Below are 55,191 nucleotides of genomic sequence, written 5' to 3' on the forward strand. Positions count from 1 at the left end.
ACGGCCGCCGGATCACCCCGAACACGATCTACAACGGCGACAACAAGCGCCGCGTCGTCGGCACCCGCATCCCCTACGCCCCCGAGAACGAGGGCCAGGTGTCGTACGGGAACATCACCGTCAACACCGCCACCGACCTCTCCGTCAACACCGTCTTCGCGCAGATGGTCGTCGACGTCGGCACGGACAAGGTCAAACAGACCGCCGTCGCCCTCGGCGTCCCGGAGAACACCCCGAACTTCGACGCGGGCCCGGCCATGGCCCTCGGTACCCTCCAGGCCAGCGTCCTCGACATGACCCAGGCGTACGCGACCCTCGCCGCCCACGGCCTGTACACCCCGTACACCTTCCTGGAGAAGATCACCAAGGGCGACGAGACGATCGGACTGCCCGACCGGAACGCGAACCAGGCCGTCAGCCGCGAGGCCGCCGACACCACCACGTCCATGCTGGTCAGCGTGGTCGACAACGGCACCGGCACGGAGGCCCTCGCGGCCGGACGCCCCGCCGCCGGCAAGACCGGCACCGCCGAACTGGACCGCTCGGCGTGGTTCGCCGCGTACACCCCGGACCTGGTCACGGTCGTCTCGATGATGGGCCAGGACCCGGACACCGGAACCCTCCAGTCCCTCTACGGGGCCCTGGGCGAACCCCGGATCGGCGGAGGCGGCTACCCCGCCCGGATCTGGGCCGCCTGCACGAAGGCGGCCCTGGCGGGCAGCGACCCCGTCGACTTCGACCTGGACCTCCAGCCCGGCGCGGCCCAGCTCCCGCCGCCGGTCCCCCCGCTCCCCCCGCAGCAGACCCCGGGCAGCCGCACCCCGGCGCCCCCGGCCTCCTCCGGCCCGCCGACCCGGCCCGGCCGGCCGACGACCGGACAGACACAGGGCGGCCGGACCGACGGAGGACAGACCGACGGCGGCCAGGGCAACGGCGGCCAGAACCAGGGAGGCCAGACCAACGGCGGACCGACGGACGGGGGCCAGGGCAACGGCGGCCAGTCGCAGGGCGGCCAGAACCAGGGCGGTCAGGGCAACGGCGGCATCAGCCAGGGCTCACGCGGCGGCACCGGCGAGGACACCCAGGGAACACAGGGAACACAGGGGACTCAGGGGACGCAAGGGACCCAGGGCAGCACCACCGAAGGCGGACGCCCCCCGTCCGCCTTCGTGGAGTGAGGGGCGCCACCAGTGAGGTGCGCGGCCGGTGAGAGCGGCGGTCAGTGACCCGAGGTCGCCTTCAGCCCCACCACGGCGACCAGCAGCAGACAGATGAAGAAGATCCGGGCGGCGGTGACGGGCTCCCCCAGCACCGCCATACCGAGCACCGCCGCACCGGCGGCGCCGATACCCACCCACACCCCGTACGCCGTACCGATCGGCAGGGTCTTGGCGGCATAGGACAGCAACACCATGCTGGCGATGATCCCGGCCCCGGTGAAGACACTGGGCCAGAGCCGGGTGAAACCCTCGGTGTACTTCATGCCGATCGCCCAGCCCACTTCGAGCAGACCGGCGAGAAGAAGAAGAACCCAGGCCATGACGGACACCTCCGGACGAGAGCGGAACGGGGTGCGTCGTCTTGTCGTCAACCCGGTACGGCGCGTCTCGTCGGGGTTCCCCTCCACCGTAGCAAAGGGCAGCGGAAAGGGCTGGTGACCTGGGCCACCAGCCCTTCTCCCGCAAGGGAACCCGCGCGCTACGGAACCCCGGAGGTCCGTAGGCCCGGAGAATCAGACGCCCGGAGGCACAGGGCCCCTGCCGTCCAGCGGCTCAGAGGTACAGCGGCTCAGAGGTACAGCGCCTCAGAGGTACAGCGCCTCAGAGGTACAGACCGGTGGAGTCCTCCGACCCCTCCAGCCGCTCCGCGGCCACGGCGTGCAGGTCCCGCTCCCGCATCAGCACGTACGTCGCGCCCCGGACCTCGACCTCCGCCCGGTCCTCCGGGTCGTACAGCACCCGGTCACCGGGTTCGACCGTCCGGACGTTCTGCCCGACCGCGACCACCTCGGCCCAGGCCAGCCGCTTGCCCACCGCGGCCGTCGCCGGGATCAGGATGCCACCGCCCGAGCGCCGCTCGCCCTCGGGCGAGTCGGAACGCACGAGCACGCGGTCGTGCAGCATGCGGATGGGAAGCTTGTCGTGGGTGGTGTTCTCGCTCACGACCCGAACCTACCTGCCCGTACCCGGCCCGCGTGCCGGAGGGTCGTCAGCGCTTGCGGCGCGCCGACAGCAGCAGCAGTCCGGCCACCCCCGCCACGAAGAGCGCGACGGGAACGATCCGCTCGACGCGCGGGGCCCCGTCCTCGTGACGCAGACCGTCCTTCACCTCCGTGACGAGCCGGTTCACCGAGGCGAAGGCGCGCCCGGCGGTCTGGTCGACCGTCGAGGCGACCTTGGCCTTCGCGTCCCCGATGATCGTGTTCGGGTGCATGCGCACGCCGATCTCGTCCAGCGTCTCGGCGAGCCGCTCGCGGCGGCGGACGATGTCCGCCTCGATCTGTGCGGGGGTCCTGGCTTCCGGCACCGCGCTGCCTCCGTCGTCGTGGTCCTGTGGGGGCGTAGTCCGCCGTGAACAGTCTGTCAGCTTAGTCTCGTGCCGTACCGATCCCCTTCCGAGGAGAGTGTCAACATGAGCGCGCGACTCCAGCCGGGCGACACCGCCCCCGCCTTCACCCTGCCCGACGCGGACGGCAAGGAGGTCTCGCTCGCGGACCACAAGGGCCGCAAAGTGATCGTCTACTTCTACCCGGCCGCGCTGACCCCGGGCTGCACCAAGCAGGCGTGCGACTTCACGGACAACCTGGACCTCCTGACCGCGGCGGGCTACGACGTCATCGGCGTCTCCCCCGACCAGCCGGCGAAGCTGGCGAAGTTCCGGGAGAAGGAGCAGCTGAAGGTCACGCTGGTCGGCGACCCGGAGAAGGAGACCCTGCTCGCGTACGGCGCGTACGGCGAGAAGAAGCTGTACGGCAAGACGGTGACCGGGGTCATCCGCTCCACGGTGGTCGTCGACGAGGAGGGCAAGATCGAACACGCCTTCTACAACGTCAAGGCCACGGGCCACGTAGCCAAGATCATCCGAGACCTGTCCCTCTGACCCGCCCCACCCCGCTCCCCCCTTCCCGGCGCTCCCCACCCTCTCCGCATCGCTCCGCTTTTCCGGACGCAACGGCCCGCACCGATCCGGTGCGGGCCATTCCGCTTATCGGGTGAGGAGGACGCCCACTGCCGCCGGAGGCCGATCGCGTCGACGGCGACCGGCGGGGCGAGCGGCCGGCGGACCCGCGACCGCTCGCCCCAACTGCCACTCCTCGGCGGACGCGTGGACAGGTCCACGGACGGACGCGTGGACGGACACGCGGGGCGGGAGCCGCCACCCTCAGCCTGTCGCCCACCCCGGCCGCCCCGTAGACTGACCCTGCCCAAACGGACTAGATGTCCGAGTTGAGTAATATCTCGCGGTTGTGGCGGAATCAGGCAGTCGCGCTGGGTTTAGGTCCCAGTGGGGTAAAACCCGTGGGGGTTCGAGTCCCCCCAACCGCACACACCGAAGGCCCGGCTCCGGGAGCCGGGCCTTCGACGTTGCCGGGGTCAGCCCAGCAGGGCGCGGACGAAGGGCACCAGGGCGCGGAAGGCCTGGCCGCGGTGGGAGAGGGCGTTCTTCTCGGCCGCCGACAGTTCCGCGCAGGTGCGGGATTCGCCCAGGGGCTGGAGGATCGGGTCGTAGCCGAAGCCGCCCGTGCCGGCCGGGGTGTGGCGGAGGGTGCCCAGGAGGCGGCCCTCGACGACGCGTTCGGTGCCGTCCGGGAGGGCCAGGGCCGCCGCGCAGGCGAAGTGGGCGCCGCGGTGGCCGTCGTCGATGTCGGAGAGCTGGGCCAGCAGCAGGCGCAGGTTGGCCCCGTCGTCGCCGTGGGTGCCCGCCCAGCGGGCCGAGAAGATGCCGGGGGCGCCGCCCAGGACGTCCACGCAGAGGCCGGAGTCGTCGGCCACGGCCGGGAGGCCGGTGGCGCGTGCCAGGGCGTGGGCCTTGAGGAGGGCGTTCTCCGCGAAGGTGACGCCGGTCTCCTTGACGTCCGGGACCTGCGGGTACGCGTCCGCGCCGACCAGCTCGTACGGCAGGTCGGCGGCGGACAGGATGGCGCGGAGCTCGGTGACTTTGCCGGCGTTGCGGGTGGCCAGGACGAGGCGGCTGGGCGTGGAGGTCATGCCCGCCATTATTCCGGGCCGCCCGAGGGTCGGCCGGGGGAGGGTCAGCCGGGGGTGCAGACCTTGGTGAGTTCGCCCGCCGCGTCCGCGACCGGGGTGATGTCCGGGGCGGGGTCGCCGCTCCGGAGGGCGGTGCGGACGTTCTGGACGGCCGTGTTCAGGGAGCCGATGGCCTTGGCCAGGTCGGCGTTGCCCGTCTGGTCGCCGATCTTCTTGAGGCTCGCGTCGATCTGGTCCAGGGCGTTCTGGGCGTCCTGCGGGCTGTTGCCCGCCTGGGAGATCGCCTGTTGGAGGTCGTTGGCGCCCTCGGTGACGGCCACCGCCGTGTTCGCGCAGTCCATGGCCGTCGAGACCGCGCCGCAGGCGGTCAGGGAGGTGAGCGCCAGGGCGGCCGTCACGGTGAGGACGGCGGCGCGGTGCTTCGGCTTCACGCGGGGCGTCGTACGGAACGTCGTGCGGGGCGTCGTACGGAGCTTCGGATTCATGCGGTCCCCCAGGGGCGCGGCTGCGTGGCCGGGCGCCCGGCGGTTGCCGCCGGGCGTCCGTACCGTCGTAGACGCCGCCGCGCGCCCGGTGGTTGCCGCCCGCCGGTCCGGTCCCGGGGCACGGTCCGGTCCCGGGGCTCCGCTCCCCTACTGGAGTTCGAGCGCGCCGAGCTGGAGGGCTTCGAGGTCCGCGCAGCCTCCGGCGGCGAGGTCCAGGAGGGCGTTGAGTTCCTTGCGGTCGAAGGGCTCGCCCTCGGCGGTGCCCTGGACCTCGACGAAGCGGCCGTCGCCGGTGCAGACCACGTTCATGTCGGTCTCGGCCCGCACGTCCTCCTCGTAGCAGAGGTCCAGGAGCGGGACGCCGTCGACGATGCCGACGCTGACGGCGGCGACGGTGCCGGTGAGCGGCTTGCGGCCGGCTTTGACGAGCTTCTTCTTCTGGCCCCAGGCGATGGCGTCGGCGAGGGCGACGTACGCGCCGGTGATCGCGGCGGTGCGGGTGCCGCCGTCGGCCTGGAGGACGTCGCAGTCCAGGACGACGGTGTTCTCGCCCAGCGCCTTGTAGTCGATCACGGCGCGCAGCGAGCGGCCGATGAGGCGGGAGATCTCGTGGGTACGGCCGCCGATCTTGCCCCGGACGGACTCGCGGTCGCCGCGGGTGTTGGTGGAGCGGGGCAGCATCGAGTACTCGGAGGTGACCCAGCCTTCGCCGCTGCCCTTGCGCCAGCGCGGGACGCCTTCGGTGAAGGAGGCGGTGCAGAAGACCTTGGTGTCCCCGAAGGAGATGAGGACGGAGCCTTCGGCGTGCTTGCTCCATCCGCGTTCGATGGTGACCGGGCGGAGCTGTTCGGGCGTGCGGCCGTCGATGCGAGACATGGCTGTGAGCCTAGTCGGTGCGGGGATGCGCGAAGACCCCGTCCGGAGGGGTCCGGGACGGGGTCTTCGGGGTGTGCGGAGCCGGTGGGCTCAGCTCACATCATGTCTTCGATCTCGCCGGCGATCGGGTCGGCGTCGGTGCCGATGACGACCTGGATGGCGGTGCCCATCTTGACGACGCCGTGGGCGCCGGCGGCCTTCAGCGCGACCTCGTTGACCAGGGCCGGGTCCTTGACCTCGGTGCGCAGGCGCGTGATGCAGCCCTCGACCTCTTCGATGTTGTCGATACCGCCGAGCCCGGCGACGATCTTCTCAGCCTTGGTGGCCATGCGTTTCTCCCTGAGTGTTACGAAGAACGAGTCTCGGCGGGGCCACCATCGTGGTCCGCTTTGTCACGGTAACTCACGGTTGGCCTATCTACACGGGCGCGGGTCCAGTAGCTGTCCAATGATGACCATCAGCAGCAGCCTGCACCCACACCTGGTCTACACCAGTGTGCCGCATGTGCTGCGGCTGCCAAAAACCGGCCGGTCAGGGAGGATGCCGATGAGCGCGAGCAGCGCCGCAGCAGTGCCAGCACCGCAGTGGTGGAACGGTTTGTTCCAGGGACTGCAGAAGATGGGCCGGAGCCTTCAGCTGCCGATCGCGGTCCTGCCCGCGGCGGGAATCCTGAACCGGCTGGGCCAGCCGGACGTGTTCGGCAAGGACGGCTTGAACTGGACCGACGCCGCGCGGGTGATGGCGGGCGCGGGCGGTGCACTGCTGGACGCGGACCTCGGCCTTCCCCTGCTGTTCTGCATCGGTGTCGCGATCGGCATGGCCAAGAAGGCGGACGGTTCGACCGCGCTCGCGGCGGTGGCGGGGTTCCTCGTCTACCGGGGCGTGCTGCACGCCTTCGCCAAGCCCTGCCCGGCGGGGACCCGGGACATCGGCGGCGGCTGCCTGAGTCCCGCCGACACCTTCACGGGGTACTCGTACCAGAATCCGGGGGTCTTCGGCGGCATCGTCATGGGGTTGCTCGCGGCCTGGTTCTGGCAGCGGCTGCACCGGGTGAAGCTGGTCGACTGGCTCGGGTTCTTCAACGGGCGGCGGCTGGTCCCGATCGTGATGGCCTTCGTCGGGATCGTCTTCGCCGTGCTCTGCCTGTGGATCTGGCCGCCGGTCGGCAGTGCGCTGGAGAGCTTCTCGGACTGGCTGGTGGGTCTGGGCGCGTGGGGTGCGGGCATCTTCGGCATCGCGAACCGGGCGCTGCTGGTGATCGGCCTGCACCAGTTCCTGAACGTGCCGGTGTGGTTCCAGTTCGGCAGTTACATGAAGCCGGACGGTCAGGTCGTGCACGGTGACATCAACATGTTCCTGGCGGGGGACCCGAACGCGGGTCTGTTCCTGACGGGCTTCTTCCCGATCATGATGTTCGCCCTGCCGGCGGCGGCGCTGGCGATCACCCACTGTGCGAAGCCGTTGCGGCGCAAAGAGGTCGGCGGTCTGATGCTGTCGGTGGGGCTGACGTCGTTCGTCACGGGCATCACCGAGCCGCTGGAGTACTCCTTCCTCTTCGTGGCGCCGGTGCTGTACGCGATCCACGCGGTGCTGACGGGTGTGTCGATGGCGGTGACCTGGGCGTTCGGGGTGAAGGACGGTTTCAGCTTCTCGGCGGGTCTGATCGACTACCTGCTCAACTGGAGTCTGGCGACCAAGCCGTGGCTGATCATTCCGATCGGTCTCGGTTTCGCGGTTGTCTACTACACGGTCTTCCGGTTCGTGATCACCAAGTTCAACATTCCGACCCCGGGCCGGGAGTCCGACGAGGAGATCGCGGCGATGCAGGCGGAGAACACCAAGGCGTAGGCGCGGGAGGGGACTTCGGTCCCTTCGGACGGGCCCTCGGATTCTCGTGTCCGGGGGCCTTCGCCATGTCCGGAAGTCCGGCGGGCCCGGCAGCGCGGCGGCGTGACCCAATTGTGACGCAGGCCACTGGAAAACGAAGGTTCCTTATCTAACCCTCACCGTGTTACAACTGGTCTACACCACCCATTGGTGTAGACCACATGAGCCTGTCTGTGCCCATGTACCCCCAAATTCTGAGACGTCGCCGTCCCGCTCTGTCCTCCGGCGGCGCCTTGCCCACTGGAGGAAGTTGTGACCACGGCTGCCGCCCCCGCGGCCGAGAAGAAGAAGGGCGCCGGCGTGATGTCTGTCATGCAGCGCATCGGCCGGAGCCTCATGCTCCCCGTCGCGGTACTGCCCGCAGGCGCTCTGCTGCTCCGTCTGGGCGCGGGCGACATGCTCGGGAAGGACACCTTCCCCGAGTTCGTGAACAAGATCGCCGGCTACATGGCCGCCGGTGGCGGCGCGATCCTCGACAACATGGCGCTGCTGTTCGCCGTCGGTATCGCGATCGGCTTCGCCAAGAAGTCCGACGGCTCCACGGCGCTGGCCGCCGTGACCGGCTACCTGGTCTTCCAGAAGGTTCTCGCCACCTTCACCGACAGCAACCTGCCCAAGGTCGCCAAGGTCGACGGCGACAAGATCATCCACGTGGACGCCGCGGTCAACGCCGGTGTCCTCGGCGGTGTCGTGATGGGTGTCATCACCGCGCTGCTCTACCAGAAGTTCTACCGGACCAAGCTGCCGGACTGGGCGGGCTTCTTCGGCGGCCGTCGCCTGGTCCCGATCCTCTCCGCCTTCGCGGGTCTGGTCACCGGTATCGTCTTCGGTCTCATCTGGCCGGTCCTCGGCACGGGTCTGCACAACTTCGGTGAGTGGCTGACCGGTTCCGGCGCGGTCGGCGCGGGCATCTTCGGTGTCGCCAACCGTGCGCTGATCCCGATCGGCATGCACCACCTGCTGAACTCCTTCCCGTGGTTCCAGGCCGGTTCCTTCGACACCCCCACCGGTGCCGTCCACGGTGACATCGCGCGCTTCCTCGCCGGTGACCCGAGCGCCGGACAGTTCATGACCGGCTTCTTCCCGATCATGATGTTCGCGCTCCCGGCCGCCTGCCTCGCGATCGTCCACTGTGCCCGTCCGGAGCGCCGCAAGGTCGTCGGCGGCATGATGTTCTCCCTCGCGCTCACCGCGTTCGTCACCGGTGTGACCGAGCCGATCGAGTTCACCTTCATGTTCATCGCCCCGGTGCTGTACGCGATCCACGCGGTGCTGACCGGTGTCTCCCTGGCCCTGACCTGGGCCCTGGGCATGCGTGACGGCTTCGGCTTCTCCGCCGGCGCGGTCGACTTCCTGCTGAACCTCGGCATAGCCGAGAACCCGTGGGGCCTGGCCGGCATCGGCCTCTGCTTCGCGGTGGTCTACTACTTCGTGTTCCGCTTCGCGATCACCAAGTTCAACCTCCCGACGCCGGGCCGCGAGTCCGACGAGGAGCTCGCCGAGCTGGCGAAGGCCGAGTCCAAGTAAGTCCGGCGCACACGCGCCACCGGGTCCGAAGCCCCCGTCCTCCGCGAGGAGGACGGGGGCTTCGGCCTTCGCGCGTCACGCGGCGGGGCGCACGGACGGGGCTTTACGGACGGGCCCTGCGGGGCGGCACCGTGGACCCCGGCCCCGTGGAGCCGGACCCCGTACGGCTGGACCCCGTACGGCTACACCTCGTAGACCGCGCCCGCGTGGGCCAGGTCGACCCGGCCCGCGTAGACCGCGCGGGCGTCGGCGAGGTTACGGGCGGCGTCCGTCCACGGCGGGATGTGGGTGAGGACCAGACGGCCGGCCCTGGCGCCGCGGGCGTACTCGCCGGCCTCGCGGCCGTTGAGGTGGAGGCCCGGGACGTCCTCCTTGCCGTGGGTGAAGGATGCCTCGCAGAGGAAGAGGTCGGTGTCCTCGGCGAGGAGCCCCAGCTCGGGGCAGGCGCCGGTGTCGCCGGAGTACGCGAGCGAGCGCCCCTCGTGCTCGACGCGGATGCCGTACGACTCGACCGGATGCCGGACCCGCTCGGTGCGGACCTGGAACGGGCCGATCTCGAAGCTGCCGGGCTTCAGGGTGCGGAACTCGAAGACCTCGCTCATCGAGCGCTCGTCGGGTACGTCGTCGTAGGCGGTGGTCAGGCGCTGCTCGGTGCCCTCGGGGCCGTAGACGGGGAGGGCTCCGCACCGGCCGCCCTCGTGGCGGTAGTAGCGGGCGACGAAGTACGCGCACATGTCGATGCAATGGTCGGCGTGCAGGTGGCTCAGGAAGATCGCGTCGAGGTCGTAGAGCCCGCAGTGGCGCTGGAGCGGGCCGAGGGAGCCGTTGCCCATGTCGAGGAGCAGCCGGAAACCGTCGGCCTCGACGAGGTAGCTCGAACAGGCCGATTCCGCGGACGGGAACGACCCCGAACAGCCGACGACGGTGAGCTTCATGGAGCGTGAACCTCCGTGGACGGTCCGTGGACGGGATGCGGGCCGTGCGTGGGTCGAGCGTAAGGCGCGAAACCTCCGGTCGCTCCTCCGTGGCGGGCCGTTGTGGGGGAAGTCACCGCCCGCACCACTCTTCCCCAGTAACGGCACGGGAGCAGGAGTACGAGCCTGGAGCACAGTCCGCACGGAAGGCGCGGCGCGGATGCCCCGGGGCGCCGCCGGGGGGCAGCAGCCGGCCCGCCCGGCCGGGGGTGGCCGGGGTGCCGGGGTGGGTGGGCGCGGTTACGGTCGGGGGACGGCCACCGACCGGTGGTGCGGGACGAGGCCGAGGGCCGGAGGTGGCCGGTGATCCGGGTGCGGCGTGTCTACGATCCCCCCGAGCCGGGGTCGGACGGGGTGCGGGTCCTCGTGGACCGGCTCTGGCCGCGCGGCCTGGCGAAGGCGGTGGCGGCGGTGGACGAATGGCCCCGGGCGGTGACCCCGTCGGCGGAGCTGCGGCGGTGGTTCCACGCGGGCGGCTCCGCCGGGGAGTTCCGGACCCGGTTCGAGGCGGAACTGGCCGCTCCGGAGGCGGTGGCCGAGCTGGCCCGCCTGCGGGGGCTGGCGGCGGCGGGCCCGGTGACGCTGGTGACGGCGGTCCGTGAGCCGGGGTCGAGCCATGCGGCGATCCTGGCGGAACTCCTGGGCGCGCAACCGCCGGACTGAGACCCGGCGGGCCGAGACCCAGCCGGCTCACGGCGCCCCCGCACGCGCCGTGCGGTGCGGGACGGGCCGAACGGGAACGGAACCGGGCAAGCCCTGGTCCCGTCCGGCCCGGTCCTGTCCCGGCCACCGGGTGGCCCGGGCCGTCCCCTGCCCGGTCCGGGTCACCCGGTCCGGGCCGCCCGGTCACCGTCCGGTCCGGGCCGCCCGGTCCGGGAAGCGGGTCAGGCCCAGAGCTGGCCCTGGAGCCGTTCGATGGCCTCTTCCGTGGTGGCGGCGGTGTAGACCCCCGTCGAGAGGTACTTCCAGCCGCCGTCGGCGACGACGAAGACGATGTCCGCGGACTCCCCGGCGGCCACGGCCTTGCGGCCGACGCCGATCGCCGCGTGCAGGGCGGCCCCGGTGGAGACGCCCGCGAAGATGCCCTCCAGCTGGAGCAGCTCGCGGGTGCGGGTGACGGCGTCCGCCGAGCCCACCGAGTAGCGGGTGGTGAGCACGGAGGCGTCGTACAGCTCCGGTACGAAGCCCTCGTCCAGGTTGCGCAGGCCGTAGACCAGGTCGTCGTAGCGGGGCTCGGCCGCGACGATCTTGATGCCCTCGACGTGCTCGCGCAGGTAGCGGCCGACGCCCATCAGGGTGCCGGTCGTGCCCAGGCCCGCCACGAAGTGGGTGATGGAGGGGAGGTCCGCGAGGATCTCCGGGCCCGTCGTGGCGTAGTGCGCGCCCGCGTTGTCGGGGTTGCCGTACTGGTAGAGCATCACCCAGTCCGGGTGCTGGGCCGCGAGTTCCTTGGCGACCCGGACGGCGGTGTTCGAGCCGCCCGCCGCCGGTGACGGGACGATCTCGGCTCCCCACATGGCCAGCAGGTCGCGCCGCTCCCGCGAGGTGTTCTCCGGCATGACGCAGACGATCCGGTAGCCCTTGAGCTTCGCCGCCATCGCCAGGGAGATGCCGGTGTTGCCCGAGGTGGGTTCCAGGATCGTGCAGCCGGGGAAGAGGCGGCCGTCCTTCTCCGCCTGCTCGACCATGTGGAGCGCGGGGCGGTCCTTGATCGAGCCGGTCGGGTTGCGGTCCTCCAGCTTCGCCCAGACGCGCACCTCGTCCGAGGGCGAGAGCCGGGGCAGCCGGACCAGCGGCGTGTTGCCGACCGCGGCCAGCGGGGAGTCGTAGCGCATTACTTCGATCCGCCGGCCACGGCCGGGAGGATGGTGACGATGTCGCCGTCGCCGAGTGCGGTGGTGATGCCGCCGAGGAAGCGGACGTCCTCGTCGTTGAGGTAGACGTTGACGAAGCGGCGCAGTTCGCCCGAGTCGTCGACGAGGCGCTCACGGATGCCCTTGTGGCGGGTCTCCAGGTCGGTGAAGAGGTCGGCGATGGCGGCGCCCTCACCGGACACGGCCTTCTCGCCGTCGGTGTAGGGGCGCAGGATGGTGGGGATGCGGACCTCGATGGCCATGGCCGACTCCAGTCGTGAGGGGTGCGTAGAGAACGTGAAGGCGCGTGCCCCGCGCGGGGGCCGCGGTGCTGCCGCGGCGCTCAGGCGGCGGGACAGGCGGGACAGATCGCGCCGGCGAGACGGCACAGGTCGACATGGAGCCGCGCCACGAGCAGCGGGCTGCCGGGCGTCTCGATGCTCGTGTCGGGGGGAACCATGCGGTCATGGTAACGACGCCCGGTCCCCCGTTTGGAGTGTGATCCCGCATCGTGGACGTCAGCGGCTCACATACTGGTCAGTAGGCGGCTACGAGCCGTACTTCCTCCTCCGTGACCACCCCGTCGACGATCCGGTAGGAGCGGAACTGGAACTCCCCGGGCCCGTCCTGGTCCGCCGTGGAGACCAGCACGTAGTGCGCGCCGGGCTCGTTGGCGTAGGTGAGGTCGGTGCGCGAGGGGTACGCCTCGGTCGCGGTGTGCGAGTGGTAGACGATCACGGGTTCCTCGTCCCGGTCGTCCATCTCCCGGTAGAGCTTCAGGAGGTCCTTCGAGTCGAACTCGTAGAAGGTGGGCGAGCGGGCCGCGTTGAGCATCGGGACGAACCGCTCGGGGCGTCCGGTGCCGGCCGGCCCGGCCACGACGCCGCACGCCTCGTCGGGGTGGTCCTGGCGGGCGTGCGCGACGATCCGGTCGTGGAGGGCCTGGGTGAGGGTCAGCATGAGCGACAGGATAAGCAGACGGGCCCTTGCGTACCGAGGAGTGGTACGCAAGGGCCCGCATGCCGGACACGAGTGCCCGGGGGTGGCGGTTCCCGGCCGTGACAGGCGGCCGGGAACCGCGGGTGGCGCGGCGGCGGAGGGCGGTCAGGACGCCGTGCCGGGGACGGCCTCGCGGGCGGCCTCGCGGGCGGCGCGCCTCTTCAGGGCCAGGTAGGCGAGGCCCAGGAACAGGCCCCACAGCGGGGCGCAGTACAGCGAGATCCGCGCGTCCTTGTCGGCGCCCATCATCACGACGACCATGCCGATGAAGAGCAGCGCGAACCAGCTCGTCCAGGGGGCTCCGGGCGCCCGGAAGGAGGAGGCGGGCAGTTCGCCCCGGTCGGCCTTGGCGCGGTAGCGGATCTGGGAGACCAGGATCATGATCCAGGCCCACATGCCGGAGATGGTGGCGAAGGAGACGACGTAGTCGAAGGCCTTGCCCGGGGCGACGTAGTTGATCCAGACGCCCACCAGCATCAGCGAGGCGGAGAAGGTGGTGCCCACCAGCGGGGTGCCGTTCTTGGTGAGCCGGGCGAAGAAGGCCGGTCCCTGGCCGTTGAGGGCGAGGTCTCGCAGCATGCGGCCGGTGGAGTACATGCCGGAGTTGCAGGAGGAGAGGGCGGCGGTGAGCACCACGAAGTTGACGATGGCGGCGCCGACGCCGAGGCCCATCTTCTCGAAGGCGGCGACGAAGGGGCTGACGCCGGGCTGGAACTCGCTCCACGGGACGACCGACAGGATCATGATCAGCGCGCCGACGTAGAAGACGGCGATGCGCCACGGCACGGTGTTGATGGCCTTGGGGAGGGTCTTGGCCGGGTCCTTGGACTCGCCGGCGGTGACGCCGACCAGCTCGACCGCGAGGAAGGCGAACATCACGATCTGGAGGGTCATCAGCGTGCCGCCGATGCCCTGGGGGAAGAAGCCGCCGTCGTTCCACAGGTTCGAGACGGAGGCGGTGTCGCCGGCGTCGGAGAAGCCGAGGGTGAGGATGCCGGCGCAGATCAGGATCATGCCGACGATGGCGGTGACCTTGACCATGGAGAACCAGAACTCCAGCTCGCCGAAGAGCTTCACGGAGATCAGGTTGGCGAAGTAGAGGATGACGGTGAAGATCAGCGCGTAGACCCATTGCGGGAAGCTGTCGCCGGTCCAGTAGGCCATGTACTTGGCGGCCGCGGTGATCTCGACGATGCCGGTGACCACCCAGAAGAGCCAGTACGTCCAGCCCGTCGTGTACCCCCAGAAGGGGCCCAGGAACTCGCGGGCGTAGTCCGAGAAGGAGCCGGAGACGGGCCGGTACATGAGCAGCTCGCCCAGGGCCCGCATGATGAAGAAGATGACCAGGCCGGCGATGGCGTAGGCCAGGATCAGGCTGGGGCCCGCCTTGGAGATCGCCTTGCCGGCGCCCATGAAGAGGCCGGTGCCGATGGCTCCGCCGATCGCGATCATCTGGATCTGGCGGGCGCCGAGCGTGCGGTGGTACCCCTCGCCGCCGGGCTCGCCCCCGGTGCCCTCGCCGGGCGTCCTGTCGTCCTGCTCGACCTGCACTGAGGTCATGTCTGGTGCGCCTTTCTCCACGCCGGACCGCGCCCTTCGACGGGCTGCGGGCCGGGTCCTCGATCCCCCCGGATACGGATTCGGAGTGCACACCGGCGGTCAGCCGGTTCCAGCGGGCCGAGGGGACAGGGGTGGCGTCCCTCCGGCGATTCGTGAAGATTTATCACGTGCTTACGGGTGATCGCGGAGGGGGAATGTGACCCAGGGCATGGAAAATCTAGGACATTGACCCCAAAAGAGATCAGATCACCGCATCACGGTGATCTGATCGTTATCCGGATTTGAGCGTCCGATGAGCGAACACCCGTCCGGAGGGGGTTCTGGGGTGATTCGAGAGGGGTTGAGAAGGCGTTCAGGGGGGCGTGAGGAGGGGGCCGAGGCGGGCCGAGAAGGGGCCGAGGAGACGGCCGGAGGCGGTCGGAAACGGTTTAGAGCGTCTCGATCAGGGTCTCCTGGAGCCCTCCGAGCCACAGGTAGGCCATCACCATCGGCTTGCGCGGGTCCTCGTCCGGCAGCCGGAAGAGCACCTCGCTCTCGTCGTCCTCGGTGATGTCGAGCCGGGCCGCGAGCGTCAGGCGCAGGTCGTTGAGGGCGCCGAGCCAGCGCAGCGGCAGCGGCCCCGTCAGCTCCAGCACCGCCGCGCCGTCACCGGCCGGGGTGAGCCCGTCCAGGCTGCGGACGACGGCCAGCGCGTCCTCGCGCTTGCGGGAGCGCAGGTCGTTCTCGGTGAAGCGGCGGAACTCCGACGAGCGGGCGCGCAGCTCCTCGGGGTCCTCCTTCGGCCCCGCGCCCGGTCCCCCGTACGCGTCGGGGAAGAGGCGGGCCAGCGCCGGGTCGGAGGGGGGTTCGGTGGGGCCGTCGGAGGCGGCGAACAGCACGGCCAGCGGGTCGGCGTCCGCGGCGGGCTCCGGGTCGCCCGGACCGATCAGCTCCAGCAGCTGGACGGCGAGGGAGCGCAGGATGGAGATCTCGATCTCGTCCAGCGCGATGGCGGCGCCGCCGCCGCCCTTGAGGGTCTCGAACACGCCGCCCATCAGGTGCGGTCCTGCGAGAGGGTCGCCCACAGGCCGTAGCCGTGCATGGCCTGCACGTCGCGTTCCATCTCCTCGCGGGTGCCGCTGGAGACGACCGCCCGGCCCTTGCGGTGGACGTCGAGCATCAGCTTGTGCGCCTTGTCCTTGGGGTAGCCGAAGTACGCCTGGAACACGTACGCCACGTAGCTCATGAGGTTGACCGGGTCGTTGTGCACCAGGGTCACCCAGGGGACGTCGGGGTCGGGGACCGCGAAGGTCTCCGAGGCCGATTCGGTGCGTTCGATCTCAACAGGAGCAACACTCACTCGTCCCATGCTGCCACTGCACCCGGCCCGTCGCACAAACGGGCCCCACATCTCGTCACTTTGACGAGATGTGCGCTAGCATCCGGGCCATGAACCCAGCCGACCTGGGCCTGCCGGTGGACGTGCCGTCGACAGCGCTCTTCACGGACCATTACGAGCTCACGATGTTGCAGGCCGCCCTGGCGAACGGCACCGCCGGACGCCGCTCGGTCTTCGAGGTGTTCACCCGGCGGCTGCCCGAGGGGCGGCGCTACGGCGTGGTCGCGGGGACGGGCCGGGTGCTGGACGCGGTGGAGAACTTCCGCTTCGACGGCGCGGTGCTGGACTTCCTGCGCGAGCGGGCCGTCGTGGACGAGCGGACCCTCCAGTGGCTGGCCTCGTACCGTTTCTCGGGCGACATCTGGGGCTACCCGGAGGGCGAGGTCTACTTCCCCGGCTCGCCGGTCCTGCGGGTCGAGGGCAGCTTCGCCGAGTGCGTGCTGCTGGAGACCGTGGTCCTGTCGATCCTCAACCACGACTCGGCGATCGCGGCGGCGGCGAGCCGGATGGCCTCGGCGGCGGGCGGCCGGCCGCTGATCGAGATGGGCGCCCGGCGCACCCACGAACTGGCGGCGGTGGCCTCGGCCCGCGCCGCGTACGTCGGCGGCTTCGCCTCCACCTCGGACCTGGCGGCCGGCTTCCGCTACGGCATCCCCACCGTCGGCACGAGCGCCCACGCCTTCACCCTGGTCCACGACGACGAGCGGGCCGCCTTCACCGCGCAGGTCGCCTCGCTGGGCAGCGGGACGACCCTGCTGGTGGACACGTACGACGTCGCCGAGGCGGTACGGACGGCCGTGGAGGTCGCCGGCAAGGGGCTGGGCGCGGTCCGGATCGACTCCGGGGACCTGCTGCTGGTGGCCCACCGGGTCCGCCAGCAGCTCGACGAGCTGGGGGCGGCCGGGACCCGGATCGTGGTCACCTCCGACCTCGACGAGTACGCCATCGCCTCGCTGGCGGCGGCCCCGGTGGACGCGTACGGGGTCGGGACCCAGCTCGTGACCGGCAGCGGGCACCCGACCTGCTCGATGGTCTACAAGCTGGTGGCGCGGGCCGCCTCGGCGGACCCGAGGGCGGTCCTGGCGCCGGTCGCGAAGAAGTCCTCGGGCGGGAAGACCTCGATGGGCGGGCGCAAGTGGGCGGCCCGCCGGGTGGACGCGGACGGCGTCGCGGAGGCGGAGGTCGTCGGGACCGGCCCGGTCCCGGCCGCGCTGGCCGACCGGCAGCTGCTGGTCCAGCTCGTCAGGGCGGGCGAGGTGGTCGCCCGCGAGCCGCTGGAGGCGGCCCGCGACCGCCACCGCGCCGCCCGCGCGGGCCTGCCCCTGTCGGCGACGCAGCTCTCGCGCGGCGAGGCCGTGATCCCGACCGAGTACGTCTGACCCCCCGGTGGTCCGGGGCCGGGCCGCCGCCCGGGGCCGGAGCCAGCCACCGGGACCACCAGGACCACCGAAACCACCGGGGCCATCGAGCCGAAGGACAGGTGTCATGCACCGCGCACTGATCGTCGTCGACGTCCAGAACGACTTCTGCGAGGGCGGCAGCCTCGCGGTCACCGGCGGGGCCGCCGTCGCCGCCGGTGTCACCGAGCTCATCGGGCAGGCCACGCCCGCCTACCGGTACGTCGTCGCCACCCGCGACCACCACATCGACCCCGGAGCCCACTTCGCCCGGCCCCCGGCCCTGCCGGACTACGAGACCTCCTGGCCGGTCCACTGCGTCGCCGGGACCGAGGGCGCCGCGTTCCACCCGAACTTCGCTCCCGCCGTGGCCTGCGGGGCCGTCGCCGCCGTCTTCGACAAGGGCGCGCACACCGCCGCGTACAGCGGGTTCGAAGGGGTCGACGAGAACGGCGCGACACTGACGGGATGGCTGCGCGACCGGGGCGTCACCGAGGTGGACGTCGTCGGGATCGCCACCGACCACTGCGTCAGGGCCACCGCCCTCGACGCCGTCCGCGACGGCTTCACCACCCGGGTCCTGCTGGACCTGACGGCCGCCGTCGCCCCGCACACCACCGCCCGGGCCCTGGACCAGCTCCGCGCGGCCGGGGTCGGGCTCACCGGCGGCTGAGCACACCGGGACGGCCGTCAGCGGGGCCGTCGGAGGGGTCGTCCCGGGGCCGTCCACAGGGCCGCCAGCGGGGGGGCTCCCGGGGCCGCCGTCAGCGGCCCAGCAGGGCCCGGATCGGGTGCCAGAGCTCCTGCGCGTGGTCGGGGGCGCCGCGCCAGAGCAGGCCGTCCGGGTGGTGCAGGACGGCCGTGATCTCGTCCGGTGTCGGCGGCTGCGCGTTGCCCCGCAGGTAGACCGCCCGCATCCCGAGGTTGCGCAGCCTGGTCAGGGCGCGGGCCCGGTTCGCGGCGTGCACGAGCACCCGGACGCTTCCCTCGCCGGAGGGTCTGGGCAGCGTGAGGGCGACCACCACGCTCCCGCCTGGCAGCCTGACGAAACCTCCACCGGGCACGCTTGTCATCTCCCCTGTCAATAAGAAACTCGCATCACGCATCTAAACGCGATCGGCCGCCGCCCGCTAGAGGGGCGACGGCCGATCATGTTCTGACCTGCGGTGACGCGAATTACTTCCCGGAGGGCCGCCGGATCACTCCCGGCTCACCCCCGGACCGCTCCCGGAAACTACTTCCCGGAGGGGCCGACCTCGACCGTCATGACGAGACCGTCGTAGGTCTCCTTGACGATCTTGATCTTGGTGTTGGTGTTGGGCACCTTCACGCTGCCGGTCGGGTTCTCCTCGTAGTAGTACTTGCCCTTGCGGTCGTCGAAGACGCCGTTACCGGCCGACGGCTTGATCCACAGCGGCTTGTCGCCCTTGTGCAGGGTGAACGCGTCCGTGGAGTACCAGCTGAACGGGGCGTCGAACGGCTGGATCTTGTTGCGCAGCAGGGTGCCGTCCGACCACTTCAGCGGCTTGGCCTTCGAGTCGATCGGCAGGATCAGACCCGAGCCGGGGTGCTGGCTGGTGTTGTTGTCCTTCTGGGACCTGTCCCAGAGCCAGATCAGCAGGCCGTCCTGGTACGGGTAGTGCTCGACCCACTTGGGACGGAGCGCCGAGCCGAAGTTGTACGGGCCCACCTTGAGGGTGGTGTCGTACGAGACGTAGCGGCGGTTCTCGGCCAGGTAGTACTGCGGGTACTCCTGGGTGAAACCGGAGCCGATGCGGGAGAAGCCCTTGCCGGTCCAGCCGTTGTCGCCGGCCTCGGCGCCGTCGGTGAGGACCGGGGTGCCGTCCGCGGTGAGGGTGACGGCGTCGGCGGTGAAGCCCTTGCCGCCCGCGCCGCCGTCCGTCTGGTAGCGGAAGCGGAGGTCGACCTTCTTGCCCGCGTAGGCGTCGAGCGGGAAGTCCAGCGACTTCCAGGCGCCCGAGACACCGGTCAGCGAGGGGCTGCCCGCGGCGTCGACCGGGAGGGCCGCGCCGTCGGCGGTGCCGGCCAGCGCCTGCCAGTTGGCGCCGCCGTCCGTGGACACCTCGGTGTAGAGGTAGTCGTACTCGGCCTCGATGTCCCACCAGCCCTTGAGGGACAGGGCGGCGGAGGACTTGCCGGTCAGGTCGACCGAGCGGGTGAGGGTGTTCTTGAGGTCGTCACCCATGCCGCTCCACCACTGCGAGGAACCCTCGGCGGGAGCGACGATCTCGGTGCGGACCTGCTTCTTCGGCAGCTCGACGACGAGCGCCTGCTTGTCCTTGGTGTTGTACGCCGACACGCCCAGCTTGTGCGTGGACTTCGTCGCGGCCTTGGCCACGTCGTAGTTCAGCCAGCCCAGCTGGAGCTTGTCCCAGGCCGTCATGTCGCCCGGGAGGTCGCCTATGGAGTCCTTGCCGGTGCCGAGCCAGGAGCCGGCCGACATCAGGGACCAGAAGCCGACGCCGTTCTCGCCGCCACCGGAGGTGTCGTAGAGGTCCGGCAGGCCCAGGTCGTGGCCGTACTCGTGCGCGAAGACGCCGAGGCCGCCGTTCTCGGGCTGCATCGTGTAGTCGCCGACCCAGATGCCGGTGTCACCGATCTGGGTGCCGCCGGCCTTGTTGTTCTCCGGGCCGGTCTTGCCCGCGCTGGTGCCGTACGCGTACCAGCGGTGCGCCCACAGCGCGGTGGTGCCCTGCACGCCGCCGCCGGCCGACTCGTCCTCGCCCGCGTGGACGACCTGGAAGTGGTCGATGTAGCCGTCGGACTCGTTGAAGTTGCCGTCGCCGTCGAAGTCGTAGCGGTCCCACAGGTCGTACTGGGAGAGCTGCGCCTTGATCTGGGCGTCGGTCTTGCCGGCCTTCTTCTGCGCCTCGGTCCACGCGGTGACGCCGTCCTTGACGGTGTCCCACACGTTGTTGCAGTTGTTCTGGCCGCAGAAGTTGGAGCCGTAACGGGCCTCGTTGTACGGGACCTTGACCCAGTCGGAGACCTCGCCCTCGACCGAGTAACGGCCCGAGGAACTCTTCTCGTAGTAGGTCTTCAGCGACTCCTTTCCCTGACCCGTGGCGAAGTACAGGTCCTGGAAGTAGGAACGGCTGAAGTCCTTGCGCCAGGCGGTGCTGTTGTCCAGCTTGCGGTCCGGCTCCGCGATGGTGTTGTGCAGCGGACCGGGGGTGCCGCCGTACTTCACGACCGGCGGCTTCGGGCCCTCCGGGCCGTCCGGGTCGTGCATCGTGGAGTTGTCGACCTGGTCGCCGAACTCGACGAGGATCGTGAAGATCTTGTCGGTCTTCTCGCGGCCGAGCTCGACGTACTTCTTCTCGTCGAGCTTGACGACCTTGGAGGCGCCGCGCTGCTCGACGTCCGCCTTGCCGCTCAGCACCTGGTCCAGGGCGGCCTCGCGCTGCTGCGCCTGCTGCTTGCTGAACGGGCCGTCGAGGTTGTGCTGGACCTGCTCCTTGGAAGGAGCGCTCGGGTCCTGGTGGTCGACCGCGGGTGCGGCGGCGGGCGCCGCGCCGGGCGCCGGGTGGGGGCCGCTGTGGGCCTGGGCGATGGTGAAGAAGGCGCCCGAGGCCGTGGTGGCGGCCAGGGTGACGCCGACGGCGGCGGCGCGCAGCCCTCGTCTTCTTGCGGAGTTGCCGGTCACTTGATGTCGTTCCCCTCCCGCGGCCACGAGACAGGTCGGAACGTCTCCATAGGAGCGGGGGGTTCCGCGCGGCGCGCGTCTCAAGTGACGACATTTGACCGGAGTGGAGCGAGAAAAGACAGACCTTGACTTGTTCCTTACAACTGCACTATGCGGTCAGGCAGTTCCGCTATGCGGACATTCCCTTGCCATACGCGGACGAAGGGAACTTCTCTCTCCGGATCAGGTCCACATCGGGTCCGCATCAGGTCTGAATCCGCCCCATATCCTCCCCGGATCGGCCCCGAATCCGGCCCGAATCCGGCCCGGTGGCGGGGTTCCGTGCGCTCCCCGCGCCCCGGCCGCGTGGGCGAGGTCACGCTTACCGGCGGCGGCGCCCGGGCATCTCGTACGGGAGTCGCCCCGAAGCGCGACCCGGCCGGGCCGGCTCCCCCTCCCGCCTTGAGGACGGATACTGCCATGACGCGTCCCAGTGCCGCACAGCTCGCCTACGGGTCCGCCACCGTCATCGTCTCGGCCCTCGCCCTGCTGCTGCTGTCGCGGGCGAGCACGGGGCCCGGCGTCGCGGCCGTCGCCGTCGCCGCCCTCGCCCTGGGCCTGCTCGTCGCCCTCACCCTCCCCCACCCCGCCCGCCCCACCGGCCGCCACGCGGCCCGGGGCCGGGCTGCCCGGGCCGTACGCGCGGACGCGACGGCGGCCGCCCGGGGGCCTGAGCCCCGGACGGCCGCCGCCGACCGGCCCGCGCGCCGCTGACGGATCCGCCCCCGGTCGCGTCCTGGAGATCCCGTCCGTCCGATGGGACTTCCCCGACGCTCCCGGGGGCGAATCCGTCACCTCCGGCGCCGTCTCCTCCCGCGTCAGGTGGTCTTGACCACCACCGTCTTGGCCACCTTGTCGTGCAGGCCCTGCTTGTACGGCTTGTCGACGAGGATCGAGATGACCAGCGCGATCGGCCACAGGCAGAAGCAGCAGATCAGCGTCGGCAGCCAGAGCACGGCGGCGCGGGTCAGCGCCGCGTTGGAGTGCGGGACGCTGCCGTCGTTGAGCATCGCGACGCGCAGGCCCATCGCCCTCTTGCCGAGCGTCCGGCCGTCCTTCTTCGTGAACCACCAGTCGTAACCGACGTACGCCAGGATCGAGATCAGCGTCATCACCAGGCCACTGCCGCTGTACGACTTGGTGAAGATCTCGGTGACGTCCTCGCCCTGGTTCGTCTCGACCGTGTACCGCTTGGTCCCGAAGGCCAGCTGGATGAGGAAGAGCGGTACGGCGACGAGGATCGCGTCGACGACACGGGCGGCGAGCCGCTTGCCGAAGTCGGCGAGCGGGGGCATCCCGGCGAGCGGGTCGGGCATCCCGCCGCCCCCGCCGTACGGGTCGCCCCCGTACGGCGGGGGCGGCGGCGGGTATCCCCCGCCCGCGCCGGGACCCCCGGGAGGCGGGGGCGGGGGCGGGGGCGGGAATCCGCCGCCCGCGCCCGGACCTCCGGGAGGCGGCGGGGGCGACCCGTACGGCGAGCCGCCCGACGGCGGCGTCGGTTCCTGGGGCTTCTTGAGGAACGGGTCGTCCTCGGGCGGTGGGCCGGGCGGCGGCTGGTCGGTGCTCATGGCCCGAGTCGAACCCGGCTCCGGTACCCCCGCAACGGGACGGCGTCCGTTCGGGGTACACGGCCCACGACCGCCCGGCGGGCGGTCCGGCGGGCCGGCCCACGGGGCCTCAGCGGGCCACGTACGTCCGCGCGGCCTTGTCGTGCCAGGACTGGCGGCGCGGCCGGTCCACCAGACACCACAGGCCGCCGGGCAGGCCGAGCAGGACGCAGACCAGCCAGCGGCGCAGGGCGGCGCCGAAGGAGGGCGGGCGCAGGGTCGCGGTGGCCAGCACCCGGACGCCGAGCAGCTTCTTGCCCGGGGTCCGGCCCCAGCGGGCGGTGGGCAGGGCCTCGTAGAGGACCCCGAAGAGGAACACGGCCCCCAGGACCAGACCCAGGTAGCCGGTGACGGTGGGGTCCAGCAGCCAGACGGTGGTGGTGCGGCCGGTGGCGCGGGCCGCCGCCACCTTCGCCTCGACGTGCGCCGTGACGGCGGGGACGAAGGGCCGGGCGACGGCCGCCGCCACCGCGCCGAGGACGAGGCAGTCCAGCGCGCGGGCCACCGCGCGGCGCGGCAGTCCGGCGGGGCGCACCGCCCGCTCCGCCATCCGCTCGAACTCGGCCCGCCGGTCGGCCTCCGGCCGGGGTGCGGTGGCCTCCGGCCGGGATGTCCCGGCCCCGGCCACAGGCCCGGCGGGCTCGGGCCGGGGCTCCTCGACCGGGTCGGGCTCCGGCCAGGAATCCTCGACGAGGCGCCGTACGGAGGTCCGGGGCGCCGCGGGGGCGGTGGAGGCCGGGCCGTGGCCGGGCCGCACGGGGCCGGGGCCGTGGCCGTGGCCGGGACGGGCGGGGCCCGGCGCGCCGGGGGCCGCCTCCGGCCAGGAGGAGGTGACCCCGGTCGCCCCGGACCCGGCGCCGCCGGGCGCGGCGGGCCACCCGGGGGCGGGTTCGGGGGCCGGGGCTCTCGGCGGGGCCGCGGGCGAGCGGGCCGACAGGATGCCCAGGCCCCCGACGTCCCCTCCCCGGGGGCCTGGGCCCGCCGGGGAGGAGAGGCCCGGGGCCTGGGCGTCGCGGCCGTGCGGCCCGGCGGTACGGGCGCCGGAGGCGTGGCCGGCCGGGACCCACCCCGCCGGGACGGGGGCACCCGCCGCGTGGGCGCCCGCCGCGTGGCCTGCCGGGGCCCGGTCCGGGAACCGCTCGGCGCCGGCCGCCGCGTGGGCCAGCGAGGGGCCCGTCGCCCAGAGGTCCGGTTCGGCCGCCTCCAGGAACTCCAGCGGCTCCGGGCGGGGCCCGCGCCCCAGCGAGATCCCGGCGGGGCGGGCGGGCGCGTGCCCGGGGTCCGGTTCGGGCGGGCCGCCCCACGAGACCCGGTGGTCGCGCGGCCCGCCGAAGCCGGACTGGTGGGCGGGGTCCGCCTGCCAGCCCGCCGGGCCGGGGTCCGGGTCGGGCAGCGCCTCGGTCGCGGAGGTCGCGTCCAGGAAGACCGGACCCGTCTCGTCGGCGCGGGTGGCGGGGCGGCTCGTGCCCGGGACCCAGGAGGCGCCGTTCCAGTACCGGACGTACCCGGGGATGGACGGGTCGGGGTAGTAGCCCTCGCGGGCCGCGTGTTCGCCGTCACCAGGGGAGGCCGTCAATGTCCCCAACTCCGATCGTGGCTTGAGGCTTGTGCAGGGCAGGACCATAGCCAAGAACCTCCGCCCGGCAGGTCCGGTAACGGGAGAATGCAAGCCTTCGAGCGAACCCGGCCCGGACGGCCGTTTCCGGCCATCCGAAGAGATCCGGCCGATCTGCGGTCCGGTGCCCGAAGTCGCGTCATGACCGGGGCCCCGGGGGCTCTCTGCGGGTGTGGGGCGCGATCGGGCCCCACGCGTCCGAACAGGGCGCGGACAGTTCAACCGAAGCGAGGCCGCCGTGCACCACCCCGTCGTCGAACGCGCACTGGAAATGAAGCTGGTCCTGTCCCCCGAGCGCAGCATCGCCGTGCCCGCGAAGCTGCTGTACCGCACGGACGATCCGTACGCCGTGCACATCACCTTCCACGCGGGCTCCGACACCCCGGTCGACTGGACCTTCGCCCGTGAACTGCTGGTCGAGGGGGTGTTCCGGCCGTGCGGTCACGGCGACGTACGGATCTGGCCCACGAAGATCGACGGCAGGGCCGTGCTCTGCATGGCCCTCAGCTCGCCCGACGGGGACGCCCTGCTGGAGGTTCCCGCCGTCCCCGTCTCGGCCTGGCTGGAGCGCACCCTGCGGATCGTCCCGCCCGGCAGCGAGCCGGAGCGGCTCGGCCTGGACACGGCCCTGGCCGCGCTGCTCGCCCCGACCCCCTCCGACGACCTGTGGCTGCGTGACCCCTGGCCGTCGGACGAGTCGGCGGACGGGGAGGCGTGATGGCCCGCGCCCGGGGCCGGGGCCGGGCCGCGCGCGGGACCCCGGCCCCCGGCACCGTGGCGGGAGCCGGTGCGGGTCAGAAGAGCTTGCCCGGGTTGAGCAGGCCGAGCGGGTCGAAGGCCGCCTTGACCGCGCGCTGCATCTCCAGCCCCACCGGGCCGAGTTCGCGGGCCAGCCACTCCTTCTTCAGGACGCCGACGCCGTGTTCGCCGGTGATGGTCCCGCCGAGGGAGAGGCCGAGCGCCATGATCGCGTCGAAGGAGGCGCGGGCCCGCCGGGTCTCGTCCTCGTCGGCCGGGTCGAAGCAGACCACGGGGTGGGTGTTGCCGTCGCCCGCGTGCGCGCAGACCCCGATGAGCAGGTCGTGCGTACGGGCGATGGCGGCCGTGCCGTCCAGCAGGTCGGCGAGGCGCGAGCGCGGGACGCACACGTCGTCGATCATCGTGGCGGGCCGCAGCCGTTCCAGCGCGGGCAGCGCCGTCCGGCGGGCCTGGAGCAGCAGTTCGGACTCGGCCTCGTCCTCGGCGGGGACGACGGCGGTGGCCCCGGCGGCCGTGCACAGCCGCGCGACGGCCGCCAGCTCGTCGGGGGCGTGCGGGGTGTCGAAGGCGGCGAGGAGCAGCGCCTCGGTGGTCTCGGGGAGCCCCATCCTGCCCAGCGCGTTGACGGCGCGGACGGTCGTACGGTCCATCAGTTCCAGCAGGGAGGGGGAGAGTCCGGCCTCCATGACGGCGCAGACGGCTTCGCAGGCCGCCGCGACGGAGGGGAACTCGGCGGCCAGCGCGAGCTGGCGGGGCGGGGCGGGCCGCAGGGCGAGGACGGCCCGGACGACGACGCCGAGGCTGCCCTCGGAGCCGACGAAGAGCCGGGTGAGGTCGTACCCGGCGACGCCCTTGGCGGTGCGGCGGCCGGTGCGCAGCAGCCGTCCGTCGGCGAGGACCACGTCGAGGCCCAGGACGTACTCGGCGGTGACCCCGTACTTGACGCAGCACAGGCCGCCCGAGGCGGTGCCGATGTTGCCGCCGATGGTGCACTGTTCCCAGCTGGAGGGGTCGGGCGGGTAGTACAGGCCCCGGTCGGCGACGGCGCGCGAGAGCACGGCGTTGACGACGCCCGGTTCGACGACGGCGATCCGGTCGACGGCGCTGATCTCCAGAATCCGGTCCATCTTGACGAGGGAGAGGACCACACAGCCGTCGGAGGCGTTGGCGGCGCCCGACAGGCCGGTGCGGGCGCCCTGCGGGACCACGGGCACGCGCAGGGCGGTGGCGGTGCGCAGGACGTGCTGGACCTCCTCGACGGTCCGGGGCAGGACGACGGCGGCCGGGGTCCCGGCTTCGCAGAAGCCGGCCATGTCGCTGGCGTAGGAGGCGGTCACCTGGGGGTCGGTGAGGACGGACCCGTCCGGGAGCCCGGCGCGGAGGCGGTCGAGGAGCTGACCGGGGAGCGGGCCGGGGAACGCGTCGGGGAGGCGGGTGGAGAGATCGTCGTCCATGGGTCCAGCGTGGCACCCGGGGCCATCGGTGTGAACACGGCCGCGACCCGATTCGGACACCTCTGCGAGGTGTCGCCGCCGCAGCACAGTGGCCTCATGGACGAGCACAGGGGCCCCGAGGACGAGGAACCGCAGCGGCCGGCGCCGCCCGCGGCCACCACCGGCCGCAGGACGTTCGTGACGGCCGCGGTCGTGGTGGTCCTGATCGCCGGGGCGCTGCTGGTCCGTCCGGCCCGGACGGGCGGCGGCGCCCACGCGCCCGATCCCGGGGAGCGGGCCGCCGCCGCGGTCGCCCTGGGCACGCCCGCGGCGGCGGCGGACCTGACGGCGCTGGTCGCGGACCGGGAGGAGCGGGTCGCCCGGCACCCGCGGGACGACGCCTCCTGGTCGGTGCTGGGCGCCGCCTACCTGGAGCAGGCGCGGCGCACGGCGGACCAGGGCTGGTTCCCGAAGGCGGAGCGGGCGCTGAAGCGGTCGCTGGAGGTCCGCCCGGCCGAGCGGGGCAATGTCGACGCGATGACGGGCATGGGGGCGCTGGCCAACGCCCGCCAGGAGTACGCGGCCGCCCGCGAGTGGGGCGAGCGGGTGCGGGAGCGGGCGCCGCAGCGGTGGACGGCGTACCCCGTGCTCGTGGACGCCTTCACGGGCCTGGGCGACCACAAGGCGGCCCAGCGGGCCCTGGACCGGCTGCTGGAGCTGAAGTCGGGTCTGGCGGCCTCCCTGCGGGCCGCGCAGGTCTACCGGGACCGGGGCTGGCGCGAGGACGCGGTGCTGGCGCTGGAGGAGGGGTCGGGCATGGCGCGGGCCCCGGCGGAGAAGGCGTACGCGCTGCACCGGCTCGGGGAGCTGGCCTGGGAGCGGGGCGACGCCCAGGAGGCCCTGGGGCTGTACGAGGCGGCGCTGCGGACGGACCCGGGGCAGACGGAGGCGCGCGGCGGCCGGGCCCGCGCGCTGTCCTCGCTGGGGCGCGGGAGCGAGGCGGTACGGGACTACCGGCTGGCGCTGGGACGGACCCCGCTGCCGCGGCTGAGGCTGGAGCTGGGCGAGCTGCTGGAGTCGCTGGGGCGGGAGGAGGAGGCGCGGGCGCAGTACGGGGCGCTGGGGGTGCTGGCGGCCCGGGAGGGCGGACACGTGGGCTCCGACGAGGTGGTCCTCGGGCTCTACGAGGCGGACCACGGCGACCCGGCGGCGGCGGTGCGGAGGCTGTCCGCGGAGTGGTCCCGGCACAAGAACGTGCGGGTGGCCGACGCGCTGGGCTGGGCCCTGCACCGGTCGGGCGAGGACGCGGCGGCGCTGGAGTACGCGAAGAGGGCCACCGAACCCGGGCTGCGCAGCGCGGACTTCGCCTTCCACCGGGCGATGGCCGAGTACGGTCTGGGCGACGGGGCGGCGGCCCGCCGCCACCTCCAGGAGGCCCTGCGGACCAACCCGGGCTTCTCCCCGCTCCGGGGGCCGCTGGCGCGGGAGACCCTGGCGGCGATCGGGGAGCCGCCGCCGGGCGGCCCGGAGAACCTGCGCCCGCGCACGCCGTGGGTCGCGCCGGAGCTGCCGAAGGCGGCCAAACCGAAGCCCCCGACCCCCGCACCCCCGGGCCGCTGAAGCCCTGGGACGGCCCCGGCGGGCGGTGCTCGCCGGGGGCGCGGGGGCGGGTGCCCGTTGCTCGGGTCAGAGGTTGCCGCGCTTCTCCTGCTCACGCTCGATCGCCTCGAACAGGGCCTTGAAGTTGCCCTTCCCGAAGCCCATCGAGCCGTGCCGCTCGATCATCTCGAAGAAGACGGTCGGACGGTCCTGCACCGGCTTGGTGAAGATCTGGAGCAGGTAGCCGTCCTCGTCGCGGTCGACGAGGATCTTCAGCTCGCGCAGGGTCTCGACGGGCACCCGGGTCTCGCCCGCCCACTCCCCGAGGGTGTCGTAGTAGGAGTCCGGGGTGTCGAGGAACCGCACACCGGCGGCGCGCATCGCCCGTACCGAGGCGACGATGTCGTTGGTGGCCAGCGCGATGTGCTGGACGCCCGCGCCGCCGTAGAACTCCAGGTACTCGTCGATCTGCGACTTCTTCTTCGCGATGGCCGGCTCGTTGATCGGGAACTTCACCTTCAGGGTGCCGTCCGCGACCACCTTCGACATCAGCGCCGAGTACTCGGTGGCGATGTCGTCGCCCACGAACTCCTTCATGTTCGTGAAGCCCATGACCTTGTTGTAGAAGGCGACCCACTCGTTCATCCGGCCGAGCTCGACGTTGCCCACGCAGTGGTCGATGGCCTGGAAGGTCCGCTTGGCCGGGGGCTCGACGAGCGGGTCGGCGGTGACGAAGCCCGGCAGGTAGGGGCCGGAGTACTCGCCGCGCTCCACCAGCGTGTGCCGGGTCTGGCCGTACGTGGCGATCGCGGCCAGGACGACGGTGCCGTGCTCGTCCTTGACCTCGTGCGGCTCCGTCAGCCCGCGGGCGCCGTGCTCGACGGCGTACGCGTAGGCCGCGCGGGCGTCCGGGACCTCGATCGCGAGGTCGACGACGCCGTCGCCGTGCTCGGCGACGTGCCCGGCGAGGAAACGGCCGTGGTCCGTGGCCGGCTTGATGACGGAGGTGAGGACGAAGCGGGCGGCGCCGTTGGTCAGGACGTAGCTGGCCGTCTCCCGGGTGCCGGTCTCCGGTCCGGAGTAGGCGACGAGCTTCATGCCGAAGGCCGTGGAGTAGTAGTGCGCGGCCTGCTTGGCGTTGCCGACGGCGAAGACGACCGCGTCCATGCCCTTCACCGGGAAGGGGTCCGCCTCACGCGCGGTGTGCGGGGTGGTGTCGAGGGTCTCAGTCATGAACGCAGAGTCCCGCCGATCCACAAGCTGCGCAATAGTTTCCATTTCTGCTGTACAGAATGGCCAGTGAGACCCCAGGATGACTGGAAGACCTGTGCAGTATGACCACCCCCTGAAACACCTGCGACCAGCACACACCTGTGACCAGCGCCGCCGTCCGCGGCCGTCCGGAGGGCTCCATGGGCATCGACGATCTCGACGGCCGGCTCATCGTCCTGCTCGCCCGCGAGCCGCGGATCGGGGTCCTGGAGGCCTCGCGCCGGCTCGGGGTGGCGCGCGGGACGGTCCAGGCCCGGCTCGACCGGCTCCAGTCGAACGGGGTGATCCGCGGCTTCGGCCCGCAGGTCGACCCGGCGGCCCTCGGCTACCCGGTGACCGCCTTCGCCACGCTGGAGATCAAACAGGGCCAGGGGGCCGACGTACGGGCCCACCTGGACGGGGTGCCCGAGGTGCTGGAGCTGCACACCACCACCGGTCACGGGGACATGCTGTGCCGGCTGGTGGCCCGGTCCAACGCCGACCTCCAGCGGGTGATCGACCGGGTCGTCGGGTTCGACGGGATCGTCCGGGCCTCGACGGCGATCGTCATGGAGAACCCGGTGCCCCTGCGGATCATCCCGCTGGTGGAACAGGCCGCCGGGGACGACGGCCGCTGACCGGACGGGGCCGGGCCGGGGCCGTGCGGTCCGTGGCCGGGGCCGTCGCCCCCGGTCCGTCGTCCCCGGTCCGTGCGGTCAGCAGGAGGGGACGGTCTCGCCCCGGTTCAGCGCGCGCAGCGAGGTCACCGCGTCCGTCAGCGTCGTGACGGGGATCAGCCGCAGCCCTTCGGGGAGTTCGGCCCGGGCGTCGGCGCACTCCGCCTTCGGTACGAGGAAGACGGTGGCCCCGTCGCGCCGTGCGGCCTGGGTCTTCAGGGGCACTCCGCCGACCGCACCGACCGTGCCGTCGGCGGTGATGGTGCCCGTTCCGGCGACGGTCCGGCCGCCGGTGAGGTCGCCGCCCGCGCCGTCCCCGTCGAGCTTGTCGACGATGCCGAGGGAGAAGAGGAGCCCGGCGCTCGGGCCGCCGACGTCGGCGAGGTTGAGCTCGACCTTCACGTCGGCCGGGTTCTTGCGGAGGTAACCGAGGGCGGCCTCGGCGGCGGTCGACTGCGACCGCGTCATCTCCCGCAGGTTGTGCCGCTCGATCTCCTTGTCGCTCCCGCCCGAGGGGTAGACGGCCTCCTTGGGCATGACCGCCCGGGTGGTGTCGAACCAGTGGCCGACGAGTTCGGGCAGGTTCACCGTCGTGGAGGGGCCGGTGGCCTGGATCGTGGTCATCCGGAGCTGCCCCGTGGTCTGCCGGGTCGGCACACCGGTGACGGTGATGACGGGCTTGCCTTCGCGGACGCCGAGCACGTCGGCCGTGAGCCCCGGCTGGGCGACCACGAAGGGCAGCGGCGCGAGGGCCGCGACGGCGAACAGCGCGAGCACGGGCGTGGCGCAGACGGCCAGGGCGACGGGACGCGGCAGACGTGTGAGGCGAGAGAGCACCCGGCCAATCTATCCGGCCCGCCGCCCTGGCCGCCCGTACCGGTCCGCCCGGACCCCGCCCCGGAAGGGGGTACGGGCCGGGCCGGGACCTGCCCGGGGGTGCCTTGTCGGCCGCTCCGGCCGGGGTGGCGCGGTGTGGCCGGGGGCTACCGGAGGGCGTCGGCGACCTCGCGGGCCGCGTCGACCACGCGCGGGCCGACCCGTTCGGGCACGGCGTCGGTCAGCATCACGACGCCGACGCTGCCCTCCAGCCCGGTGATCCCCACCAGCGGCGCGGCGGCCCCGCTGGCCCCGGCCTCCAGTTCCCCGTGGGTGAGCGTGTACCCGGGCTCGATGAGCGAGCCCTGCCGGGCGGCGAGAATGGCCCGCCCCGCGGCCCCGCGGTCCAGCGGGTGGCGGAAACCGGCCCGGTAGGCCACGTGGTAGTCGGTCCAGGTCGGCTCGACGACGGCCACGGCGAGCGCCTCGGTGCCGTCGACGAGGGTCAGGTGCGCGGTGGCCCCGATGTCCTCGGCGAGCGAGCGCAGCGCGGGCAGGGCCGCTTCGCGCACGAGCGGGTGCACCTGACGGCCGAGCCGCAGCACCCCGAGCCCGACGCGGGCCCGGCCGCCGAGGTCACGGCGGACCAGGGCGTGCTGTTCGAGGGTGGCCAGAAGCCGGTAGACCACGGTCCGGTTGACCCCGAGCCGGTTGGACAGCTCGGTGACGGTCAGACCGTGGTCGGTGTCGGCGAGCAGTTTGAGGACTCTGAGCCCTCGGTCGAGCGTCTGGGAGGTCTCCGCGGTCACGACGCCTCTCCCTCTTTCGGTGAGCGGCGGTGACTCTCGGAGTGGCGCGCCGCCGGTCCCGCGGCGGCGCACGGAGAGGCCGCCGGTAGCGGCCATGGCACCGGCTGCGCTCCCGCGGCGGCGCTGCCACGGTGCGTTCGATGCGGGGACAGTAGCGAGCGGGTCCGCTGAGCGGAAGGCCCCGTCCAGAATCCGGGCGCCTGCTACCCCTTTGTACCGGTTCCCGGATTCACCGGTGTCAACTTGTGATCTCCTCGGACCATCTTCCTTGCCAAGACAGCTTCTATTCTGATCATGTTCAAAAAACGGAGGGAAACATCCGCACATGAAACTCAAGCGCCTGGCTGTCGTCGCCGCTGCCGCCGTGGTCGGTCCGACCGTCCTGATGGCCACCCCCGCGATGGCCGACGAAGCCCAGAACACGGCGGTCACCACCCCCGACTCGGTGCCGAAGGACGACCCCTCGGCCGGGACCAAGGCCCCCGAGTCCCCCAAGGCCCCCGCCACCCCGGAGGCCGGGACCCCGGCCGGGACCCCGAAGACCCCGGGCGCCGAGAAGCCGGCTGAGAAGCCCGCCGGGAAGCCCGCCGGAACCCCGAAGACCTCTGTCACCCCGAAGGCCCCGGGCGGCGAGAAGCCGGGCACCGGCCCGGAGACGGGTGTCGAGGAGGGCGACGAGGACTTCGGCGAGTACGCCGAGGGCCCGAAGGTGGCGCTGAAGGGCCTGCCCAAGGCCGGTTTCCAGGCCGGCGGCGACTGGCAGAAGATCACGCTGACGGCCGACAACTCCGGCGTCCAGGCGCTGAAGGACTACGGCTTCTTCATCATCGCCGGCAACGAGTCCGACACGCTGCGCGCAAAGCACCTGGACGTCCAGGTCTTCGACGGCGCCCGATGGGTCGCCGCGGAGAAGGAGCCGTCCGGCCAGATGGCCGGTGCGACCTTCGAGACCCACCTCGACAAGGACGAGCGCCTCACCGTCGAGCTGCGCGTGAAGTTCGCCAAGAGCGCGCCGGTCGGCGCCATCGACCTCTTCGTGGTGGGCGCCAGCAACGACCCGGACGAGCCGTTCATGTCCGAGGGCGACTTCTACGAGTCGAAGATCACCAAGGCCGCGACCGGCGGCAACACCGGCGGCAACGGGAACACCGGTAACCCCGGCACCGGGAACGGGAACGGGAACGGGAACGGCAACAACCCGAACCCCAACGGCGGTTCCACCCCGATCGTCGACAACGGCAACGGCAACGGCGGTGGCAAGGGCACCACCGGGACCGGCGGCGAACTCGCCGAGACCGGCGCCGACGCGGCCACCAGCTGGGCGCTCGGCGGCGCGGGCATCGCCCTCGCCATGGGTGCGGCCCTCGTGGCCGGCACCGGCAGGCGCCGTCGCCCCACCGCGTAACCGGTGACACCGATAACACAGGTGACCCCGCACAACCGGTGAGACCTGACGGGGACGGGCCCGTGCGCACCTCCGCACGGACCCGTCCCCGTTCTCGTCCCCGTTCCCGCTGCTGTCCCCGTTGCCGTACGGGTCAGCGCATCCGGGTGGCCCACTCCTGGACCTTCTTGATCCGCTCCCGCAGCTGCCCCGCCGTCGCCTCCGCGCTCGGCGGCCCGCCGCACACCCGGCGCAGCTCCGTGTGGACCACCCCGTGCGGCTTGCCGCTCTGGTGGACGTACGCGCCCACCATCGTGTTCAGCGACTTCCGCAGCTCCAGCAGCTCCTTGTGCGAGACCACCGGCCGCCGCTCCGCGGGCAGCTCCAGCAGGTCGGCGTCGGCGTCCGGCTTGCGGCGGCTGTGCGCGATCTGGCGCGACTGCCGCTTCTGGAGCAGCATCTGCACCTGGTCGGGCTCCAGCAGCCCCGGGATGCCGAGGTAGTCCTGCTCCTCCTCGCTGCCCGGGTGCGCCTGCATGCCGAACTCGGCGCCGTCGTAGAGGACCCGGTCGAAGACGGCGTCGGACTCCAGCGCCTCGAAGGACATCTGCTCCTCCTCGCCGGTGTCCTCGTCCTCCTGCTTGTTCGCCTCGTCCATCTCCTTCTCGGACTCGGCGTACGGGTCCTCCTCGCCCTGCTTCTTCGGCTTGTCGAGGACGTGGTCGCGCTCGACCTCCATCTCGTTCGCGAAGCCGAGCAGGTAGGGGATGGTCGGCAGGAAGACCGAGGCCGTCTCGCCGCGGCGGCGCGAGCGGACGAAGCGGCCCACGGCCTGCGCGAAGAAGAGCGGGGTCGAGATCGTCGTCGCGTACACACCGACCGCCAGACGCGGTACGTCGACCCCCTCCGACACCATCCGGACCGCGACCATCCAGCGGCTGCCGTCGGCACTGAACTCGTCGATCCGCTTCGAGGCGCCGGTGTCGTCGGAGAGGACGACGGTGGCCTTGGTGCCCGTGATCTCGCGGATCAGCTTGGCGTAGGCGCGCGCCGAGTCCTGGTCGGCGGCGATGACCAGGCCGCCCGCGTCCGGGATGCTCTTCCTGACCTCCGTCAGCCGCTTGTCGGCGGCGCGCAGCACATTGGGCATCCAGTCGCCGCGCGGGTCCAGCGCCGTGCGCCACGCCTGCGAGACGGCGTCCTTGGTCATCGGCTCGCCGAGCCGGGCGGCGATCTCGTCGCCCGCCTTGGTGCGCCAGCGCATGTTGCCGCTGTAGGAGAGGAAGATGACCGGCCGGACGACGCCGTCGCCGAGCGCGTTGCCGTAGCCGTAGGTGTAGTCGGCGGAGGAGCGCCGGATGCCGTCGTCGCCCTCCTCGTACGCGACGAAGGGGATGGGGTTGGTGTCGGACCGGAAGGGCGTTCCGGTCAGGGCGAGCCGGCGGGTCGCCGGGTCGAACGCCTCCAGGCAGGCCTCGCCCCAGGACTTCGAGTCGCCCGCGTGGTGGATCTCGTCGAGGATCACCAGGGTCTTGCGCTGCTCGCAGCGGTTGCGGTGCAGCATCGGCCGGACGCCGACACCGGCATAGGTGACGGCGACCCCGTGGTACTCCTTGCTGAGCGGCCCGGCGGAGTACTCGGGGTCGAGCCGGATGCCTATCCGGGCCGCGGCCTGCGCCCACTGCTTCTTGAGGTGCTCGGTCGGCGCGACCACCGTCACCTGCTGGACCACGTGGTGGTGGAGCAGCCAGGAGGCGAGGGTCAGCGCGAAGGTGGTCTTCCCCGCTCCGGGCGTCGCGACCGCGAGGAAGTCCCGCGGCTGTTTCTCGATGTACCGGTCCAGCGCTCCCTGCTGCCAGGCTCGCAGCTTGCCGGCGGTGCCCCAGGGGGCGCGGCCGGGGAAGGCGGGTGAGAGGTGGTGGGAGGCGGTAGTAGTCACGGTCTCCGGGTTCGGGCTCTCGGCGTATCTGGTACGGACAGTCGTACGCAGGACAACCGGGCCACCCTACCGGCACCACCCGCCCCGCACAGGAGGCCCGAGCCCCTGACCTCGGGCGGTGCGGCGATCGTCACACCCCCTTGACAGCGTCGGTCAGCGCGCGCAACCGCGCGGCGATCACCGCCACATCACTCTCGTGGCCTGCCGCGACATCGATGACCAGGCCGTACGCGGCCTCCTGGTCCACCCCGCCCGGATCGACGCCGTTCACGGCGAGGAAGGTGGCGGCGGCCAGCCAGGCGGTGCGCTTGTTGCCGTCGACCAGGGGGTGGTTCGCCGCGATGCCGTGCAGCAGCGCGGCGGCCTGCGCGTACGGGTCCCCGTAGGCCGCAGTCCCGAACATCCGGGCGCGCGGGCGGTGCACCGCCGACTCCAGCAGGCCGGGGGCGCGCAGCTCGACGGGCTGGTCCTGGGCGAGGCAGGCGAGCCGGGCGAGGTCGAGGACCTCGGTGAGGGTGAGGTGGCGGACGGGCGCGGCGCTCACTGCCCGAGCCTGCGCAGCAGCGGGGCGTGCAGACGGGCCAGCCGGGCGGCCTCGGCGCCGACGCGCTCGCGCTCCTGGCGCAGCCGGGCCCGTACGGCGTCCAGGGCGAGGTCCTCGGGGCGCTGCCCGGTGGCGTCGGCCAGGTCGTCGAGCTCGGCCCGGTCGGCGGCCGGGAGCGGGAAGGTCACGGTGTCCATGCCCCGGGAGCGTACGGCCGCCCGGGGCCCGCCGCACGGGGATTGCCGTCCCCTCACCCGCTGTCGGCGGCTCCGCCGACGGGCTCCGTCAGCAGGCTCCGTCAGCGGGCTCTGTCCGCGTGCAGGCGGGTCGCCACCCAGACGCCGGCCAGTGCCACGCACGCCATCGGCAGGAAGACCACGACGAACGCCCCCGGGTGCGAGGCCACCCCGCCGCCGGAGGCCGCCGTGTGGGCCGCGCCCAGGCTCCCGCCGCCGAGCGCGGCGAACGCCGCCCCGCCCGCCGCCAGCAGCACCACGTTCGCCAGAGCGTCCGAGATCTGGAGGGAGGCGGAGTTGGACCCGGCCTCCTCGGGCGCCGACAGCTTCAGCAGCAGCACGCTCGTGGAACCGATCACCAGCCCCATCCCCAGGCACCCCAGTGCCCACGTCAGCGCCAGCGTCCACACCGGCACCGACTCGATCAGCACGGCCGGGGCCGCCGCGATGGCCACGGCTACCAGCACCATCCCGCCCGCCATCAGCCGCTCCCGGTACGGAGCCATCCGCCCCTTGGACTGCACCCACGAGCCCGTCGCCCACGTCACCCCGCCCAGCGCGAGCGAGAACCCGGCCATCGTCGGGCTCAGCCCCCGCTGCGTGACGAGCATCAGCGGGACGAAGCTCTCCGCCGCGATGAACGACCCGGCGGCCACCCCGCGCAGCAGCACCACGGACGGCAGCCCGCGCCGCGCCCGGTACGTCCCGCGCGGCAGCAGCCCCAGCACGGCGGGGACCAGCAGGGCCGCGCCCACGGCGGCCGGGAGCAGCGAGAACCACCGCAGGTCCTGGGCGGCGTACTGGAGCAGCCCGGCCCCGGCGGAGATCGCGAACGCCAGCCGGATGCGGCGCCGGTCGAAGGCGACGGGCGGCGCCTGCGGGTCGACGGGTCCGGAGGCGGCCCGCCGTATCGCGGGCAGGGCGACCACCAGCGGCACGACCACCAGCGCCGGGATGCCGAGGAACACCCAGCGCCAGCCGAGGTGCTCGGTGACGGTCCCGGAGGCCAGCGGGCCCACGATCGAGGGGACCACCCAGCTCGCGGCGAAGGCCGCCATGATCGCGGGGCGCAGCCGCTCCTCGTAGGCCCGGCTGACGACGACGTACAGCGCGACGATCACCAGCCCGCCGCCGAGGCCCTGCACGGCCCGCCCGAGGACGAACACCCACATCGCGGCGGCGGTCCCGGAGAGCACCAGCCCGGTGGCGAAGGCCGCGATCCCGACGGTCAGGGGCCGCAGCGGCCCCTGCCGGTCGGACCACTGGCCGGCCAGGACCATGCCGAAGAGGCTGGTCGTGAAGTAGGCGGAGAACCCGAAGGCGTAGAGCCCGATCCCCTCCAGCTCCCGCGCGGCGACCGGCATGGCGGTCCCGACCGCGGTGGCCTCGAAGGCGATGAGGAAGATGACGGAGATGATGCCGATGCTGAGCGTCCGGTACGCGGGCCCCATGATGCCGCCGCCCTGCGGCGGGGGCGGCGGCGGGACCGGTGCGGTCTTCTCGGGGACACGGGGTTCAAGGACGCTCATCGCACCAGCGTAAGGTGCGTAAGCCCATCTGAGCCCTGTCATTCCGGTGTATCCCGCCCTCGGCCGCTGGTCCTAGGACCAGCCCCACCCCCCGGGGCCGACGACACCTCCCGGGGCGGGTGGGGCTCCCGGGGCGGCCGGGGCGCCGGGCGGACCCACCGCGGGACTGTGAACGCGGCGTGGCAGTCGTGTTGCGGCCGACGCGGAGACCTTCCCCCGCCGCACGGGCCCCCGTACGGTCGTGCACATCACCACCTCACAGCCGTGTGCCCGAGTGGTTGAGGGACTCGCCTGCAAAGCGGGTTACGCCGGTTCGATTCCGGTCACGGCTTCGCGGCCGAGGCCGTCCAGGGGCAAGCGCTCCCCTGGACGGCCTTCGCCATGCCCGGCACCGACCCTCCGGCCCGGGGCCGGGGTCAAGGTCAGGGCCCGGAGACTCCCGCTAGGAACCGCAGCCGTTCTGCTGCCGGGCGGCTTCCAGGTACTTCTTCATGAGGGCGGTGAAGAGCGGGCGGACGTCCTCGTACTTCATCTTGTTGCTGGAACCGCTGATCCACAGCTCCAGTTCGAAGGATTCCTCGGCCTTCTTGCAGGTGAGGGCGACAGCAGCGCCCGTGTTCCACACCTTGCCGTTCTCCACGAAGGGCAAGGGGTCCGGGTTGGCCTTGTCCAGGGGCCAGAAGAACTGCCGCCCCACAGGCGCACGTTCCACGGTCGCGAGGAACGGCCCCTGTCTGTCGACATAGACGTTGCAGATCGCGGACGGGCGTGCGGGGGTCAGTGTCATGTCGGCCGGGGCGACCACTTTGACCTCCTCCCCGTCACCCAGCAAGGGCGCCAGGTCAGCGGGGTCGAAGACTCCGAAGCACGTCCCCGACGGCAGCTTGGAGGCGGCCGGTGTCTTCTTCTCGGAGCACCCCGCGACCATCGCGGCCAGGACCAGGACGACGCCGGACACTCGCACGGCAAGGGAGCGGGACACGTCAGGAACCGCCGTTCGACGTCGCCACCAGGTCACGGCCGACCGAGTACGCGTTCGCCGTCTCCGTAGATGCCACCCCCGCGAGAGCGTCAAGGGTCCTCTGGCTCATGCCCGCCCCTTCCGCCACCTTACGAACCGAAGCTGCCGCAGACCCACCAGCAGCCTTCTCTGCCTGCACGTAGTCGACCCCGGCCTTCTGGTTTCCCTCGTCGCTCTTCCCGGCGGCGTCCTTCCTCGCCTCATCGACCACGGCCGCCGCGATGTCCTCCTGCAGCCACCCCACCACGTCCCCGACCAACGGGAGCATCTCCAGGTACTTGCCGCCCGCCGCGCTGATGGCCCGGTTGACCCACTCGGCGTTCTCCTCGACGCCCTTGACGTACTCCTCCTGCTTGTGGCCGTTGGCCGCGAAGGTTCCTTCGGCCTTGGCCTCGGAGAGGATGCCGGCGATCTGGCCGCCCGGGTGCACCGCGCTCTTGACCGCCGCGTCGAGGTCCTCGTACTCGCCCCGGTGCGTGATGACGTCGTTGACGAGGACGGTGGTGAACGCCCGCTGGGCGGTGGTCATCGCGCCGTACGCGCCCGGGTCCTGGCCGACCGCGCCGACGAAGGACGCCATGGCGGCCTTGTCGAACTCGGCCATCTCGCCGTTGCTCTTGATCATGCGGCTGCCGTTCTCCGCCGACGCCTGGATGTCCGGCATGTACTCGGCGGCCATCTGCCCGAAATGCCCCGCCAGCCCCTTCAGCGGGCCCTCGCTCTCGCCCGGCTTCGCCGCGACCAGTTCCGGCTTGTCGCCGATCTTCTCGACCACCCGCTCCATGACGGCCGCCATCTCCTTGCTGTGCACGGCCGGCGGGGAGTCCTGGTCGCCGGGGCTCCGGTGGGAGACCGCCGCCATCAGGGCGTCGCCCACCGCCTGCTGCGCCGGATGCGTCCCGTCGGCCCGTACCAGGTCGAAGGCGTCCTCGTACGGCTTCTTGTCGAGCAGGTAGTCGACCATGCCCTGTGCCTTGCCGTGCTGCCCGCCGACCGGCTCGTCGTCCGCGGTGACGATGCCGTCGCGGTTGCCGTCCTCCCGGACGGGTTCGTTGAAGAAGGCCGTCGCCGCGTCGGGGTTGCCGGCGAGGGCCGTCATGAGCCCGGTCAGCGGGTGGAAGCCCCGGCTCCCGTCCTCGCCCTGGTGGAGCATCACCTTGGGGTCGTACGGGGCGCCGTGCTCCCACGCCTTCGGGTCCGCGCGGTCCATGGCGACCATGTCGCGGCCGACCGAGGTCAGGAACTCCGTGTCGTACGTGCCCTCGCGCAACAGCGAGCCCAGGGCCTGGTAGCCGAACACCCGCGTCGTGAGCCCGGCCGTGCCCGTGACGTCGAGCTCCTTGCGCCCGGCCTTCATCAGCTCGGTGGTCCAGGCGGCGTCGAGACGGCCCGGAACGTCCTTGTGCGTCGCCAGGCCCAGCATGGCGCCCAGATCGCTCTGGATGTCCGTGACCATCAGCGCCCGGTCGCGGCCGGGCGCGCCGAGGCCGGTCGCGTCCAGCGACATCTTCGCGTACGCCTCCAGCACCCCTTCCGGCCCGACGCTCCGGTAGAAGCCGGTGGCGAACTCGGGGTCCGCGCGGTTGTCGTCCAGCACTTCTTCCAGTTCGCGCAGTGCCTCGACGTTGCGGGCCGTACCGCCCGCACCGGTCACCTTCGCCATCAGGTCCGCGGCGCGGGACACCTGCTCCGCGTCCAGGGTGGTGAACTTCGGGCCGCCGAAGTCGTGGTCTTCGGCGACGTTCGCCCGCAGCGCCCGGGCCAGCGAGTCGTCTGCGTCCTGCGCGTCCTCGACCACCCGGTCGATCCGGTCCTGCCACAGGCCCCGGTTCCTGCGCAGGTGCTCCTGGTACTCCGGGTCGTGGCGGGCCGCGGCGCGCTCCGCCTCGGTGTCGAAGGGAAGCGCGGCGACCCGTCCGTCGGCGTCGACGCGGAACCCGGCGGCCGGGGCGTCCGCCGACAGCTTCCGCAGCTGGTCCCTGGCCACCGTGAAGGTGGCGTGCGCGTCGGCGAGCAGCAGATGGACGCCCTTGGCCTGCTTCGCCGCGTCCTCGAACTCCTTGGCCGTCCTGTCGACGAATGGCCGCGCCACCCCGGCGGTGACCCCGCTCCACCGCGCCTTGTCGGACTTGGCCTTCATCCCGTCGCGCGCGGCTTCGGCCAGCTCGTCCAGTTTGCGGACCATCGCCTGCCAGTCACCGACCGCCGTCCGGAGCGCGTCCAGCGGAGCGTTGATCACGTTCTCGTACGTCAGCACGTGCGGTACGCCTTTCTGTGCGCGAGCGGCGCCTAGGTGAGGTACTCGTCGATCCTGGACGTGGTGAACTCGGCGTGGAGCCGCTGCTCGTCCTTGCTGTGCGCGGAGACGGAGTAGTTCAGGCCGTTGGAGATGTTGGCGCAGGCGGCGACGAGGGTCTTCACCTGGCTCTCCCAGCGGGTGCCGGCCGTGAGCAGGGCCGCCCCGCTCGCGAACCCCTCCCTGGTGAGCGCGCCCGCCGCCTCCGTGGTGGCGGTGGCGGCGTGCTTGCCGTCGGTCTGCAGCCTCGCGTGCAGCCGGTGCGCCTCGGAGCCGACGGCACCGATCTGGTCCTGGTCGATCTCCAGATCGCCACTGCCGCCGCCCGGCCCGGCGGGGGCGCTGTTGAGCCGCAGGGAGGACTGTGCGGCGGCCGTGGCCCGCGCGGCGGCCCACTCCTCGTCGAACGGCATCGTCTGTCTGCCCCTCTTCCTTCCTTCTTCTTCCCTGTTCTTCTTCCTGTTTCCTTCTCCGCCGCCCCCGGCAGGCCCGGCAGGCCCTTACGGACGACCGCCCGGCGCCGTCAGCGTCTGGCGCGGCGGACGGCTGCGGCCACGGCACCGCCGACGAGCAGGCAGGCCCCCAGCCCGAGGCCGATCCAGGTCAGCGCGCCGCCACCCGTCTCCTTCCCGGCCTGCGGCCCCGGCTGGGGCTGTCCCGCCTCCGGTGTCTTCCCCCCGGCGGAGGGTGACGGGGGCGGGGACTTGGCCGCCTCCGCGGCGGCCAGATCGGGCAACGGGTACACGTCCGCGGGCCCGGGGTCCCCCGGACTGGGCAGCGCGACCCTGGGACGGACCACCCCGTAGCCGACGTGGTCATTGCGCTCGACCCCGTCCACCGGCTTGCCCGCCGTGTTCAACAGGACCCGCAGCACCTGGTTACCGGTCCAGTCAGGATGCGCGGCCCAGAGCAACGCCGCCGAGGCGGAGGCGAGGGCGGTGGCGTCACTGGTGCCGTGGCTGTTGCAGAGCTCGCTCTTCCCCGAGCAACCGGAGAGGATGTCCACGCCCGGTGCGGAGAGGTCCACTTGGGGCCCCTTCTGCGACTCGTCGGTGGCCTTGGCATCGCGACCGATCGCCCCGACACCCACCACCCCAGGAGTCGCCGCCGGATACAGCACGGGGTTCTCCCCGAAACCCGTGTTACCCACCCCGGCGAAGATCAGCTTCCCCTTGGAGAGCGCGTACTTCACCGCGTCACGGAGCCCAGGGTCCTCCCCCCGGCGGGCCATGGAGAAGTTGATGATCTTCGCGTCCGAGTCGGCGGCGTACCGGATCGCGGCCACCCACGTCGGGGTGTTCCCCTCACGGCCTTCCTCGTGCGGGGTCCGGATCGGCAGGATCTTGGCCCCGGGCGCGAGCCCGAAGGCCCCGTCGCCACTGGGGTGCTTCCCGGTACCCGCGATGACGGACGCCATACCGGTTCCGTGGTTACCGTAGTCCGTGCGCTCATCGCCGTCGTACGAGGTCGCGAAATCCTTGCCCGGAAGGACCTGCCCCTCCAGTTCGGCCACACGTCCGACACCGCTGTCGATGACGGCGAGGATGACGCCTTCGCCCCTGCTGGTCTTCCACAGCTCCTCGGCCTTCAGGGCGTCGAGATGCCACTGCCTGGACCGAATGGTCTCCGCGTGGGCCGGGGTCGCGGCGACCCCGGCCAGCAACAGGCCCACCAGGGCCGCGGTCGCCTTCCGCATGCGCATCCCGTGCACCGTCCCGTTCCCGCTCAGTCGATCACCGGCGGGACAACACGACGGTTGCCCTTCCAGGTCTCTTCGTCCTCGGCCAGATAACCGGGGCGCTCGCCGCCCTGGTCCTCACGCCGCTGGCCCGGAGTGCGGGCACCCGCACCCGCCTGTCCCGTCGCACCGCCCACCACGCCGGTCCCCGGGCCGCGGCCGACGGGTCCCACGCCGCCCGGGGCGAACGGCTGACCGCCCGTGATCCCCCGGCTTCCCGCCCCGGGCTGGCGCCCGCCGACGACTCCGCCCGGCTCCGTGGCCAGCCGACGGCCCACCGCGGGACCGCTCTGGCCTACGGGGCCGGCGGGACCGGCTCCCATGCCGGCGCCGCCCATCATGCCGCCCATGCCTCGGCCGGCCTGTGTGCCTTCGGCACCGATGACCGTGCCACGCGGGATACCCGCGCCGGGACCACCGGCGGAGACCGGACGGCCGCCCACGATCCCGCTGTCACGCGGGGGCAGCCCCCCGGCTCCCCCGATACCGCCCGCCTTGCCGGCGCCACCGGGCCCGCTCACTCCCGGAAGCAGGCCACCGGAGCCCGCACCGCCGGGACCGACGCCACCGCCCGGCATCCCCACCCCGCCGACCGGCGGGAGCGTCAGGGGCGGAACCAGCCCACCAGGAGCGACACCGCCGCCACCTGTTCCGGGGCTGCCCGGCCCGAGCCCGCCGGGGGCAACCGTAGCCGGGGGAAGAGTCTTCTCCGGCAGTGTCCCGACGTTGTCGAGGCCCACGGACACCTCGCGGTCCGGAACCGTGACCCCCGGCATCGGCCCAGGGCCTACCCCCGCCCCTACGCCTGGTCCTGAAGGCAGGGGCACACCCGGCTGTGGCGAGTGACCCGGCACCCACCCGGACGTGTTCGAGGGACCGCCACCACCCGGCGCCGGTGCCCCGTAGGAAGGGCCTCCCGAACCTGAGCCGCCTCCGGAATCGCCGCCCGCGCGGGCGACATACTCGCTTCCCCTGACTCCAGTAGGGACGAACTCCCCCGGCGGCGGTGGAAACATCGGGATCTCCGCCCGGTCCATCACCCGTGCCGACGTCTCGTACGACTGCGCCAGCTTCATCAGCTGCTGGACGGCACGATCGTGGTCGCCGTTCAGCTTCGAGGAAGCCTCCTGGTAGATCTGCTGCGCGTCCGGGTCCCTGCGGAACTTCAGGGCGGCCTCAAGGTTACCGGCCGCCCCGGTGTCGTACGCCGGCATGTTGGCCTTGACCTCGACCATGGTCTGACCGGCCTCGGTCATCCACTTGCCGCCCAGAGCGCTGTAGTCGCTCAGGGAGAGCGTCGCACTGCCAGCCCGGCTCACCCAGTCCTGGAAGGCATCGGCCGCCGCGCCCTCCCAGCCGGACACCCGGTGCTTCTTGAGACTCTCGCCGATCTCCTTGATCACGACTGCGGCCTGCGTCAGCTGGACGCCACGTGCCTTCACCGTCTCCGGGTTGAGCGAGGAGACCATCACCAGCAGTTGCTCATGGGTGAAGCCATCGAAGTTCGTCGCCATCAGAACTTGCCCCCCGACGCGTCCGCGTCACCGGACGAACGGTTCGGTGACACCTCATTCTTCCCGGCCGTGAGCGGGTCCCGGTCCGGGACGTAGTCCTTCATCGCCTGGGCGGCAATGAACTGCATACGCCGCTGGACGTCCTCGTCCACCCCGTTGAAACCCCTGCCCGCCGTCATGATCGCGATGCCCAGTGCCTCGATCTGGCCCGCGAGTCCCTTGGACAGGTTCTGCAGCTGCGTGTGGACCGTCGAGTACGCCGTGAAGAGCGCGTCCGCCTCGGCGAAACCCGTGCCCAGGTCGGTCGCCGCCAGTGTCCCGTGCGCCAGCTTCGTCTGGTCCGCCTCGGAACCGTCCAGCTTCTTCAGGAGGTCGTCGACCAGTTTCTTGTAGCCGGTCAGCGACTCGAACTCGACCTCAAGCGCCTTCGCCTGCCGGAGCACTGCGTCCGCCAGGCCCGCGCCGAAGCCCGGTCCGAACACGCCTGGCCCATACTCGACTGCCACGATGGCCTCCCCGAAGCCCCGAATCCCCGTGGGCGCGGGTCACGGCGCCCCGCCGTTCCCCGTACCCGCCCCGTCCGCGCCTGTCCGCGTCTCCGCCGACCTGTCCGCGTTCCTGCCGTCCGCAACCGCGCCGCTCACGTGTGCCGGCCGCATGCGCCGGCCGCGTCTGCGGCCGTTCGCACGCGCGTGCACGCGTACGTACGGCGCAGGGCGCACGGCGTACGGCGCACGCGCGGATTCCTTCACTCTAGCGACCGGCGCCGACAGCCCCAACCCTGGGATTGCGGGTGCAATGCGGTACGCGCGGTGACGCAATGCGGTTCACGCGGTCACGAGTTGGGTACGGCCACCGCCGCCGATGGCCGGATCGGGAGCCTGTTCACCGGGCGGCCCGTGGCCGCCCGGACCGCCGAGGCCACTGCCGCCGGGGTCGTCACCACGGGGATCGCGCTGGCCGCCTTCGCGCCGAACGGGGCCACCACGTCCCGTTCCTCGACCAGTTTGACGATGCGCACCGCCGGGGCGTCCAGCGAGGTCGGCAGGGCGTAGCCGGTCAGGTCCGGGTGGCGGACCAGGCCCGCGACCGTGCGGAGGTTCTCCGTCAGCGCCGCGCCCACGCCCTGCGTGACGCCCGCCTCGATCCGGGCCTCCAGCTGGCGGGGGTTGAGCACCCGGCCCACGTCCTGGGCGACGGCCAGTTCGACCACGCGCACCGAGCCGAGTTCGATGTCCACGTCCACCACCGCGCGGATGGCGCAGAAGGCCATTCCCACGAAGGCGTCGCCCTGGCCGTCCGCGTCGAGGGGCTCGGTCGGGTGGGGGCGGCACTGGGCCGTGGCCCAGAGTTCCTTGCCCTCCATCGCCTCCGTCACCGGCATCGAGAACGCCCCGTCGTACGACGTGATCCGGCCATCCGCGATCTGCAACAGTTCGGTGGACATGCCCAGTTTGTGTGCCATCGGCTGGAGGAGCTGGGTCCGGACCATCTTGGCCGCCCGTTCCACCGCGCCCCCCGACACCCACGTGTGCCGGCCGTGCGCCGAGGCCCCGGCCGGCGGCTGGTCGGTGTCGACGGGGGCCATCGCCACCTCGTCCACGCCCAGCGTCTCCTGGACGATCTGGCGGGCGAGCGTGGCGAAGCCCTGGCCGGTGTCGACCGCCGCGCAGATCACCGTCGCGATGCCGTCCTGCACCTTCACGGTGGCGGTCGAGACCTCGTCGGTGCCTTCGGCGCCGAGCATGTGCACCATGCCGACCCCGTACCCGACCCCGCGCCGCACCGCGCCCGGCTCGCCCGCGCCCTCCGGGCCGCCCGGCAGCAGCCAGTCCGCCTCCGGGGTGTCCTTGGGCAGGGAGGGGAGCGGGAAGTCGCGGACCGCGCGCAGGAGTTCGGCGACCGGCGCCGGGCAGGTCACCGTCTGGCCGGTCGGCAGCAGGTCGCCCGTGGCCATGACGTTGCGCATGCGCAGTTCCGCGCCGTCGATGCCGAGCCTGGCCGCGAGCTTGTCCATCTGGCCCTCGTACGCGGCGCACACCTGCATCGCGCCCTCGCCCCGGACATGGCCCGAGGGCGGGTTGTTGGTGCGGACGGCCCAGCCCTCGACGAAGGCGTGCGGGACGACGTACGGGCCGCAGGCGAAGGCCACCGCCGCGGCCAGCGACTCGGAGGAGGAGTCGGCGTACGCGCCCGCGTCCATCAGGATCTGCGCCTCGACCTTGACCAGCCGGCCCTCCGCGTCCGCGTGGTGGCGGTAGCGCAGCAGGGTCGGGTGGCGGTGGGTGTGGCCGAGGAAGGACTCCTCGCGGGTGGCGGCCAGTTTGACCGGGCAGCCCGTGCGCAGGGCCAGCAGGCCCAGCGGGAGCTGGAAGGCGGCGTCCTCGCGGTCGGCCGTCGCGCCGGGGACCCCGGTGACGACGACGCGGACCCGGTCGGGCTCCAGCCCGAAGCAGGCCGCCGCCAGGTCGCGGTCGGTGTGCGGGTCGGTGGAGGCCGTGTACAGCTCGACGCCGCCGTCCGGCCGGGGCACCGCCAGGCCGGCCTCGGCGCCGATGGGCGCGGGGTCCTGGCGGCCGATCCGGTACAGGCCCTCCACGACGACCTCACCGGCGGCCTCCGGGTCGCCGTAGCGGAGCGGGATGTGCCGGATCAGGTTGCCGTCGGGGTGCAGGGCGGGGGCGCCGAAGGACTGTTCGGGGTCGGTGACCGCGTCCAGCAGCTCGTACTCGACCGCGATCGCGGCGGCGGCGAGCCGGGCCGTGTCCGGGTGTTCGGCGGCGACGGCGGCGATGGGCTCGCCGTGGTGGCGGACCACGTCGTGCGCGAAGACGGGCCGGTCGGCGACGCGGCGGCCGTGCGTCGTGGCGCCGGGCACGTCGGCATGGGTGATGACGGCGCGCACGCCCGGCATCTCGGCGGCGGCCGAGGTGTCGATGGAGACGATCCGGGCGTGGGCGTGCGGGGAGCGCAGTACGGCGGCCCACAGCAGGCCGTCGGCCCAGAGGTCGGCGGCGTAGGGGAAGGTGCCCTCGGCCTTGGCACGGGTGTCGGTGGCGGGGACGGAGGCACCGATCCCGCGCGGGCCGCGCTGCTCGGCGTTCTCCCCCGGGTCCGCCGGGGCCGCCGGATGGGCCGGGTTCGCCGGGTCCGGTCCTGTCATCGTGGAGTTGACCGCTGTGGTCGCTGTCGCCGTCGCCGTCGCCGCGTCCTGCCCGCTCACGCCGTGCCTCCGTGGTGGATGCCGCCCTCGCCGGGCGGTGCCTGATGCGGGATGCGCGGCTCGGTGGCCGCCCCGGACTCGACGGCCGCCGCCTCGCGTCCGGCGACGACCTCGCGGACGGCGTCGATGACGCCCTTGTAGCCGGAGCAGCGGCAGAGGTTGCCGCACAGCGCCTGGCGGGTCTCCAGCTCGCTCGGGGCGTGGTTGCCCTCCAGCAGGTCATGGATGGTCATGGCCATGCCGGGTACGCAGAAGCCGCACTGCACCGCGCCCGATCCGCACAGCGCCCGCTGCACGTCGGAGAGTTCCCCGTCGGTGGCGAGGCCCTCGACGGTGCGGACCTCGCTGCCCGCGGCCGTCGCGGCCGGGACCAGGCAGGAGGCGACGAGCCGGCCGTCGACCTGCACGGCGCAGGCGCCGCACTCGCCCTGCGAGCAGCCGTCCTTGGCCCCGGCGAGGCCGAGGCGTTCGCGCAGCACGTAGAGGAGGGACTCGCCGATCCAGGCCCCGGCCACGGGCCGGTCGGCGCCGTTGACCCGCAGGACGTACGAGGCCACCGGGTGCTCGTGAGGGACCCCCGGGGCCTCACCGGCCTCACCGGCCACGCCGGCTTCCCCGTACGCGGCGCCCTGGCCGTGCCCCGCCCCGGGGCCGTGTCCGGGGCCGTGCCCGGGGACGGGTTCACGTCCCTGTCCGGGCACGTGTCCGTACGTCGGCTCCTGGGCCGGGAAACCCCCGGCGGCGCCCGCGGCCGAGGAGGCCGCACCGCCGCCCGCGGTCTCCCCGGACTCCCTGGCCTCCCCGGACTCCGCGCCCGGCGCGCTCCCGGCCGGGTCGGCCCCGCCGAAGCCGTGGCCGTCGCTCGCGCGGCCCTGCCCGGGCACCACGAAGCCCCGCCCGTCACTCACCGAACCGTGGTCCGGCACCACGAAGCCGTGGCCGTCGCTCGCACCGCCCTGGGCCGGGTCCGGCGACGGCATCGTGAAGCCACGGCCGTCGGTGGAGCCGGGGCCGGAGCCGTACTGTCGGTCGGGGCCGTGCTCCGCAGGCGGGTCGGCAGGCAGGTCGGCGGGCGGCGCCGGGGTCCTGGCCACGCCGAAGAGGTCCACCTCCACGGGGGCCACCATCACCTCGGCAGCCCCTGCGGCCCCGGAGACCCCGATGACCTCGGCGGCATCAGCGGTCCCGGGAATCCCGTGCATCCCGGTAGCCCCGAAGGTCCCGGGAATCCCGATGATCCCGGCGGTCGCGGCGGCTTCGAACACGGCGGCTTCGAAGGCCTCCGTGCCCGGATGCGGCCGTCGCGCCGCCTCCGGGGTCCCCGCCGGGCCGTGCGCGGCGTCGATGTCGTGCGGAGCCGGGTGGACCGGCTCGCCCTCCGGGAACGGGGTGCCGACCCCGGGGCCGCCCAGCACGCGCGGCCCCCGCCCGGGTCCGCCCGTTGCGGCCCCCCCGGACAGCCTGTCCGCGGCGGCGGCAGCGGCCACCGCCTCGTCCGTGCCCGGCAGCAGGCCCGCACCCGGCTGCCGCGGGTCCTCGTACCTCTGCTGGCCCTCGTAGCCCTGCGTGCCTTCGTACCTCTGCTGGTCCTCGTACCCCTGCGCGTTCTCGTACCCCCGCGGGTCCGTGTACCCCCGCGTGTTCTCGTAGCCGGGGTGGTGCGCCCACGGCGCCGGGGCTCCGCCCGGCAGTGTCGCCGGGGCCTGGCTCCAGTCGGCCTCCAGCGCGCCCGGCCGGAAGTCGCCGGTCTCCTCGGGGCGTCCGGGCGCGGCCCACTGCCCGGCCGGGGCCTGCTGCTCGGGCGCCGCCTCGGGGAAGTACCACTCGGCCGTCGCCCCGGAATCCGCACCGGGCTCCGCGCCCGGTTCCCGGACCGGCTCGCCCGGTGGGGCGAACTCCGCCGCCACCGAGGCCGGGATCGGGATCGAGGCCGGGATCGGTCCGCCGACGGGAGCGGGCGCGGCGGTGCGGCCGGAACTCCCCGGTCCTGCCCCGGTCTCCGGCCACGGCGCGGACATCGCCCACGTGCCCGTCGCCGAGGGGTCCGTGCCGGCCGAGCTGAGCGGCACGATCATCGGCGGCGGCACGTAGCCGTGACCGGGCGCCGCCAGCGGTTCCCCGGTGCCGAGCGCGTCCAGCATGTCCTGCGGGAGCTTGACGAAGGCCGTCGCGTCGGAGTCGTACTCGTTCCCGTACTCGTTGCCGTACTCGTTGCCGTACTCGCCCCCGTGCGGGACCGGTTCCCAGCCCCAGGGGGGGTTCGCGCCGCCCGTCGCTCCGCTCACGTTCTCGTTCCCGTGCTCGTTCCTGTGCTCACTCATGAGGTCAGCGCCCTCCCCAGGGCCCTCCGTGCCAGGACGGACACCGTCCGCCGCAGATGCAGTACACCGGGGGCCACCGGGTCCCCCTGGTCGGGCACGCAGGCGGCGCCGACGTACTCGCCGAACGCCTCCAGCGCCTCCGGGGCCAGGCTCCGCTCCCCGTCCCAGTCGATCAGCGAGGCCACCCACCGCTCGGCCTCCAACGGCCGCAGCGGCATGGGGGCGACGGCGCCGACCGCGCAGCGCACGCCCCGGCGCGCGGGGTCGAGTACGAGCCCCACGGACGCCACCGCGCGCCCCGGGCCGGTACGCCCCGTGGCCTTCAGGAAGACCTGCGGCGCGTGGAGCAGCGGCACCCGTACGAAGCCGATCAGCTCGCCGGGCCGCAGCATCTCGCGGCCGGCCAGCAGGTGCGACACGGGGATCTCGCGCCGGGTCCCACCGGGTCCGGCGACGAGGAGGACGGCTTCCAGCGCGGCCAGCACGGGCAGCGCGTCACCGGTCGGCGCGGCGGTGACGATGTTCCCGCCGAGGGTCCCGGCGTTGCGGATCTGCGGGGGCCCGGCGGCGCGCGCGGCGGCGGCCAGCGCGGGGATCAGGGCGGCGAAGTCCGGGCGCCCCATCCGCGCGTGGGTGAGGCCGGCGCCGAGGAGGGCGTGCCCGTCCTGGTACTGCCAGCCGCGGATCTCGTTGATGCGGCCCAGTCCCACCAGCGCGGCGGGGCGCAGCTGCCCGGCGTTGACGGCGGCCATGAGGTCGGTGCCGCCGGCGACGGGGACTGCGGCGGGCATGGCGGTGAGTGCCGCCACGGCCTCTTCGAGCGAGGCCGGCAGCGTCACGGACTGCGCCGCCTGCGGTGCGTGCGTGGTCAACCCAGCTGCCCCTTCCCGATGTCCCGGTCCCGGCGCTCACGCCTGTCCGCCGTACGGTACGTCCTCACCGCCGGGAGGTGGCAACTCTGGCACATCTTCCGGACCGTCCGGCGCGAGGGTCCGCCGGGCGGCGCCCGCGCCCCCGGGTCCTGTTGCCGAAGTCCCGGCCGGCCCGCGCGCGGGGCGGTCCTCGCGGGTCCCGCCCCGGCGGCCGGGTGCCACCGGGGCGGGACGGGGCCTGCCGGCAAGGCCTCACCCTCTTCTGCCGAACACCCCTTTTCGCTGTACGGGCGGACATTCAGGGAGGGTTCCGGCGTTCCGGGCCACCCGGAACGCCACCTCCGGCGCCACCTGATCGCCACCCGATTCGCCACCCGGCCGCCCGACCGCCGTCACACGTTCGGGGGCGTCCCCTCGATGGGGCGGCCGAGCACGCCGGGCCGCCGCTGCCACGGCAGCGGGCCGCCGGGGCGCCGGTAGCCGACCCCGAGCGCGTCCAGCCGCGCGTACTCCCCGGCCATCCGCGCCTCGAACTGTGCGTAGTCGCGCTCCGCCGGTTCCGGCAGCCGTGACCACACCGTCTCCGCGAAGGCCGCCAGCCGGGGGAACATCTGGTAGTCGACGCGGTCCTGGTTCTCCATCACCTCGGTCCAGACGTTGGCCTGCGCCCCGAGGACGTGCGCGGCGGCCTCGGCCGAGAGCTTCGGCGGGACCGGCTCGAAGCGGTAGACGTCCTCCAGGGAGCGCACGTACCCGATGGGCATCGGCTCGTCGGGGCCGTCCGCCTGACGGTGGTCCAGGTAGACCTGCTGCTCGGGGCACATCACCACGTCGTGCCCGGCCTCGGCGGCGGCGATGCCGCCCCCGTAGCCGCGCCACGAGGAGACGGCGGCGCCCGGCGCGAGCCCGCCCTCCAGGATCTCGTCCCAGCCGATCAGCCGCCGGCCGCGCCGGGCGAGCCAGGCGTCGAAGTGGCGGATGAACCAGGACTGCAGTCCGTCCTCGCCGTCCACGCCGAGTTCCCCGATGCGCTCCTGCGCGAGGGGGGAGGCCCGCCACTGGGTCTTGGGACACTCGTCCCCGCCGATGTGCACGAAGGGCGAGACCTCGGCGGGGAACAGCTCCAGCACCTCTTCGAGGACGCCCTCGTAGAAGCGCAGGACGGCCTCGGTGGGCGCGAGGATGTTCTCGGAGACGCCCCAGTCGTCCCAGACCTGGACGGCGCCCGTGTCCACGACGTCGGCGTTGCCCAGCTCCGGGTAGGCGGCGATCGCGGCCTGCGAGTGCCCCGGCACGTCGATCTCCGGGACCAGCCGGACGTGCCGCTCGGCGGCGTACGCGACGATCTCGCGGATGTCGTCCCGCGTGTAGTAGCCGCCGTGCGGGGTGTCGCTCCACAGCGGCGAGGCCCGGTGGCCCCAGCGGGTGCGCGGGCGCCAGGCCCCGGTCCGGGTGAGTTCCGGGTAGCGCTCGATCTCGATGCGCCAGCCCTGGTCGTCCGTCAGGTGCAGGTGCAGGACGTTCAGCTTGTGCGCGGCGAGCAGGTCGATGCAGCGCAGCACCCCGGCCTTGGGCATGAAGTGCCGGGCGACGTCCAGCATCAGCCCGCGCCAGCCGAACCGGGGGCTGTCGGTGAGCGAGAGCAGCGGGAGCTCCCACACCCGCCGCCCGGCCACCGGCGCCTGCCGGTACGCGTCGGGCCCCAGGAGCTGGCGCAGCGTCTGCGCCCCCCAGAACACCCCGGCGGCGGACCCGCCGGCCAGCTCGACCCCGTCGGCGCGGATGTCCAGCCGGTATCCCTCGGTCTCCAGTTCCCCGTCGAGCGAGAGGCGTACGTCGCCCCGCGCGCCGGGGGCGGCGTCGGGCAGGGGGTGGCCGGAGGCGGCCCCCCATTCCCGTCGCAGCCAGTGCGCCACCCCCTCGGTGCCGGGGGCGGCGGCGATCGTCGTCGCGGGTCCGAGTTCCAGGAGGGTGCCGTCGCCGTGGGGCGTCAGCGTCTCGGGGAGCGGAATGAGGTGCATGGGTCAGCCCTTCGCCGTCAACTGTTGCGCCTTGCGCAACGGCCGTTTCACAGAGCGCTTACCGGGCCGACCCTAACCCCGCCCCACGGACACGGCAAAGGCCCCCGGACGCACCACAGCGCGTCCGGGGGCCCAGGTCGTACGGGCGAAGCGGCCGGACTACTTGTCCTTGCCGCCCTTGTCCTTGTCCCCGCCGGGACCCATGGACTCGTAGATCTCCTTGCACATGGGGCAGACCGGGTACTTCTTCGGGTCCCGGCCCGGCACCCAGACCTTGCCGCAGAGCGCGACGACGGGGGTGCCGTCGAGCGCGCTCGCCATGATCTTGTCCTTCTGGACGTAGTGGGCGAAGCGCTCGTGGTCGCCGTCGCCGTGCGACACCTGCGGCGCCGGCTCCACGAGGGTCCCCGTACCAGTCCCGCGATCGGGCTCAAGAGTGCTCATGGGCCAAGCGTACTGAACACCGCACGGCACATCGCGCCGGTCGCCCCACCGGCCGCCGCGCGCCTCGCCGCACTCCGCCGTGCCGGCCGGTCCGGCGGCGCGCCGGTCAGTTCAGCGACGGGTCGTCCGGGTAGGTGGCCACCATCGCGAGCGCGCCGCGCTGGCGGCGCAGCACCGCCCGCCACAGCCGCCGCGGGTCGGGGAAGGCCACGTCACCGGGTTCGCAGTCCACGAGGTACCAGGCGCCCGTGCCCAGTTCCTCCTCCAGCTGGCCCGGCCCCCACCCCGCGTAGCCGGCGAAGATCCGCAGCGAGCCCAGCGCCGGGGCCAGCAGCTCCGGCGGGGCCTCCAGGTCGACCAGCCCGATGGCCCCGCGCACCCGGCGCCAGCCCGGGGGTCCCTCCTCACCCGGGACCACCGCCACGCCCAGGGCCGAGTCCAGCCCCACCGGCCCGCCCTGGAAGACGACGCCCGGATCACCGGCCAGGGGCGCCCACGGCAGCAGGACGTCGCCGACGCCCACCGGGGTCGGCCGGTTGAGGACCACGCCGAGCGAGCCCTGCTCGTCGTGGTCGAGCAGCAGCACCACCGCGCGGTCGAAGTTCGGGTCCGCGAGGGCGGGGGCGGCCACGAGCAGTCGCCCTGTGAGGGAGGACACCTCGGTCATGCCGCCATCGTCGCGCACATCCGCCCGCCGGGGAACCGGCGGCGGCATCCGGCCCAGATGGCCGGGACGTGCCCCCCGAACGAACGGAATGCGACACTCCGCAATCTCGCGGGCACGGAGGGTGCCACCGGGGTGGCGCAAAAGGCCCTGTGGCGAATTCATGACAGTCCTACGGCCGCGTCTGCCATGCGAACAGGGGGGTGGCGCCCCTTACCCTTTTCACTGGCCCCCTGCCCACCCCTCTTCCGGAACGCGAGATTCATGACCGGCACAGACAGTGACGATGTACTGCTTGTCCACGGCGGCACCCCGCTGGAGGGCGAGATCCGTGTCCGCGGTGCGAAGAACCTCGTGCCCAAGGCCATGGTCGCCGCGCTGCTCGGCAGCGGACCCAGCCGGCTGCGCAACGTTCCCGACATCCGTGACGTCCGGGTCGTGCGCGGGCTGCTCCAGCTCCACGGGGTGACGGTCCGTCCCGGCGAGGAGCCGGGCGAGCTGCTGCTCGACCCCACGCACGTCGAGAGCGCGAACGTCGCCGACATCGACGCCCACGCGGGCTCGTCGCGCATCCCGATCCTGTTCTGCGGCCCCCTGCTGCACCGCCTCGGCCACGCCTTCATCCCGGGCCTGGGCGGCTGCGACATCGGCGGCCGGCCGATCGACTTCCACTTCGACGTGCTCCGCCAGTTCGGCGCGACCATCGAGAAGCGCGAGGGCGGCCAGTACCTGGAGGCCCCGCAGCGCCTGCGCGGCTGCAAGATCCGCCTCCCCTACCCGTCGGTCGGCTCGACCGAGCAGGTGCTGCTGACGGCCGTCCTGGCCGAGGGCGTCACCGAGCTCAGCAACGCCGCGGTGGAGCCGGAGATCGAGGACCTCATCTGCGTCCTGCAGAAGATGGGCGCGATCATCTCGCTCGACACCGACCGGACCATCCGGATCACCGGCGTGGACAGCCTCGGCGGCTACAACCACAAGGCGCTCCCGGACCGCCTGGAGGCCGCCTCCTGGGCTTCCGCGGCCCTGGCCACCGGCGGCAACATCTACGTGCGCGGCGCCCAGCAGCGCTCGATGATGACCTTCCTGAACACCTACCGCCGGGTCGGCGGGGCCTTCGAGATCGACGACGAGGGCATCCGCTTCTGGCACCCGGGCGGCCCGCTCAACGCCATCGCGCTGGAGACCGACGTCCACCCCGGTTTCCAGACCGACTGGCAGCAGCCGCTGGTCGTCGCCCTGACGCAGGCGTCCGGCCTCTCGATCGTCCACGAGACGGTCTACGAGTCCCGCCTCGGCTTCACCTCCGCCCTCAACCAGATGGGCGCGCACATCCAGCTGTACCGGGAGTGCCTGGGCGGCTCGGCCTGCCGCTTCGGCCAGCGCAACTTCCTGCACTCGGCGGTCGTCTCCGGGCCCACCAAGCTCCAGGGCGCCGACCTGGTCATCCCCGACCTGCGCGGCGGGTTCTCGTACCTGATCGCGGCGCTGGCGGCCGAGGGCACCTCGCGCGTCCACGGCATCGACCTGATCAACCGCGGCTACGAGAACTTCATGGAGAAGCTCGTGGAGCTGGGGGCCAAGGTCGAGCTCCCCAACGGCGACCTGGTCTGACCCGGTCCCGGCGGCCCGGACGGGCCCGCCAGGGCCCCGGACCGACCGAAGGGCGGCCACCCCCGTGGGGGTGGCCGCCCTTCGGCGTTCTACGTACTACTGCCGTTCCAGGGGCCTGCACGGCCCCCGGCGCCGGGGCAGGACTACTTGCCCTTGGCGGCTTCCTTGAGCTTGGAGCCCGCGGAGACCTTCACGCTGTAGCCGGCCGGGATCTGGATGGGGTCGCCGGTCTGCGGGTTGCGCGCGGTGCGAGCGGCACGGTGGGTGCGCTCGAAGGTCAGGAAGCCGGGGATGGTGACCTTCTCGTCGCCCTTGGCGACAATCTCACCGACGGTCTCGGCGAGCGCGGCCAGAACGGCGTCGGCGTCCTTGCGGGTCACCTCGGCGCGCTCGGACAGAGCGGCCACCAGCTCACTGC

The 55,191-nt window shown here is 72.7% G+C and carries 52 protein-coding genes, 2 tRNA genes, 1 pseudogene and 1 riboswitch (2 of these 56 running past the window's edge); of the genes and pseudogenes, 15 read left to right on the forward strand and 40 right to left on the reverse strand.

Annotated elements, in window-relative coordinates; translation table 11 throughout:
• Window positions 1-1,178, forward strand: the final stretch of a protein-coding gene (locus ACIA5F_RS05495) for a transglycosylase domain-containing protein (RefSeq protein ID WP_399349389.1). The gene continues 1,309 nt to the left of window position 1, outside the view; only the last 1,178 of its 2,487 coding nucleotides appear in the window; the start codon falls outside the window, past its left edge; it ends in the stop codon at window positions 1,176-1,178.
• Window positions 1,179-1,219: 41 nt separating this feature from the next.
• Here the strand turns inward: ACIA5F_RS05495 and ACIA5F_RS05500 are convergent, their stop codons facing one another.
• The 3 genes from ACIA5F_RS05500 to ACIA5F_RS05510 form a co-directional block, all read right to left on the reverse strand.
• Window positions 1,220-1,540 carry a DMT family transporter gene (locus ACIA5F_RS05500; RefSeq protein WP_399349391.1) on the reverse strand — a complete coding sequence of 107 codons (321 nt, stop codon included), beginning with the start codon at window positions 1,538-1,540 and terminating at the stop codon, window positions 1,220-1,222.
• 30 nt (window positions 1,541-1,570) lie between these two features.
• Window positions 1,571-1,644, reverse strand: a riboswitch (guanidine-III (ykkC-III) riboswitch).
• Window positions 1,645-1,820: 176 nt separating this feature from the next.
• Entirely contained in the window at window positions 1,821-2,162 is a 342-nt protein-coding gene (locus ACIA5F_RS05505) for a GroES family chaperonin (protein WP_399349392.1), read from the reverse strand.
• Window positions 2,163-2,208: 46 nt separating this feature from the next.
• Window positions 2,209-2,526 (reverse strand): DUF3618 domain-containing protein, encoded by a 318-nt coding sequence (locus tag ACIA5F_RS05510; protein WP_399349394.1) that lies wholly within the window; start codon window positions 2,524-2,526, stop codon window positions 2,209-2,211.
• 105 nt (window positions 2,527-2,631) lie between these two features.
• On the opposite strand from ACIA5F_RS05510, the gene bcp reads away from it, so the two are divergent.
• Together bcp and ACIA5F_RS05520 are read left to right on the forward strand one after the other, a co-directional pair.
• Window positions 2,632-3,099 carry a thioredoxin-dependent thiol peroxidase gene (gene bcp, locus ACIA5F_RS05515; RefSeq protein WP_399349396.1) on the forward strand — a complete coding sequence of 156 codons (468 nt, stop codon included), beginning with the start codon at window positions 2,632-2,634 and terminating at the stop codon, window positions 3,097-3,099.
• A gap of 361 nt (window positions 3,100-3,460) precedes the next feature.
• A tRNA-Leu gene (locus tag ACIA5F_RS05520) sits at window positions 3,461-3,545 on the forward strand.
• 48 nt (window positions 3,546-3,593) lie between these two features.
• On the opposite strand, the gene rdgB is transcribed toward ACIA5F_RS05520, so the two are convergent.
• The 4 genes and pseudogenes from rdgB to ACIA5F_RS05540 form a co-directional block, all read right to left on the reverse strand.
• A complete protein-coding gene (gene rdgB, locus ACIA5F_RS05525) occupies window positions 3,594-4,208 on the reverse strand; it encodes an RdgB/HAM1 family non-canonical purine NTP pyrophosphatase (RefSeq protein WP_399349398.1) in 615 nt (204 codons plus the stop codon).
• A 44-nt stretch (window positions 4,209-4,252) separates the two neighbouring features.
• Window positions 4,253-4,639 carry a hypothetical protein gene (locus tag ACIA5F_RS05530; RefSeq protein WP_399349400.1) on the reverse strand — a complete coding sequence of 129 codons (387 nt, stop codon included), beginning with the start codon at window positions 4,637-4,639 and terminating at the stop codon, window positions 4,253-4,255.
• 201 nt (window positions 4,640-4,840) lie between these two features.
• A complete protein-coding gene (gene rph / locus ACIA5F_RS05535) occupies window positions 4,841-5,569 on the reverse strand; it encodes a ribonuclease PH (RefSeq protein WP_399349402.1) in 729 nt (242 codons plus the stop codon).
• 95 nt (window positions 5,570-5,664) lie between these two features.
• Window positions 5,665-5,901 (reverse strand): annotated as a pseudogene (locus ACIA5F_RS05540) (glucose PTS transporter subunit EIIB); the annotation flags it as partial.
• A gap of 214 nt (window positions 5,902-6,115) precedes the next feature.
• On the opposite strand from ACIA5F_RS05540, the gene ACIA5F_RS05545 reads away from it, so the two are divergent.
• Entirely contained in the window at window positions 6,116-7,417 is a 1,302-nt protein-coding gene (locus ACIA5F_RS05545; RefSeq protein WP_399349404.1) for a PTS transporter subunit EIIC, read from the forward strand.
• A gap of 342 nt (window positions 7,418-7,759) precedes the next feature.
• Complete coding sequence (locus ACIA5F_RS05550; protein ID WP_399349599.1) at window positions 7,760-8,983, forward strand: PTS transporter subunit EIIC; 1,224 nt, start codon at window positions 7,760-7,762, stop codon at window positions 8,981-8,983.
• A 182-nt stretch (window positions 8,984-9,165) separates the two neighbouring features.
• On the opposite strand, the gene ACIA5F_RS05555 is transcribed toward ACIA5F_RS05550, so the two are convergent.
• Entirely contained in the window at window positions 9,166-9,918 is a 753-nt protein-coding gene (locus ACIA5F_RS05555; protein ID WP_399349406.1) for an MBL fold metallo-hydrolase, read from the reverse strand.
• A 342-nt stretch (window positions 9,919-10,260) separates the two neighbouring features.
• Between ACIA5F_RS05555 and ACIA5F_RS05560 the strand changes: the two genes are divergently transcribed.
• Entirely contained in the window at window positions 10,261-10,620 is a 360-nt protein-coding gene (locus ACIA5F_RS05560; RefSeq protein ID WP_399349601.1) for a DUF488 domain-containing protein, read from the forward strand.
• Between the two features lie 221 nt (window positions 10,621-10,841).
• On the opposite strand, the gene ACIA5F_RS05565 is transcribed toward ACIA5F_RS05560, so the two are convergent.
• From ACIA5F_RS05565 to clpS, 7 genes are all read right to left on the reverse strand, one after another.
• Window positions 10,842-11,792 (reverse strand): PLP-dependent cysteine synthase family protein, encoded by a 951-nt coding sequence (locus ACIA5F_RS05565; protein ID WP_399349408.1) that lies wholly within the window; start codon window positions 11,790-11,792, stop codon window positions 10,842-10,844.
• On the reverse strand, window positions 11,792-12,073 hold the full coding sequence (locus ACIA5F_RS05570; protein ID WP_399349410.1) for a MoaD/ThiS family protein: 282 nt from the start codon (window positions 12,071-12,073) through the stop codon (window positions 11,792-11,794). The genes ACIA5F_RS05565 and ACIA5F_RS05570 overlap by 1 nt, the downstream gene beginning before the upstream one ends.
• Window positions 12,074-12,153: 80 nt before the next feature.
• Window positions 12,154-12,270, reverse strand: coding sequence for a putative leader peptide (locus tag ACIA5F_RS05575; protein ID WP_399349412.1), 117 nt, complete (start codon window positions 12,268-12,270; stop codon window positions 12,154-12,156).
• Between the two features lie 77 nt (window positions 12,271-12,347).
• The gene (locus ACIA5F_RS05580) at window positions 12,348-12,770 is read right to left on the reverse strand and encodes a Mov34/MPN/PAD-1 family protein (protein WP_399349414.1); all 423 of its coding nucleotides are present in this window, start codon (window positions 12,768-12,770) and stop codon (window positions 12,348-12,350) included.
• A gap of 144 nt (window positions 12,771-12,914) precedes the next feature.
• Entirely contained in the window at window positions 12,915-14,369 is a 1,455-nt protein-coding gene (locus tag ACIA5F_RS05585) for an amino acid permease (protein ID WP_399349416.1), read from the reverse strand.
• A 428-nt stretch (window positions 14,370-14,797) separates the two neighbouring features.
• Window positions 14,798-15,403 carry a DUF2017 domain-containing protein gene (locus tag ACIA5F_RS05590; RefSeq protein WP_399349418.1) on the reverse strand — a complete coding sequence of 202 codons (606 nt, stop codon included), beginning with the start codon at window positions 15,401-15,403 and terminating at the stop codon, window positions 14,798-14,800.
• On the reverse strand, window positions 15,403-15,717 hold the full coding sequence (clpS, locus tag ACIA5F_RS05595) for an ATP-dependent Clp protease adapter ClpS (protein WP_399349420.1): 315 nt from the start codon (window positions 15,715-15,717) through the stop codon (window positions 15,403-15,405). Before clpS ends, ACIA5F_RS05590 begins: the two co-directional genes overlap by 1 nt.
• An 80-nt stretch (window positions 15,718-15,797) precedes the next feature.
• Here clpS and ACIA5F_RS05600 point away from each other — a divergent pair, with 80 nt between their 5' ends.
• Together ACIA5F_RS05600 and ACIA5F_RS05605 are read left to right on the forward strand one after the other, a co-directional pair.
• Window positions 15,798-17,126 (forward strand): nicotinate phosphoribosyltransferase, encoded by a 1,329-nt coding sequence (locus ACIA5F_RS05600; protein ID WP_399349422.1) that lies wholly within the window; start codon window positions 15,798-15,800, stop codon window positions 17,124-17,126.
• A 106-nt stretch (window positions 17,127-17,232) separates the two neighbouring features.
• The gene (locus tag ACIA5F_RS05605) at window positions 17,233-17,817 is read left to right on the forward strand and encodes an isochorismatase family protein (protein WP_399349423.1); all 585 of its coding nucleotides are present in this window, start codon (window positions 17,233-17,235) and stop codon (window positions 17,815-17,817) included.
• Window positions 17,818-17,908: 91 nt separating this feature from the next.
• On the opposite strand, the gene ACIA5F_RS05610 is transcribed toward ACIA5F_RS05605, so the two are convergent.
• Both ACIA5F_RS05610 and ACIA5F_RS05615 read right to left on the reverse strand, forming a co-directional pair.
• A complete protein-coding gene (locus tag ACIA5F_RS05610; RefSeq protein ID WP_399349425.1) occupies window positions 17,909-18,208 on the reverse strand; it encodes a hypothetical protein in 300 nt (99 codons plus the stop codon).
• A gap of 170 nt (window positions 18,209-18,378) precedes the next feature.
• A complete protein-coding gene (locus ACIA5F_RS05615) occupies window positions 18,379-20,811 on the reverse strand; it encodes an immune inhibitor A domain-containing protein (RefSeq protein ID WP_399349427.1) in 2,433 nt (810 codons plus the stop codon).
• Window positions 20,812-21,270: 459 nt separating this feature from the next.
• On the opposite strand from ACIA5F_RS05615, the gene ACIA5F_RS05620 reads away from it, so the two are divergent.
• Complete coding sequence (locus ACIA5F_RS05620; protein WP_399349429.1) at window positions 21,271-21,564, forward strand: hypothetical protein; 294 nt, start codon at window positions 21,271-21,273, stop codon at window positions 21,562-21,564.
• 104 nt (window positions 21,565-21,668) lie between these two features.
• On the opposite strand, the gene ACIA5F_RS05625 is transcribed toward ACIA5F_RS05620, so the two are convergent.
• Window positions 21,669-22,418 (reverse strand): RDD family protein, encoded by a 750-nt coding sequence (locus ACIA5F_RS05625; protein ID WP_399349431.1) that lies wholly within the window; start codon window positions 22,416-22,418, stop codon window positions 21,669-21,671.
• Window positions 22,419-22,527: 109 nt separating this feature from the next.
• Complete coding sequence (locus ACIA5F_RS05630) at window positions 22,528-24,042, reverse strand: RDD family protein (protein WP_399349433.1); 1,515 nt, start codon at window positions 24,040-24,042, stop codon at window positions 22,528-22,530.
• Between the two features lie 268 nt (window positions 24,043-24,310).
• Here ACIA5F_RS05630 and ACIA5F_RS05635 point away from each other — a divergent pair, with 268 nt between their 5' ends.
• Window positions 24,311-24,790, forward strand: a complete 480-nt coding sequence (locus ACIA5F_RS05635; protein WP_399349435.1) for an SsgA family sporulation/cell division regulator — start codon at window positions 24,311-24,313, stop codon at window positions 24,788-24,790.
• A gap of 76 nt (window positions 24,791-24,866) precedes the next feature.
• Here the strand turns inward: ACIA5F_RS05635 and ACIA5F_RS05640 are convergent, their stop codons facing one another.
• Entirely contained in the window at window positions 24,867-26,285 is a 1,419-nt protein-coding gene (locus tag ACIA5F_RS05640) for an FAD-binding oxidoreductase (RefSeq protein ID WP_399349437.1), read from the reverse strand.
• Window positions 26,286-26,381: 96 nt separating this feature from the next.
• Between ACIA5F_RS05640 and ACIA5F_RS05645 the strand changes: the two genes are divergently transcribed.
• The gene (locus tag ACIA5F_RS05645; protein WP_399349439.1) at window positions 26,382-27,884 is read left to right on the forward strand and encodes a tetratricopeptide repeat protein; all 1,503 of its coding nucleotides are present in this window, start codon (window positions 26,382-26,384) and stop codon (window positions 27,882-27,884) included.
• A gap of 66 nt (window positions 27,885-27,950) precedes the next feature.
• Here the strand turns inward: ACIA5F_RS05645 and hppD are convergent, their stop codons facing one another.
• Window positions 27,951-29,096, reverse strand: a complete 1,146-nt coding sequence (gene hppD, locus ACIA5F_RS05650; protein ID WP_399349441.1) for a 4-hydroxyphenylpyruvate dioxygenase — start codon at window positions 29,094-29,096, stop codon at window positions 27,951-27,953.
• A 179-nt stretch (window positions 29,097-29,275) separates the two neighbouring features.
• On the opposite strand from hppD, the gene ACIA5F_RS05655 reads away from it, so the two are divergent.
• Window positions 29,276-29,752, forward strand: a complete 477-nt coding sequence (locus ACIA5F_RS05655; RefSeq protein ID WP_399349603.1) for an Lrp/AsnC family transcriptional regulator — start codon at window positions 29,276-29,278, stop codon at window positions 29,750-29,752.
• Window positions 29,753-29,830: 78 nt separating this feature from the next.
• On the opposite strand, the gene ACIA5F_RS05660 is transcribed toward ACIA5F_RS05655, so the two are convergent.
• Together ACIA5F_RS05660 and ACIA5F_RS05665 are read right to left on the reverse strand one after the other, a co-directional pair.
• Entirely contained in the window at window positions 29,831-30,628 is a 798-nt protein-coding gene (locus ACIA5F_RS05660; RefSeq protein ID WP_399349443.1) for a S16 family serine protease, read from the reverse strand.
• 146 nt (window positions 30,629-30,774) lie between these two features.
• Window positions 30,775-31,416, reverse strand: a complete 642-nt coding sequence (locus tag ACIA5F_RS05665; RefSeq protein WP_399349445.1) for an IclR family transcriptional regulator — start codon at window positions 31,414-31,416, stop codon at window positions 30,775-30,777.
• A 325-nt stretch (window positions 31,417-31,741) separates the two neighbouring features.
• Between ACIA5F_RS05665 and ACIA5F_RS05670 the strand changes: the two genes are divergently transcribed.
• On the forward strand, window positions 31,742-32,821 hold the full coding sequence (locus ACIA5F_RS05670) for a hypothetical protein (RefSeq protein ID WP_399349447.1): 1,080 nt from the start codon (window positions 31,742-31,744) through the stop codon (window positions 32,819-32,821).
• A gap of 133 nt (window positions 32,822-32,954) precedes the next feature.
• Here ACIA5F_RS05670 and ACIA5F_RS05675 read toward each other — a convergent pair whose 3' ends face one another.
• The 4 genes from ACIA5F_RS05675 to ACIA5F_RS05690 form a co-directional block, all read right to left on the reverse strand.
• Window positions 32,955-34,739: a DEAD/DEAH box helicase gene (locus ACIA5F_RS05675; protein ID WP_399349449.1), complete on the reverse strand. Its 1,785-nt coding sequence runs from the start codon at window positions 34,737-34,739 to the stop codon at window positions 32,955-32,957.
• Window positions 34,740-34,869: 130 nt separating this feature from the next.
• Complete coding sequence (locus ACIA5F_RS05680; protein WP_399349451.1) at window positions 34,870-35,283, reverse strand: type II toxin-antitoxin system death-on-curing family toxin; 414 nt, start codon at window positions 35,281-35,283, stop codon at window positions 34,870-34,872.
• Window positions 35,280-35,480, reverse strand: a complete 201-nt coding sequence (locus ACIA5F_RS05685; RefSeq protein ID WP_399349453.1) for a hypothetical protein — start codon at window positions 35,478-35,480, stop codon at window positions 35,280-35,282. The genes ACIA5F_RS05680 and ACIA5F_RS05685 overlap by 4 nt, the downstream gene beginning before the upstream one ends.
• A 101-nt stretch (window positions 35,481-35,581) precedes the next feature.
• Window positions 35,582-37,048, reverse strand: coding sequence for an MFS transporter (locus tag ACIA5F_RS05690; RefSeq protein WP_399349455.1), 1,467 nt, complete (start codon window positions 37,046-37,048; stop codon window positions 35,582-35,584).
• 260 nt (window positions 37,049-37,308) lie between these two features.
• On the opposite strand from ACIA5F_RS05690, the gene ACIA5F_RS05695 reads away from it, so the two are divergent.
• Window positions 37,309-37,380: transfer RNA gene (locus ACIA5F_RS05695), tRNA-Cys, on the forward strand.
• A gap of 110 nt (window positions 37,381-37,490) precedes the next feature.
• On the opposite strand, the gene ACIA5F_RS05700 is transcribed toward ACIA5F_RS05695, so the two are convergent.
• The 12 genes from ACIA5F_RS05700 to ACIA5F_RS05755 all read right to left on the reverse strand — a co-directional run bounded on the left by ACIA5F_RS05700 (window position 37,491) and on the right by ACIA5F_RS05755 (window position 53,165).
• Window positions 37,491-38,030 (reverse strand): hypothetical protein, encoded by a 540-nt coding sequence (locus ACIA5F_RS05700; protein WP_399349457.1) that lies wholly within the window; start codon window positions 38,028-38,030, stop codon window positions 37,491-37,493.
• Between the two features lies 1 nt (window position 38,031).
• Complete coding sequence (locus ACIA5F_RS05705; RefSeq protein ID WP_399349459.1) at window positions 38,032-40,326, reverse strand: hypothetical protein; 2,295 nt, start codon at window positions 40,324-40,326, stop codon at window positions 38,032-38,034.
• Between the two features lie 32 nt (window positions 40,327-40,358).
• Window positions 40,359-40,778, reverse strand: a complete 420-nt coding sequence (locus ACIA5F_RS05710) for a hypothetical protein (RefSeq protein WP_399349461.1) — start codon at window positions 40,776-40,778, stop codon at window positions 40,359-40,361.
• Between the two features lie 110 nt (window positions 40,779-40,888).
• Window positions 40,889-42,067 (reverse strand): type VII secretion-associated serine protease mycosin, encoded by a 1,179-nt coding sequence (gene mycP / locus ACIA5F_RS05715; protein WP_399349463.1) that lies wholly within the window; start codon window positions 42,065-42,067, stop codon window positions 40,889-40,891.
• A gap of 23 nt (window positions 42,068-42,090) precedes the next feature.
• Complete coding sequence (locus ACIA5F_RS05720; protein WP_399349465.1) at window positions 42,091-43,617, reverse strand: WXG100 family type VII secretion target; 1,527 nt, start codon at window positions 43,615-43,617, stop codon at window positions 42,091-42,093.
• Window positions 43,617-44,123 (reverse strand): hypothetical protein, encoded by a 507-nt coding sequence (locus tag ACIA5F_RS05725; protein WP_399349467.1) that lies wholly within the window; start codon window positions 44,121-44,123, stop codon window positions 43,617-43,619. The genes ACIA5F_RS05720 and ACIA5F_RS05725 overlap by 1 nt, the downstream gene beginning before the upstream one ends.
• Window positions 44,124-44,452: 329 nt before the next feature.
• Complete coding sequence (locus tag ACIA5F_RS05730) at window positions 44,453-46,780, reverse strand: xanthine dehydrogenase family protein molybdopterin-binding subunit (RefSeq protein ID WP_399349605.1); 2,328 nt, start codon at window positions 46,778-46,780, stop codon at window positions 44,453-44,455.
• Window positions 46,781-46,836: 56 nt separating this feature from the next.
• Window positions 46,837-49,161, reverse strand: a complete 2,325-nt coding sequence (locus ACIA5F_RS05735; protein ID WP_399349469.1) for a 2Fe-2S iron-sulfur cluster-binding protein — start codon at window positions 49,159-49,161, stop codon at window positions 46,837-46,839.
• Window positions 49,158-50,033 (reverse strand): FAD binding domain-containing protein, encoded by an 876-nt coding sequence (locus ACIA5F_RS05740; RefSeq protein ID WP_399349471.1) that lies wholly within the window; start codon window positions 50,031-50,033, stop codon window positions 49,158-49,160. Before ACIA5F_RS05740 ends, ACIA5F_RS05735 begins: the two co-directional genes overlap by 4 nt.
• Before the next feature lie 392 nt (window positions 50,034-50,425).
• Window positions 50,426-52,054, reverse strand: a complete 1,629-nt coding sequence (locus ACIA5F_RS05745; protein ID WP_399349473.1) for a beta-N-acetylhexosaminidase — start codon at window positions 52,052-52,054, stop codon at window positions 50,426-50,428.
• A 159-nt stretch (window positions 52,055-52,213) separates the two neighbouring features.
• The gene (locus ACIA5F_RS05750) at window positions 52,214-52,498 is read right to left on the reverse strand and encodes a DUF3039 domain-containing protein (RefSeq protein WP_399349475.1); all 285 of its coding nucleotides are present in this window, start codon (window positions 52,496-52,498) and stop codon (window positions 52,214-52,216) included.
• A gap of 106 nt (window positions 52,499-52,604) precedes the next feature.
• The gene (locus tag ACIA5F_RS05755) at window positions 52,605-53,165 is read right to left on the reverse strand and encodes a YqgE/AlgH family protein (RefSeq protein WP_399349477.1); all 561 of its coding nucleotides are present in this window, start codon (window positions 53,163-53,165) and stop codon (window positions 52,605-52,607) included.
• A 261-nt stretch (window positions 53,166-53,426) separates the two neighbouring features.
• Between ACIA5F_RS05755 and murA the strand changes: the two genes are divergently transcribed.
• Window positions 53,427-54,773, forward strand: a complete 1,347-nt coding sequence (murA, locus tag ACIA5F_RS05760; protein WP_399349479.1) for a UDP-N-acetylglucosamine 1-carboxyvinyltransferase — start codon at window positions 53,427-53,429, stop codon at window positions 54,771-54,773.
• A gap of 143 nt (window positions 54,774-54,916) precedes the next feature.
• Here murA and ACIA5F_RS05765 read toward each other — a convergent pair whose 3' ends face one another.
• Window positions 54,917-55,191, reverse strand: partial view of an HU family DNA-binding protein gene (locus ACIA5F_RS05765; RefSeq protein ID WP_007264399.1) — the 3' portion only. The gene runs 7 nt beyond the window's last position; 275 of the gene's 282 nt are visible here — the last part of the coding sequence; its start codon lies beyond the right edge, outside the window; the stop codon is at window positions 54,917-54,919.

The sequence above is a fragment of the Streptomyces sp. NPDC051567 genome (assembly GCF_044454165.1).
Taxonomy (GTDB): Bacteria; Actinomycetota; Actinomycetes; order Streptomycetales; family Streptomycetaceae; genus Streptomyces.

Coding starts and splice junctions, on each gene's coding strand:
- ACIA5F_RS05500 (WP_399349391.1), bottom strand. CDS start 1,540: ATGGCCTGGGTTCTTCTTCTTCTCGCCGGTCTGCTCGAAGTGGGCTGG.
- bcp (WP_399349396.1), top strand. CDS start 2,632: ATGAGCGCGCGACTCCAGCCGGGCGACACCGCCCCCGCCTTCACCCTG.
- rdgB (WP_399349398.1), bottom strand. CDS start 4,208: ATGACCTCCACGCCCAGCCGCCTCGTCCTGGCCACCCGCAACGCCGGC.
- rph (WP_399349402.1), bottom strand. CDS start 5,569: ATGTCTCGCATCGACGGCCGCACGCCCGAACAGCTCCGCCCGGTCACC.
- ACIA5F_RS05545 (WP_399349404.1), top strand. CDS start 6,116: ATGAGCGCGAGCAGCGCCGCAGCAGTGCCAGCACCGCAGTGGTGGAAC.
- ACIA5F_RS05550 (WP_399349599.1), top strand. CDS start 7,760: ATGTCTGTCATGCAGCGCATCGGCCGGAGCCTCATGCTCCCCGTCGCG.
- ACIA5F_RS05555 (WP_399349406.1), bottom strand. CDS start 9,918: ATGAAGCTCACCGTCGTCGGCTGTTCGGGGTCGTTCCCGTCCGCGGAA.
- ACIA5F_RS05565 (WP_399349408.1), bottom strand. CDS start 11,792: ATGCGCTACGACTCCCCGCTGGCCGCGGTCGGCAACACGCCGCTGGTC.
- ACIA5F_RS05570 (WP_399349410.1), bottom strand. CDS start 12,073: ATGGCCATCGAGGTCCGCATCCCCACCATCCTGCGCCCCTACACCGAC.
- ACIA5F_RS05575 (WP_399349412.1), bottom strand. CDS start 12,270: ATGGTTCCCCCCGACACGAGCATCGAGACGCCCGGCAGCCCGCTGCTC.
- ACIA5F_RS05580 (WP_399349414.1), bottom strand. CDS start 12,770: ATGCTGACCCTCACCCAGGCCCTCCACGACCGGATCGTCGCGCACGCC.
- ACIA5F_RS05585 (WP_399349416.1), bottom strand. CDS start 14,369: ATGACCTCAGTGCAGGTCGAGCAGGACGACAGGACGCCCGGCGAGGGC.
- ACIA5F_RS05590 (WP_399349418.1), bottom strand. CDS start 15,403: ATGGGCGGCGTGTTCGAGACCCTCAAGGGCGGCGGCGGCGCCGCCATC.
- clpS (WP_399349420.1), bottom strand. CDS start 15,717: ATGGGACGAGTGAGTGTTGCTCCTGTTGAGATCGAACGCACCGAATCG.
- ACIA5F_RS05600 (WP_399349422.1), top strand. CDS start 15,798: ATGAACCCAGCCGACCTGGGCCTGCCGGTGGACGTGCCGTCGACAGCG.
- ACIA5F_RS05605 (WP_399349423.1), top strand. CDS start 17,233: ATGCACCGCGCACTGATCGTCGTCGACGTCCAGAACGACTTCTGCGAG.
- ACIA5F_RS05620 (WP_399349429.1), top strand. CDS start 21,271: ATGACGCGTCCCAGTGCCGCACAGCTCGCCTACGGGTCCGCCACCGTC.
- ACIA5F_RS05625 (WP_399349431.1), bottom strand. CDS start 22,418: ATGAGCACCGACCAGCCGCCGCCCGGCCCACCGCCCGAGGACGACCCG.
- ACIA5F_RS05640 (WP_399349437.1), bottom strand. CDS start 26,285: ATGGACGACGATCTCTCCACCCGCCTCCCCGACGCGTTCCCCGGCCCG.
- ACIA5F_RS05645 (WP_399349439.1), top strand. CDS start 26,382: ATGGACGAGCACAGGGGCCCCGAGGACGAGGAACCGCAGCGGCCGGCG.
- hppD (WP_399349441.1), bottom strand. CDS start 29,096: ATGACTGAGACCCTCGACACCACCCCGCACACCGCGCGTGAGGCGGAC.
- ACIA5F_RS05655 (WP_399349603.1), top strand. CDS start 29,276: ATGGGCATCGACGATCTCGACGGCCGGCTCATCGTCCTGCTCGCCCGC.
- ACIA5F_RS05670 (WP_399349447.1), top strand. CDS start 31,742: ATGAAACTCAAGCGCCTGGCTGTCGTCGCCGCTGCCGCCGTGGTCGGT.
- ACIA5F_RS05685 (WP_399349453.1), bottom strand. CDS start 35,480: ATGGACACCGTGACCTTCCCGCTCCCGGCCGCCGACCGGGCCGAGCTC.
- ACIA5F_RS05690 (WP_399349455.1), bottom strand. CDS start 37,048: ATGAGCGTCCTTGAACCCCGTGTCCCCGAGAAGACCGCACCGGTCCCG.
- ACIA5F_RS05710 (WP_399349461.1), bottom strand. CDS start 40,778: ATGCCGTTCGACGAGGAGTGGGCCGCCGCGCGGGCCACGGCCGCCGCA.
- mycP (WP_399349463.1), bottom strand. CDS start 42,067: ATGCGCATGCGGAAGGCGACCGCGGCCCTGGTGGGCCTGTTGCTGGCC.
- ACIA5F_RS05720 (WP_399349465.1), bottom strand. CDS start 43,617: ATGGCGACGAACTTCGATGGCTTCACCCATGAGCAACTGCTGGTGATG.
- ACIA5F_RS05730 (WP_399349605.1), bottom strand. CDS start 46,780: ATGACAGGACCGGACCCGGCGAACCCGGCCCATCCGGCGGCCCCGGCG.
- ACIA5F_RS05735 (WP_399349469.1), bottom strand. CDS start 49,161: ATGAGTGAGCACAGGAACGAGCACGGGAACGAGAACGTGAGCGGAGCG.
- ACIA5F_RS05745 (WP_399349473.1), bottom strand. CDS start 52,054: ATGCACCTCATTCCGCTCCCCGAGACGCTGACGCCCCACGGCGACGGC.
- ACIA5F_RS05750 (WP_399349475.1), bottom strand. CDS start 52,498: ATGAGCACTCTTGAGCCCGATCGCGGGACTGGTACGGGGACCCTCGTG.
- ACIA5F_RS05755 (WP_399349477.1), bottom strand. CDS start 53,165: ATGACCGAGGTGTCCTCCCTCACAGGGCGACTGCTCGTGGCCGCCCCC.
- murA (WP_399349479.1), top strand. CDS start 53,427: ATGACCGGCACAGACAGTGACGATGTACTGCTTGTCCACGGCGGCACC.